At 69.4% G+C, this 55,631-nt stretch carries 54 protein-coding genes, 1 tRNA gene and 1 other RNA gene (2 of these 56 only partly in view); 32 read left to right on the top strand and 24 right to left on the bottom strand.

Annotated elements, in window-relative coordinates:
- Both VES41_RS20800 and VES41_RS20795 read right to left on the bottom strand, forming a co-directional pair.
- Positions 1-276, bottom strand: partial view of a porin gene (locus VES41_RS20800; RefSeq protein ID WP_324820993.1) — the start only. It extends 999 nt beyond the left edge of the window; the window shows 276 of its 1,275 coding nt (coding positions 1-276); it begins with the start codon at positions 274-276; its stop codon lies off the left edge, out of view.
- A gap of 137 nt (positions 277-413) precedes the next feature.
- On the bottom strand, positions 414-2,240 hold the full coding sequence (locus tag VES41_RS20795; RefSeq protein WP_324820991.1) for an acyl-CoA dehydrogenase: 1,827 nt from the start codon (positions 2,238-2,240) through the stop codon (positions 414-416).
- A gap of 194 nt (positions 2,241-2,434) precedes the next feature.
- Here VES41_RS20795 and VES41_RS20790 point away from each other — a divergent pair, with 194 nt between their 5' ends.
- From VES41_RS20790 to VES41_RS20780, 3 genes are all read left to right on the top strand, one after another.
- The gene (locus tag VES41_RS20790) at positions 2,435-4,309 is read left to right on the top strand and encodes a feruloyl-CoA synthase (RefSeq protein ID WP_324821082.1); all 1,875 of its coding nucleotides are present in this window, start codon (positions 2,435-2,437) and stop codon (positions 4,307-4,309) included.
- 54 nt (positions 4,310-4,363) lie between these two features.
- Positions 4,364-5,347, top strand: coding sequence for a tripartite tricarboxylate transporter substrate binding protein (locus VES41_RS20785; protein WP_324820989.1), 984 nt, complete (start codon positions 4,364-4,366; stop codon positions 5,345-5,347).
- A gap of 744 nt (positions 5,348-6,091) precedes the next feature.
- Positions 6,092-6,520, top strand: a complete 429-nt coding sequence (locus tag VES41_RS20780) for a hypothetical protein (RefSeq protein ID WP_324820987.1) — start codon at positions 6,092-6,094, stop codon at positions 6,518-6,520.
- 168 nt (positions 6,521-6,688) lie between these two features.
- On the opposite strand, the gene VES41_RS20775 is transcribed toward VES41_RS20780, so the two are convergent.
- Both VES41_RS20775 and VES41_RS20770 read right to left on the bottom strand, forming a co-directional pair.
- Positions 6,689-6,764: transfer RNA gene (locus VES41_RS20775), tRNA-Asn, on the bottom strand.
- Between the two features lie 59 nt (positions 6,765-6,823).
- Positions 6,824-7,594, bottom strand: a complete 771-nt coding sequence (locus tag VES41_RS20770) for an IclR family transcriptional regulator domain-containing protein (RefSeq protein ID WP_324820985.1) — start codon at positions 7,592-7,594, stop codon at positions 6,824-6,826.
- A gap of 140 nt (positions 7,595-7,734) precedes the next feature.
- Between VES41_RS20770 and pobA the strand changes: the two genes are divergently transcribed.
- Positions 7,735-8,919: a 4-hydroxybenzoate 3-monooxygenase gene (pobA, locus tag VES41_RS20765; protein ID WP_324820982.1), complete on the top strand. Its 1,185-nt coding sequence runs from the start codon at positions 7,735-7,737 to the stop codon at positions 8,917-8,919.
- Between the two features lie 13 nt (positions 8,920-8,932).
- Here pobA and VES41_RS20760 read toward each other — a convergent pair whose 3' ends face one another.
- Positions 8,933-9,574, bottom strand: coding sequence for a DUF1109 domain-containing protein (locus VES41_RS20760; RefSeq protein ID WP_324820979.1), 642 nt, complete (start codon positions 9,572-9,574; stop codon positions 8,933-8,935).
- Positions 9,571-10,155: a sigma-70 family RNA polymerase sigma factor gene (locus VES41_RS20755; RefSeq protein ID WP_324820976.1), complete on the bottom strand. Its 585-nt coding sequence runs from the start codon at positions 10,153-10,155 to the stop codon at positions 9,571-9,573. The genes VES41_RS20760 and VES41_RS20755 overlap by 4 nt, the downstream gene beginning before the upstream one ends.
- A gap of 153 nt (positions 10,156-10,308) precedes the next feature.
- On the opposite strand from VES41_RS20755, the gene VES41_RS20750 reads away from it, so the two are divergent.
- The 11 genes from VES41_RS20750 (at position 10,309) to VES41_RS20700 (ending at position 21,108) form a co-directional block, all read left to right on the top strand.
- Positions 10,309-10,602, top strand: coding sequence for a DUF2282 domain-containing protein (locus tag VES41_RS20750; RefSeq protein WP_324820974.1), 294 nt, complete (start codon positions 10,309-10,311; stop codon positions 10,600-10,602).
- A gap of 31 nt (positions 10,603-10,633) precedes the next feature.
- Entirely contained in the window at positions 10,634-11,485 is an 852-nt protein-coding gene (locus VES41_RS20745) for a DUF692 domain-containing protein (protein ID WP_324820971.1), read from the top strand.
- Complete coding sequence (locus VES41_RS20740; protein WP_324820969.1) at positions 11,482-12,288, top strand: DNA-binding domain-containing protein; 807 nt, start codon at positions 11,482-11,484, stop codon at positions 12,286-12,288. Before VES41_RS20745 ends, VES41_RS20740 begins: the two co-directional genes overlap by 4 nt.
- Positions 12,285-12,776: a DoxX family protein gene (locus VES41_RS20735; protein WP_414719199.1), complete on the top strand. Its 492-nt coding sequence runs from the start codon at positions 12,285-12,287 to the stop codon at positions 12,774-12,776. The genes VES41_RS20740 and VES41_RS20735 overlap by 4 nt, the downstream gene beginning before the upstream one ends.
- A gap of 128 nt (positions 12,777-12,904) precedes the next feature.
- Positions 12,905-14,233, top strand: a complete 1,329-nt coding sequence (locus VES41_RS20730) for a GTP cyclohydrolase II (RefSeq protein WP_324820966.1) — start codon at positions 12,905-12,907, stop codon at positions 14,231-14,233.
- 61 nt (positions 14,234-14,294) lie between these two features.
- Positions 14,295-15,683, top strand: a complete 1,389-nt coding sequence (locus VES41_RS20725) for a URC4/urg3 family protein (protein ID WP_324820963.1) — start codon at positions 14,295-14,297, stop codon at positions 15,681-15,683.
- A gap of 55 nt (positions 15,684-15,738) precedes the next feature.
- Positions 15,739-16,368, top strand: coding sequence for a uracil phosphoribosyltransferase (upp, locus tag VES41_RS20720; RefSeq protein ID WP_324820960.1), 630 nt, complete (start codon positions 15,739-15,741; stop codon positions 16,366-16,368).
- A gap of 149 nt (positions 16,369-16,517) precedes the next feature.
- Entirely contained in the window at positions 16,518-17,522 is a 1,005-nt protein-coding gene (locus VES41_RS20715; RefSeq protein ID WP_324821077.1) for a BMP family protein, read from the top strand.
- 12 nt (positions 17,523-17,534) lie between these two features.
- Positions 17,535-19,130, top strand: a complete 1,596-nt coding sequence (locus VES41_RS20710) for an ABC transporter ATP-binding protein (RefSeq protein ID WP_324820958.1) — start codon at positions 17,535-17,537, stop codon at positions 19,128-19,130.
- Positions 19,127-20,188: an ABC transporter permease gene (locus VES41_RS20705; RefSeq protein ID WP_324820956.1), complete on the top strand. Its 1,062-nt coding sequence runs from the start codon at positions 19,127-19,129 to the stop codon at positions 20,186-20,188. The genes VES41_RS20710 and VES41_RS20705 overlap by 4 nt, the downstream gene beginning before the upstream one ends.
- Entirely contained in the window at positions 20,185-21,108 is a 924-nt protein-coding gene (locus VES41_RS20700; RefSeq protein ID WP_324820953.1) for an ABC transporter permease, read from the top strand. Before VES41_RS20705 ends, VES41_RS20700 begins: the two co-directional genes overlap by 4 nt.
- Before the next feature lie 36 nt (positions 21,109-21,144).
- Here VES41_RS20700 and VES41_RS20695 read toward each other — a convergent pair whose 3' ends face one another.
- Both VES41_RS20695 and VES41_RS20690 read right to left on the bottom strand, forming a co-directional pair.
- Positions 21,145-21,837, bottom strand: coding sequence for a hypothetical protein (locus tag VES41_RS20695; RefSeq protein ID WP_324820951.1), 693 nt, complete (start codon positions 21,835-21,837; stop codon positions 21,145-21,147).
- 10 nt (positions 21,838-21,847) lie between these two features.
- Positions 21,848-22,798 (bottom strand): 5'/3'-nucleotidase SurE, encoded by a 951-nt coding sequence (locus VES41_RS20690; protein WP_324820948.1) that lies wholly within the window; start codon positions 22,796-22,798, stop codon positions 21,848-21,850.
- Between the two features lie 165 nt (positions 22,799-22,963).
- Between VES41_RS20690 and VES41_RS20685 the strand changes: the two genes are divergently transcribed.
- The gene (locus tag VES41_RS20685) at positions 22,964-24,235 is read left to right on the top strand and encodes an amidohydrolase family protein (protein ID WP_324820946.1); all 1,272 of its coding nucleotides are present in this window, start codon (positions 22,964-22,966) and stop codon (positions 24,233-24,235) included.
- Here VES41_RS20685 and VES41_RS20680 read toward each other — a convergent pair whose 3' ends face one another.
- The gene (locus VES41_RS20680; protein ID WP_324820943.1) at positions 24,236-25,177 is read right to left on the bottom strand and encodes a LysR family transcriptional regulator; all 942 of its coding nucleotides are present in this window, start codon (positions 25,175-25,177) and stop codon (positions 24,236-24,238) included.
- 151 nt (positions 25,178-25,328) lie between these two features.
- Here VES41_RS20680 and VES41_RS20675 point away from each other — a divergent pair, with 151 nt between their 5' ends.
- The 4 genes from VES41_RS20675 to VES41_RS20660 all read left to right on the top strand — a co-directional run bounded on the left by VES41_RS20675 (position 25,329) and on the right by VES41_RS20660 (position 30,765).
- The gene (locus VES41_RS20675; RefSeq protein ID WP_324820941.1) at positions 25,329-26,318 is read left to right on the top strand and encodes a tripartite tricarboxylate transporter substrate binding protein; all 990 of its coding nucleotides are present in this window, start codon (positions 25,329-25,331) and stop codon (positions 26,316-26,318) included.
- Between the two features lie 3 nt (positions 26,319-26,321).
- Positions 26,322-28,100, top strand: a complete 1,779-nt coding sequence (locus tag VES41_RS20670) for an acyclic terpene utilization AtuA family protein (RefSeq protein WP_324820939.1) — start codon at positions 26,322-26,324, stop codon at positions 28,098-28,100.
- Between the two features lie 159 nt (positions 28,101-28,259).
- Positions 28,260-29,270, top strand: coding sequence for a tripartite tricarboxylate transporter substrate binding protein (locus tag VES41_RS20665; RefSeq protein WP_324820936.1), 1,011 nt, complete (start codon positions 28,260-28,262; stop codon positions 29,268-29,270).
- A 61-nt stretch (positions 29,271-29,331) separates the two neighbouring features.
- The gene (locus VES41_RS20660) at positions 29,332-30,765 is read left to right on the top strand and encodes an aldehyde dehydrogenase family protein (RefSeq protein WP_324820933.1); all 1,434 of its coding nucleotides are present in this window, start codon (positions 29,332-29,334) and stop codon (positions 30,763-30,765) included.
- 45 nt (positions 30,766-30,810) lie between these two features.
- Here VES41_RS20660 and VES41_RS20655 read toward each other — a convergent pair whose 3' ends face one another.
- Positions 30,811-31,695: a ZIP family metal transporter gene (locus VES41_RS20655; RefSeq protein ID WP_324820930.1), complete on the bottom strand. Its 885-nt coding sequence runs from the start codon at positions 31,693-31,695 to the stop codon at positions 30,811-30,813.
- A 17-nt stretch (positions 31,696-31,712) separates the two neighbouring features.
- On the bottom strand, positions 31,713-31,841 hold the full coding sequence (locus VES41_RS20650; protein ID WP_324820928.1) for a hypothetical protein: 129 nt from the start codon (positions 31,839-31,841) through the stop codon (positions 31,713-31,715).
- A 133-nt stretch (positions 31,842-31,974) separates the two neighbouring features.
- Here VES41_RS20650 and moaA point away from each other — a divergent pair, with 133 nt between their 5' ends.
- Genes moaA through glp form a run of 3 tightly spaced genes read left to right on the top strand, consistent with a single transcriptional unit; the run spans position 31,975 to position 35,094 of the window.
- Entirely contained in the window at positions 31,975-33,114 is a 1,140-nt protein-coding gene (gene moaA, locus VES41_RS20645) for a GTP 3',8-cyclase MoaA (protein ID WP_324820925.1), read from the top strand.
- Positions 33,111-33,764 (top strand): molybdenum cofactor guanylyltransferase MobA, encoded by a 654-nt coding sequence (mobA, locus tag VES41_RS20640; RefSeq protein WP_324820923.1) that lies wholly within the window; start codon positions 33,111-33,113, stop codon positions 33,762-33,764. Before moaA ends, mobA begins: the two co-directional genes overlap by 4 nt.
- A gap of 19 nt (positions 33,765-33,783) precedes the next feature.
- Positions 33,784-35,094 (top strand): gephyrin-like molybdotransferase Glp, encoded by a 1,311-nt coding sequence (gene glp, locus VES41_RS20635; RefSeq protein ID WP_324820920.1) that lies wholly within the window; start codon positions 33,784-33,786, stop codon positions 35,092-35,094.
- Between the two features lie 27 nt (positions 35,095-35,121).
- On the opposite strand, the gene rnhA is transcribed toward glp, so the two are convergent.
- On the bottom strand, positions 35,122-35,556 hold the full coding sequence (rnhA, locus tag VES41_RS20630; RefSeq protein WP_414719201.1) for a ribonuclease HI: 435 nt from the start codon (positions 35,554-35,556) through the stop codon (positions 35,122-35,124).
- An 11-nt stretch (positions 35,557-35,567) separates the two neighbouring features.
- A complete protein-coding gene (locus tag VES41_RS20625) occupies positions 35,568-36,362 on the bottom strand; it encodes a class I SAM-dependent methyltransferase (RefSeq protein ID WP_324820915.1) in 795 nt (264 codons plus the stop codon).
- On the opposite strand from VES41_RS20625, the gene gloB reads away from it, so the two are divergent.
- Together gloB and VES41_RS20615 are read left to right on the top strand one after the other, a co-directional pair.
- Positions 36,361-37,146 carry a hydroxyacylglutathione hydrolase gene (gene gloB / locus VES41_RS20620; RefSeq protein WP_324820913.1) on the top strand — a complete coding sequence of 262 codons (786 nt, stop codon included), beginning with the start codon at positions 36,361-36,363 and terminating at the stop codon, positions 37,144-37,146. The two genes, VES41_RS20625 and gloB, sit on opposite strands and share 2 nt — an antisense overlap.
- On the top strand, positions 37,143-38,639 hold the full coding sequence (locus tag VES41_RS20615; protein ID WP_324820911.1) for a transglycosylase SLT domain-containing protein: 1,497 nt from the start codon (positions 37,143-37,145) through the stop codon (positions 38,637-38,639). The genes gloB and VES41_RS20615 overlap by 4 nt, the downstream gene beginning before the upstream one ends.
- Before the next feature lie 6 nt (positions 38,640-38,645).
- Here VES41_RS20615 and VES41_RS20610 read toward each other — a convergent pair whose 3' ends face one another.
- The 7 genes from VES41_RS20610 to dnaX form a co-directional block, all read right to left on the bottom strand.
- Entirely contained in the window at positions 38,646-39,476 is an 831-nt protein-coding gene (locus VES41_RS20610) for an ABC transporter permease (protein WP_324820908.1), read from the bottom strand.
- A gap of 1 nt (position 39,477) precedes the next feature.
- Positions 39,478-40,293: an ABC transporter ATP-binding protein gene (locus VES41_RS20605; RefSeq protein WP_324820906.1), complete on the bottom strand. Its 816-nt coding sequence runs from the start codon at positions 40,291-40,293 to the stop codon at positions 39,478-39,480.
- Between the two features lie 91 nt (positions 40,294-40,384).
- Entirely contained in the window at positions 40,385-41,416 is a 1,032-nt protein-coding gene (locus VES41_RS20600; protein ID WP_324820903.1) for an ABC transporter substrate-binding protein, read from the bottom strand.
- Positions 41,417-41,584: 168 nt separating this feature from the next.
- Positions 41,585-41,977: an MAPEG family protein gene (locus tag VES41_RS20595; protein WP_324820901.1), complete on the bottom strand. Its 393-nt coding sequence runs from the start codon at positions 41,975-41,977 to the stop codon at positions 41,585-41,587.
- 41 nt (positions 41,978-42,018) lie between these two features.
- Positions 42,019-42,609, bottom strand: a complete 591-nt coding sequence (recR, locus tag VES41_RS20590; protein ID WP_324820899.1) for a recombination mediator RecR — start codon at positions 42,607-42,609, stop codon at positions 42,019-42,021.
- Between the two features lie 64 nt (positions 42,610-42,673).
- Positions 42,674-43,006: a YbaB/EbfC family nucleoid-associated protein gene (locus tag VES41_RS20585; RefSeq protein ID WP_324820897.1), complete on the bottom strand. Its 333-nt coding sequence runs from the start codon at positions 43,004-43,006 to the stop codon at positions 42,674-42,676.
- A gap of 59 nt (positions 43,007-43,065) precedes the next feature.
- Positions 43,066-45,057: a DNA polymerase III subunit gamma/tau gene (dnaX, locus tag VES41_RS20580; RefSeq protein WP_324820895.1), complete on the bottom strand. Its 1,992-nt coding sequence runs from the start codon at positions 45,055-45,057 to the stop codon at positions 43,066-43,068.
- A gap of 168 nt (positions 45,058-45,225) precedes the next feature.
- Between dnaX and ffs the strand changes: the two genes are divergently transcribed.
- Positions 45,226-45,322, top strand: an RNA gene (gene ffs / locus VES41_RS20575) — signal recognition particle sRNA small type.
- A gap of 135 nt (positions 45,323-45,457) precedes the next feature.
- Positions 45,458-45,706, top strand: a complete 249-nt coding sequence (locus VES41_RS20570) for a hypothetical protein (RefSeq protein WP_324820893.1) — start codon at positions 45,458-45,460, stop codon at positions 45,704-45,706.
- A 9-nt stretch (positions 45,707-45,715) separates the two neighbouring features.
- Here VES41_RS20570 and VES41_RS20565 read toward each other — a convergent pair whose 3' ends face one another.
- On the bottom strand, positions 45,716-46,978 hold the full coding sequence (locus VES41_RS20565) for a TIGR03862 family flavoprotein (protein WP_324820891.1): 1,263 nt from the start codon (positions 46,976-46,978) through the stop codon (positions 45,716-45,718).
- Between the two features lie 193 nt (positions 46,979-47,171).
- On the opposite strand from VES41_RS20565, the gene trxA reads away from it, so the two are divergent.
- Together trxA and rho are read left to right on the top strand one after the other, a co-directional pair.
- The gene (gene trxA / locus VES41_RS20560) at positions 47,172-47,504 is read left to right on the top strand and encodes a thioredoxin TrxA (protein WP_324820889.1); all 333 of its coding nucleotides are present in this window, start codon (positions 47,172-47,174) and stop codon (positions 47,502-47,504) included.
- Positions 47,505-47,708: 204 nt separating this feature from the next.
- The gene (gene rho / locus VES41_RS20555) at positions 47,709-48,974 is read left to right on the top strand and encodes a transcription termination factor Rho (RefSeq protein ID WP_324820886.1); all 1,266 of its coding nucleotides are present in this window, start codon (positions 47,709-47,711) and stop codon (positions 48,972-48,974) included.
- Positions 48,975-49,176: 202 nt separating this feature from the next.
- Here the strand turns inward: rho and VES41_RS20550 are convergent, their stop codons facing one another.
- Positions 49,177-50,265 carry an oxidoreductase gene (locus tag VES41_RS20550; protein WP_324820884.1) on the bottom strand — a complete coding sequence of 363 codons (1,089 nt, stop codon included), beginning with the start codon at positions 50,263-50,265 and terminating at the stop codon, positions 49,177-49,179.
- A gap of 133 nt (positions 50,266-50,398) precedes the next feature.
- Between VES41_RS20550 and VES41_RS20545 the strand changes: the two genes are divergently transcribed.
- The 3 genes from VES41_RS20545 to VES41_RS20535 all read left to right on the top strand — a co-directional run bounded on the left by VES41_RS20545 (position 50,399) and on the right by VES41_RS20535 (position 53,880).
- Positions 50,399-50,653: a type B 50S ribosomal protein L31 gene (locus tag VES41_RS20545; protein WP_286660794.1), complete on the top strand. Its 255-nt coding sequence runs from the start codon at positions 50,399-50,401 to the stop codon at positions 50,651-50,653.
- A gap of 96 nt (positions 50,654-50,749) precedes the next feature.
- Positions 50,750-52,498 carry a hypothetical protein gene (locus VES41_RS20540; RefSeq protein ID WP_324820879.1) on the top strand — a complete coding sequence of 583 codons (1,749 nt, stop codon included), beginning with the start codon at positions 50,750-50,752 and terminating at the stop codon, positions 52,496-52,498.
- Positions 52,495-53,880, top strand: coding sequence for an MATE family efflux transporter (locus VES41_RS20535; RefSeq protein ID WP_324820877.1), 1,386 nt, complete (start codon positions 52,495-52,497; stop codon positions 53,878-53,880). The genes VES41_RS20540 and VES41_RS20535 overlap by 4 nt, the downstream gene beginning before the upstream one ends.
- 1 nt (position 53,881) lies before the next feature.
- Here VES41_RS20535 and phoR read toward each other — a convergent pair whose 3' ends face one another.
- Positions 53,882-55,222 (bottom strand): phosphate regulon sensor histidine kinase PhoR, encoded by a 1,341-nt coding sequence (gene phoR / locus VES41_RS20530; protein ID WP_324820874.1) that lies wholly within the window; start codon positions 55,220-55,222, stop codon positions 53,882-53,884.
- Between the two features lie 62 nt (positions 55,223-55,284).
- On the bottom strand, positions 55,285-55,631 hold the 3' portion of the coding sequence (phoB, locus tag VES41_RS20525) for a phosphate regulon transcriptional regulator PhoB (protein WP_324820872.1). 346 nt of this gene lie beyond the right edge of the window; only the last 347 of its 693 coding nucleotides appear in the window; its start codon lies beyond the right edge, outside the window; the stop codon is at positions 55,285-55,287.

The following is a 55,631-nucleotide window of genomic DNA, read 5'->3' as shown; positions in this document are numbered from 1 at the left end:
CAGCCAGAAGCCCGCGGCCAGCCCACCGCCCAGGTCCTCCTGGCCGCGAAAGCCGATGCGGGTAGAGGCATTGCCGCTGTTGGACAAGGCCAGTTGCGACTGCTTCAGGTCCGGCCGCGCCACGGTTTGCGGCACGCCCTTGCTGTCGAACTTGCTGGTGGTCTGGTAGTGGCTGACGCCAGCGTCGACCACGCCGAATACCGTGACCGAGGATTGCGCGGATGCAACGCCGGACGCGGCCAGCGCCGCTGCCGCGATGATTGTTCTGTTGTTCATGGAGGGTGTGTGTTGAGAACCAGGGAACGCCGGGCGCCCTGTTACCAGGTGCATCCGGCGCCGGCTAAGGTAGGGCGGCGCAGGTGCGCGATCGCCCCCCGCGCAGGGGGGGCGGGCTTGTACGGAGACCGGGAGCCCTAGTAGTCCTGCGCCGCCACCATCAGCACGCTGTGCGCCCCTTCGGTCACGCTCTGCGCAATGGCCGGCGCGCGATTGAGGATGTGTTCGGCAAAGAAGCGGCCGGTGGCGACCTTGGCCTTCATGAAGGGCAGGTCTCGGCCCTGTTCGACCAGCCGCTGCGCCACCAGCAGCGATCGCGCCAACTGCCAGCCGGTCACCAGCATGCCGCCGGCCATCAGGTAGGGCACGCTGCCGGCGTAGGCTGCGTGGGGCGACGCCTTTGCCTCGCTCGCCATGAAGTCGACGATGCGCACGAAGGCCTCGCGCGCGGCGCCGAGGTGGCGTGCAACGGACGCAGCGTCTGCGGTGCCGCTTTCCATGAGTTCGGATTCGGTGCGCGCCACCTGCGCGGCGATGGCCCTGGCTGCGGCCCCGCCGTCGCGCACTGTCTTGCGACCCACCAGGTCGTTGGCCTGGACGGCGGTGGTGCCTTCGTAGATGCTGAGGATCTTCGCGTCGCGCAGGTACTGCGCCGCGCCGGTTTCCTCGATGAAGCCCATGCCGCCGTGCACCTGAACGCCCAGCGAGCACACCTCCAGGCTCATTTCCGTGGCGTAGCCCTTCACCAGCGGCACCAGGAATTCGTAGAAGGCCTGGTTGTCTTCGCGCGCTTTCGCATCGGGGTGGTGGTGTGCCGTGTCGTAGGCGGCGGCTGCCGCAATACCCATGGCGCGACAGCCCTCCACCTGGGCGCGCATGGTCATGAGCATGCGCCGCACGTCGGGGTGGTGAATGATGGGCACGCTCGAGGGGAGCGAGCCATCCACGGGCCGGCTTTGCACGCGTTCCTTCGCATAGGCCAGCGCCTGCTGGTAGGCGCGTTCGGCCACGGCCACGCCCTGCATGCCGACGGCGTAGCGGGCCGAGTTCATCATGATGAACATGTACTCCAGGCCGCGGTTCTCCTCGCCGACAAGGTAGCCCACGGCGCCGGGTCCCGCGCCGTCCCTGTCTGCAATGCTGCCCGCCATGCCGTCGCCGTACTGCAGCACGCAGGTGGGCGATGCCTTGATGCCCAGCTTGTGCTCGATGCTGACGCAGCGCACGTCGTTGCGCGCGCCCAGCGAGCCGTCGGCGTCGACCAGGAACTTGGGCACGATGAACAGGCTGATGCCCTTCACGCCTTCCGGTGCGCCGGCGAGGCGGGCCAGCACCAGGTGCACGATGTTCTCGGCCATGTCGTGCTCGCCCCAGGTAATGAAGATCTTGGTGCCGAAGATCTTGTAGGTGCCGCCCGGCTGGGGCTCGGCGCGGCTGCGCACCAGGGCCAGGTCGCTGCCTGCCTGCGGCTCGGTCAGATTCATGGTGCCGGACCACTCGCCGCTGACCAGCTTGTCGAGGTAGACGGCCTTGAGTTCTTCGCTGCCGGCCATCAGCAGGGCTTCGGTGGCGCCGTCCGACAGTAGTGGGCACAGGGCGAAGCTCATGTTGGCGGAGTTGAGCATCTCGCGGCAGGCCGCGCCGATGGTCTTGGGCAGGCCCTGGCCGCCGCGTTCGACGGGCTGCTGCAGGCCCTGCCAGCCGCCTGACACGTATTGGGCGTAGGCTTGCCTGAAGCCCGCAGTGGCGGTGACTGCGCCGTCCTCGAAGGAGGAGGGTTCGCGATCGCCAAGCGCATTCAGGGGCGCGACCACGTCTTCATTGAACCGGGCGCATTCCCTCAGCACCGCTTCGGCGGTATCCAGGCCGGCGTGGGCAAAGTCGGGCTGGCAGGCAATGTCGTCGATGCGGGCAAGGTGCTCGATGTCGAACAGCATGTCTTTGATGGGGGCGATGTAGGGCATGTCGTCTTGATGAAGGCCTGGGTGTCGGGAGAAGGCGGGTCCAACGGCGAGGCAGGATGGCGCGCCGAGGCCCGACTGGGGTTGGTTGTAGGCGCGAAAGGGGAAAACACCACCCCCCGGTCTGGGTGGAGATGTGTCACCAGCGCGATCCGATCATTCGCCTCAATATGAAAGCTGACCTGGAGACACTTGCGATGCACCCGGCGCCCCCACCACACGACAAGGCCTGCCGCTATCGGGAAACCCCGTTTCCGAAGCGACAGGCCGAATGCGAGCGGCGTGCCGACGGCACGCTCATCCTGCGTAACGTGGTCACGCCTCCTGTGCCCGAGCACATCGGCTTTGCAGGCTACGTTCCCCAGTGGGCCGCGCGGCAACCGCATGTCAACGCCTTTTGCGAACGCGATGCCCAGGGCCAGTGGCGCTCCCTCACCTGGGCGCAGTTGTGGGAGCAGGTGCAGCGCATCGGTAGCGCACTGCTGGCCATGGGGCTGGGCCCGGGCCGTCCGCTGATGGCGCTGTCGCCCAACTCGCTGGAGCATCTGCAACTGATGCTGGCCGCCGAGTACGTGGGCGTGCCCTTTGCGCCGGTGTCTCCCGCCTATTCGCTGCTCAGCAAGGACCTGGTTCGCCTGGCCGGCGTGTGCGAGCTGGTGCCGCCGGCGGCGGTCTTCGTGCAAGATGCGCTGCTCTTCGCCCGTGCCCTCGCCTCGCCGGCATGCGCCGGCGTGCCGGTGATCGCGGTGCACAACGCCGCCGCGGGCCAGGCCAACTGGCAATCTCTGGTGCAGGCGGGCATTCCACCGGCGCGCCGCGCCGCCGTGCTGCAGGCCCACCGGGCCATCGAGCCGGCGCACGTCTCCCGCGTGCTTTTCACCTCCGGCTCCACCGGCGTGCCCAAGGGCGTGCCGATCAGCTACGCCAACCTGCGGGGCACCGCGGCCAACCTGCTGGACATGTTCGGCGTGCTCGTCGGCACGCAGCCCGTGTTTCTCGACTGGCTGCCCTGGCATCACGCGCTGGGCGGCGTACTGAACCTGGGCCGCTCGCTGCTGCTGGGCGCCACGCACTACATCGACGACGGCAAACCCTTGCCGGGCCTGTTCGAACGCACCGTGCGCAACCTGCGCGAGGTGTCGCCAACGCTGCTGACCAGCGTGCCCGCGGCCTGGACCATGCTGGCCGCCGAGTTGGAGCGCGACCCGCAGCTGGCGCGCAGCGTGTTCTCGCGCGTGCTCAATTTCGGCTACGGCGGTGCCAGCCTGCCGCGCGATGTCGCCGAGCGCATCCAGCGGGTGGCCGAAAGCACCGTGGGCGAACGCATCATCTTCGCCACGGGCCTGGCTTCTACCGAGACCACGGGTGTGGGCACGTACCGCATGTGGGCCAGCGATGACCTGGCCAACATCGGCATGCCGGCCCCCGGGACGCAAATCAAGCTGGTTCCGCTGGAAGACAGCACGCGCTACGAGATCCGCGTGCGTGGCCCCCACAACTTCAGCGGATACATCGGCCGCCCCGACCTCACCGAGGCCGCCTTCGACGAGGAGCAGTTCTTCCGCCTCGGCGATGCGGTGCGGCTGGTGGACCCGGCCGATCCGACCCAGGGCCTGCATTTCGACGGCCGCGTGGGCGAGGACTTCAAGCTGGTCAGCGGCACGTGGGTCCGCACCGGCGCCGTCCGGCTGGCCTTGGTGGAGCGCTGCGCGCCGCTGCTGGGCGACGCGGTGATCTGCGGCCACGACCGCGACTACGTGGCGGCACTGGCCTGGCCCAACGTGGCGGCGTGCCAGAAGCTCGCGCCCGAGCTGGCCCAGTTGGACGCGTCCGCGCTGGTCAGGCACCCGGCGGTGCTGGATGCCCTGCGCGAGCGGCTGCGCGGCGCCGATACGCATGCCAGCCTGGCGGTGGCGCGCCTCCTGCTCATGGACGAGCCCCCCTCGATGGACGCCAACGAGATTGCCGACAAGGGCTACGTGAACCAGGGCGCCACCCGCGCGCGACGCGCCCACCTGGTGCAGGAGCTGTACAGCGAACCGGCGCCCGCGCACCTGGCCTGCGCGCGCTAGGCCCGCTCGCCGGTCAGGCCACACGCCCCAAGAACTCGAGACATCGGAGACATCATGAAACTGAAGGCCTTCTTCATCGCCGCGCTGACTGCATTGGGCGCCATCAGCGCTGCCCCCACGCTCGCGCAGGACAGCTATCCGTCCAAGACCATCACCCTGGTTCTGCCGGCGCCACCGGCGGGTGCCACCGACGTTCTGGCGCGCGTATTTGCCGAGGAGCTGGGCAAGCGACTGAAGACTTCTGTGATCGTGGACAACCGGCCCGGCGGCGGCGGCATGCTGGGCGCTGCCGCGGTGGCGCGTGCCAATCCGGACGGCTACACGCTGCTGTTTACGCATGCCGCGCCGATCTACTACGCGCCCTACATGTTCTCCAAGGTGCCGTACGACGTGCGGCGCGACTTCGCCTTCATCACCGAGATCTGCTCGGCCAGCCTGGTATTCGCGGTCAACAAGGACGTGCCGGCGCGCAACATGAAGGAGTTCGTCGCCTGGGCGGCGCAGAACAAGGGCAAGGTCAACTACGGCTCATACGGCGTGGGCTCGGCCAGCCACCTGCTCAGCGCCCACTTGAGCGAATCGCGCAAGCTCGAAATGGTGCATGTGGGCTACAAGGGCGAAGCGCCCATGATCCTCGACATGGTCGGCGGCCAGATTCCGGCTGGCGTCGGCACCCTGGGCACCTTGGCGCCGCACATTGCCAGCGGCAAACTGCGCGCTCTGGCCGTCATCGGGGAACGCCGCATGTCAGACCTGCCGCAAGTGCCGACCATGGAAGAGCAGGGCTTCAAGGACCCCGAGTTCAATCTGGTGGGCGGCGTGATGCTGATGGCCCCCGCGAAGACGCCGGACGTCGTGCTGGCACGCCTGGAAAAGGAGTCGCGGGAGATCGTTCAGGGCGCTGCCATGCAAGCCCGCTTCCAGGCATTCGGCCTGGGGGTGATGGGCAACAGCGCCGCGGAGTTTCGCAAGAACTTCGAATCGAGCGGTCCGATCATTCAGCGACTGGTCGTGATGTCCGGGGCGAAGACTGAATGAGAAGCGCAAGCGCTAATCCTATTCGCCAGCGCTAGAAGCGCCGAGGTCTGTAATCGCCCCCCAGCCTGCAATTCGGTCCATCTGGTGCGACTTGGAAGTCGTCCTCAAAGCCTGCAACGGGCACGGACCGACAATCGGAGAGCGCTATCCCTCGACTGCTTGGCAAACGTTTGCGACACAGGCACACCCGTTCTTGACGTTCTGCTCTTGGCCGCACTCCCTCCTACGTCAGTACTGGCTGTCTGTACCCGCATGCGCGTAGCCAACGAGGTTCTGGCCCGTTGCGGACCACAACCAGAAGCGCCCAGTCGTTGTCGACCAGCTCGCCGAAGCTGAGTCGCTCGGCGGCGAGACTTGCGAAAGAGTCCTGCTGAGCCGCATCACTCGCAGCGACCGACCAGGCCGGCAATAGAAGTCGAGAACTGTGACCTTCTTCTCGAACATGTCGAGGTCGATGGAGCCAGGTCGAGCCTCAGCAGGCGGCGCAACGGTAGGATCAAACGGTCATCGAAATGTGCGCCAACTCTGCCGGCGCAGTTCATTGGCAAGGTGCATGCGAATGGCGCGCCTTGCATGCAGTGCAACCCTCCCCTGATCGCAACTACCTGGGCCCTTGCGGCGCCCACGGAAAGCATTCGCCACGCGATTGCTGCGACCACCTGCGGCGAATCAACTGCAAGCAGCGGCGGGGGAAACATTTTCCACCGCACCTGCAATCAAACCGGCCAATACTGAGGACCAACAATGCGCAAACTTTCAATCAAGGCAAATCTTCTGTTTGCTGCGCTGGCAGCGCTTGCTGGCTGCGCGCAGACCAACTACCAAGCCTATGAAGGCCGTGGCGATCAAATCATTGAAGGCCAAGGCGGCACCAAGGAAGTGGTTGATGGCTACGAAATCTGGGACAACGGCACCCCGCCACGGCGTTACAAGGTGATCGGCGTGACCACCATCGAGGACTTTGACAACGTCTTCGGCAACCGGCGTATTCGCTCGGCAATCGCGGAGCAGATCAGAGACGCAGACGGCGACGCGGCGGTCGTGGTCAGCCTGCAAGGCGGGGGCGGCGGAATGGCCATGGCCTTCGGGTCAAACGGCGGATTCGCTGCCGGTCCCGTCTACGGCAAGAAGTTGAACCGCTACCAGATCATCAAATATCTGGACAAGAAGTAGTAGGTTCGCGCGTGCTACCTAAGCACGCATCGGCATCGAGCAGCGCCCCTCGTCAGCCGCGCACGAATCGAGACCCGGATCGAGACAACAACTGCAAATGTTGCCCAAATGAAAATGCCTCGCTACCAATTTGATAGCGAGGCATTCAGGAACCACAACGGTTTGTAGTGGCTCCCCGACCTGGGCTCGAACCAGGGACCTACGGATTAACAGTCCGGCGCTCTACCAACTGAGCTATCGGGGAACAAGCCTTGGAGTATATCGGCATTTTTTGCGTTTCTGCAAGCAAGGCCGATTTTTTCGTCAAAGAAGTGTCCGCAGTTCGTGCGCGGCGTCGAGCAGCGGCGGCAGCAGTTCCCGCTCGAGCGCGGCGTCGGGTTGGATGTTGCCCGACAGCACCACGTTCAGCGCCGCCACGGTGCGGCCGCGGATGTCGCGCAGTGGCACGGCGAGGGCCTGCACGCCGATCTCGTGCTCCTCGTTGGCCACGCACCAGTCCTGCGCCCTCACCTGCGCGATCTGTGCCCGCAGCGCCTTGGCCTGCGTGATGGTGTTGTTCGTCAGGCGTTGCAAGGTCCGCCCCTTGAGCCACTGCGACAGTTCGGCCGCGCTCATGGCGGCCAGCAGCACGCGCCCTGTCGAAGTGGCGTGCGCCGGCAGCCGCGCGCCCAGGTGCAGCCCGTATGCCAAGAGGCGCGTCGGCGCGCCATAGGTGCCGCTGCGCGCCACGATGACCACCTCTTCGCCGTCGAGCACGACGACCGAGAACGACTCGCCGGTCTGCGCCGCCAGGCGGTTGAGCGTGGGCTGCGCAATGCGCGGCAGCCTCGACGATGCCAGGTAGCTTCCGGAGAAGCGCAGCACCTTGGGCGCCATCCAGAAATAGCTGCCGTCCGTCTCAAGGTAGCCCAGGTGCGCCAGCGTGAGCAGGTGGCGCCGCGCGGCGGCGCGGGTGATGCCGGCGCGTTCGGCGGCCAGGGTGGCGTTCAGGCGCTGGCGCTGGGTGTCGAAGCTCTCGAGCACCGCCATGCCCTTGGCGATGCCCTCGATGAAGTCGGCCTTGGCGATGGTCATGGGCTGCGTGCAATTTTTCACTGTTGCGCGATCATCGCGCAACCGCTCGCATCATCGCACACAGGCGGCATGGCGGGTGTTCCGCGGCCGGGGCGCCGGACCTACGCTCGGCGGATCGGACACCCCCCAAAAACAACCCCATGAAGAAGACTCAAGTCGCGATCATCGGTGCAGGCCCGGCCGGCATGCTGCTGGGCCAGCTGTTGCACAAGGCCGGCATCGACAACGTCATCGTCGAGCGCCAGAGCGCAGACTACGTGCTCGGCCGTATTCGTGCCGGCGTGCTCGAGCAGGTCACGATGGACCTGCTGGAAAAGGCCGGCGTCGATGCGCGCGCCAAGGCCGAGGGCCTGCCCCACCACGGCATCGAGTTGCTGTTCAAGGGTGCCCGGCACCGCATCGACATGCACGGGCTGACGGGCGGCAAGCAGGTGACGGTGTACGGCCAGACCGAGGTGACGCGCGACCTGATGGAGGCACGCGCCGCCGAGGGCCGCGAAACCATCTACGAAGCCTCGGACGTGAGCCTGCACGACTTCGACGGCGAACGCCCGCGCGTGCGCTATCGCAAGGACGGCGCCACGCACGAGATCGAATGCGACTTCATCGCCGGCTGCGACGGCTACCACGGTGTCAGCCGCGCCAGCGTGCCGGCGCAGGCGCTGCATACCTACGAGAAGGTCTACCCCTTCGGCTGGCTCGGCGTGCTGGCGGACGTGCCGCCGGTGTCGGAAGAGCTCATCTATGCCAACACGGCGCGCGGCTTCGCCCTGTGCAGCATGCGCAGCCACACGCGCAGCCGCTACTACGTGCAGGTGCCGGTGGAGGAAAAGGTCGAGAACTGGAGCGACGACGCCTTCTGGGCCGAACTGGGTCGCCGCCTCGACCCCGAGGCGCGCGAGCGGCTGGTGACCGGCCCTTCGCTGGAGAAGAGCATTGCGCCGCTGCGCAGCTTCGTGGCCGAGCCGCTGCGCTTCGGGCGCCTGCTGCTGGCGGGCGACGCGGCGCACATCGTGCCGCCGACCGGCGCCAAGGGCCTGAACCTGGCCACGGCCGACGTCGGCTACCTGTCGCGCGCGCTGGAAATCTTCTACCGCGAGAAGAGCAACTCGGCGCTCGACCGCTATTCCGACCTGTGCCTGCGCCGCGTCTGGAAGGCCGAGCGCTTCTCGTGGTGGTTCACCTCGCTCATGCACCGCTTTCCGGAGTCGGGCGAGTTCGGCCAGAAGATCCAGGAAGCCGAGCTCGACTACCTGGTGCATTCGACCGCGGCCTCGACTTCGCTGGCCGAGAACTACGTCGGCCTGCCGCTCGAGGATTTCTGATTCGAGGCCTGCGCTACCAGCGCAGCAGGCGCGGCCCGACGGCGGCGCCGATGGCCACCGGGATGAGCATGCCCAGCAGGTACCAGACGGCCAGGAACGGCGCGGTCATCTCCGGGCAGTGGAAGGCATAGACCGCGGCGCCGGCACCGCCGGCCAGCGCCCCGGCCGCCGCGCCGGCCAGGGCCGGCCGGGTCGGCGCCAGGCCTTTCAGCGCGGCCAGCGCGGCCACGAACACCGGCAGCCCGATCCAGGCGATGCTGAAGGCGCAACTGCGCCAGGTCTTGCCCATCAGCAGCGGCATGCGCTCGTCCGGGCTGGCGCCCGTCCAGGCCATCGCCGCCATGCCCCACACCAGCAGGACCGGCGCCGCCAGGCCGATCCAGGCCAGGCCCGTGCGCGCACCCGGGCGCGACAGCCGCTGCACCAGCACGAAGGCCGCGCAGGCGATCACCAGGGGATAGAGCACCTTGACCCAGAGCATGGGCCAGAACAGCGCCTGCACCAGGTCCTTGCGCGGGCCGTACTCGGTCAGCATGAGGGCAGCGGCCAGCGGCACGCCCGCCAGCAGCGCGAAGACCAGGCGCCGCGTGGCGGCGCGGCGCGGCACCGGCTCCACGCCGGTCGCCAGCATCGAGATGAGGTCGTCCGTCTTCATGAGGGGGTGCCTCCGCGCAGGCGCGCCGCCAGCGCCTTCAGGCCGCGGTGCACGTTGACCTTGACCGCCGATTCCGACATGCCGATGCGCTGCGCCGTCTCGGAGACCGACAGGCCCTCGAGCTTGGTATGGACGATCGGCAGGCGCTGCCTTTCAGGCAATGTCTCGAGCAGGGATTGCAGGTCGCGCTGGGCGTCCCTGGCTTCGGTGGTGCTGTCGGCAAACAGCTCCTGCGCGTCGTCCAGCGGGTCGTGCAGGGATTCGCGTACGGACTTGGCGCGCAGCAGATCGATCATCTTGTAGCGGGCAATGGCATGCACCCAGGCCGTCAGGGGCTGGTCGCTGTCATAGGTGTGGCGCTGGTTGTGCATGGCCAGAAGGCATTCCTGTACGAGATCTTCCACGTCGTCGGGCCAGCCGAACAGCCGGCGGGCCAGGTAGGAACGCAGGTGCCGGCTCAGTTGCCGCAGGAACGCCTCGTAGGCCGCCGCGTCGCCGCCCTGCCCGCGCAGGAACAACACGCGAAGCGCCGCCTCGGCGTCACTCGGTTGCGTCTGCTTCCCTGCTTCTGTTCGTTCCATGAATCGGTTCGGTTACGCCCGGCGCGCAAAAAAAACTCGGCTCGATTGTGCCGCGTGGTGTAACCGCGCCGGAAAACGAGCCGAACTAGCCATCGACCGCGAATCGCCGGTCGCCTTTGTGACCTTCACAGCCAACCTCAAGGAGAACTATCCATGTCTACCCGTCCCTTCGCCCTGACCGCCATTGCCCTGAGCGCACTCGTTGCCGGCGCCGCCGCCGCGGCCGACAAGCCCATGGCGGACAAGATGGACAACGCCGCCAAGGAAAAATGCTACGGCGTCGCCATGGCCGGCAAGAACGACTGCGCCGCCGGCCCCGGCACCACCTGCGCCGGCACTTCCAAGATGGACTACCAGGGCAACGCCTGGAAGTTCGTTCCCGCCGGCACCTGCGCCACCATGAAGACGCCCAAGGGCATGGGCTCGCTGTCGCCGATCAAGTCCTGATCGACCGCACCGCGAAAAAGGCAGCCGCACCATGACCAGTTCCCGTCTCCTCGCCGGCCTCGGCCTCAAGCCCGAGCACTACGACGCGGCCGCCGGCTGCAGGCGCGAGGGCATGTGGTTCGAGGTACATCCCGAGAACTACCTGGTCGCGGGCGGCCCGCGCCTGCATTGGCTGCAGGCCGTACGGGCAGAGCATCCGGTCTCGCTGCACGGCGTGTCGCTGTCGCTGGCCGGCCAGTGCCCGCTCGACCAGGCGCATCTGCGCCGGCTTGCGGACCTGGCGCGCCGGATCGAGCCCGCGCTGGTGTCCGAGCACCTGGCCTGGTCCGCCTGGAACGGACAGTACTTCCCCGACCTGCTGCCGTTTCCGCGCAGCTCGGCGGCGCTCGTACATATCGCGGCGCGCATCGCGCATACCCAGGAAGTACTGGGGCGCCGCATCGCCATCGAGAACCCGTCGCACTACCTGCGACTCGACGGCAACGACTGGGACGAGGTCGACTTCCTGAGCGACCTGGTCCGCCGCACCGGCTGCGGCCTGCTCATGGACGTCAACAACGTCCATGTATCCGCCAACAACCTGGGCTTCGACGCCGGCGCCTACCTCGACCGCGTACCGGCCGACGCCATCATGGAAATCCACCTGGCCGGCCATTCGCACGATCCGTCACTCGGCAAGGCGCTGCTCGTCGATTCGCACGACGCGCCGGTGGCGCCGCAGGTGTGGGCGTTGTACGCGCGCCTGGTCGAGCGCATCGGGCCGCGCCCGACGTTGATCGAGCGCGACGGCAACGTCCCCGCCTTCGACGAACTGCTGGCCGAGCGCGACACCGCCGCCCACCTGCTCGCGCAGACGCCGTCGCTCGAGGAGATGCCCGCATGACCACCGCAACCGCCCTCGGCGCATTCCAACAGTCCTTTGCCGAGGCGCTGCAGGATCCGCAGGCCCCTTCGCCCTGGGACGCGCAGGCGGCCCTTGCCGTCTACCGCAATACCGTGCTGAAGGCCGGCATCGACACGCTCGAAGCCAACTACCCGAGCATCGTGCGCCTGGTGGGCCGCGACTGGTTCCGCTCGGCCGCCGCCATCCACGCAAGGCAACACCCACCCCGCGACGGGCGCATGCTCGACTACGGCCAGGCGTTCATCGGCTTCCTGCGCGAGTTCGCCCCGGCGGCCGACCTGCCCTACCTGCCCGACGTGGCGCGGCTCGACCGCTTCTGGACCGAAAGCCATGCCGCCGCCGACGCGCCGGTGCTGCGGCCCGCGCAACTCGCCCGCCTCTCGCCCGAACACCTGGCCGCCTGCTGCCTGACGCCGCATCCCGCCGCGCGCTGGGCCTGGTTCGACGACGCGCCCATCTTCACCATCTGGTCGCGCAACCGCGCCATGCCGGACGATGACGCCGACGATGGCGACTTCGACTGGCGCCCCGAAGGCGCCCTGCTCACCCGCGCGCAGCTTGCCGTGCAATGGCAATCCGCGCAGCGCGCCGACTGCGCCTTTCTCGATGCCTGCGCGCAGGGTTGCACGCTCGCGGTCGCCACCGAACGGGCCGCCACGACCGACCCGCAGGCCGACCTCGGCGCGATGCTGACCCGCCTGATGAACGCCGGCGCGCTCGCCGGACTCGACACCCCCGCGGCTTCGCAGGAGGCCGCCGAACCCGCACCGGAGACACCATGACCGCCACCCACGCCGGGATCGATTCCCAAGCCGGAGCCATGCCCGCCGCGACCGGCCTGCGCGGCCGCTGGAACCAGCTGTGCGCCACGCTCGAGCGCGTGGTTCCGCACGACCTGCTGGCCCTCGGCGCACGCCTGTCCGTCGCCGCCATCTTCTTCTATTCCGGCCGCACCAAGGTCACCGGCTTCCTCACGCTGAACGACTCGGCCTACGAGCTGTTCCGCAGCGAGTACAACCTGCCGCTCATCGCGCCCGAACTGGCTGCGCACCTGGCGGCGTACGCCGAGCACCTGTTCCCGCTGCTGCTCGTGCTGGGCCTGGCCACGCGGCTGTCGGGGTTGGCGCTGCTGGGCATGACGGCGGTCATCCAGTTCCTGGTGTACCCGGATGCCTGGCCGACGCACCTGTCGTGGGCCACCCTCATGCTGTACCTGGTCGGGCGTGGCGGCGGCAGGCTGTCGCTGGACCGCGCGCTCGGCATCCGGTGAGGCGCGTGCGCGGCGTCGGCGGCCGCGTGCTGCCCATACGCCCTGTGGCGTAAGTGTTGCGCGGCCGTGCCGCGCTGGCTTGCAAGGCGCAGGGGTGCTCGGTACATTGCGGTTTTTGAGAGCCTGCAATGTCAATTGACGCACCTGCGAACGCCTCCACGCCACAAGCAACGCCGGCCGGCACCGGCAGCCTCCCCCTCACTCCCCCCTCCACGTCCGGCGGTCCGCGCCACATCCGGCTGACGTCGCACAGCGGCGGCTTCGGCGCGCTGCCCTTGACATGGGGCGCCGCCACGCCGGCCGAGCGCGGGCCCGTCGTGGGCACGACCACGACGCGCGCGCACCGCAACGTGATCGGCACGCACAGCGGCTCGTACAGCGTGTACCGCGCGCTGGCGGTGGCGGCCAAGGCGCTCAACCCGCAGCACAAGGCCGACCTGACCAACACCTCGCCGACCGATGTCATCGGCCCGTATCCGCAATGGCTCGAACCCGGCAGGATCGTGTCGCTCGATCCCTGGGGCGCCGATGTCGCGTCGGTCTTCGCCACCGAGCTGGCGGCGGGCTACGACATCCGCCCGACCATCGCCATCACCAAGGCCCACGTGATCCTGCCCGAGGTGATCGACGCGCTGCACAAGGGCCGCCTCAAGGCCGACGGCCGCTTCCTCACCGCCAACGGCGCGGCAATGGTCACCAAGGCGGCCATCGAACCGGTGTGGTGGCTGCCCGGCGTTGCCCGGCGGTTCGGCACCACCGAGGCCGAGCTGCGGCGCGTGCTGTTCGAGGAAACCGGCGGCATGTACCCGGAACTGGTCACCCGTACCGACCTCGAAGTCTTCCTGCCGCCCATCGGCGGGCAGACCGTCTACATCTTCGGCAATCCGCGCGACCTGGCCAACCCCGAGGTCGAGCTGACCGCGCGGGTGCACGACGAATGCAACGGCTCGGACGTCTTCGGCTCCGACATCTGCACCTGCCGCCCCTATCTCACGCACGCCATCGAGGAAGCCATCCAGGGCGCGCAGCGCGGCGGCGTGGGGCTGGTCGCCTATTCGCGCAAGGAAGGCCGGGCCCTGGGCGAGGTGACCAAGTTCCTGGTCTACAACGCGCGCAAGCGCCAGGTCGGCGGCGACACGGCCGACCAGTACTTCGCCCGCACCGAGTGCGTGGCCGGCGTGCAGGACATGCGCTTCCAGGAGCTCATGCCCGACGTGCTGCACTGGCTGGGCGTGCGCAAGATCCACCGGCTGGTGTCGATGAGCAACATGAAATACGACGCCATCACCGGCTCGGGCATCGAGATCGGCACCCGCGTGAACATTCCGGACGAGCTGATTCCCGCCGACGCCCGCGTCGAGATGGACGCCAAGGTCGCGGCCGGCTACTTCACCGCCGGCGCGGTGCCGGACGCCGACGAACTGAAGAAGGCCAAGGGCCGGGAGCTGGGAGAATGAACCGGCGCCCGGCCGCTGCCAGGATGGCCCGCACCACAGCGCACGACGCGGAGGTTTCTCCATGAGCAAGGACAACTACGGGCTGGACCCGGACCGCCCGACGCACAACCGCGCGGTACAGGGCGCCGACGACCAGGGCCACGTCGACCCGGGCCTCGAGTTCGAACCCGACACCGACACGCCCGCCGGCGCCGTCGCGCTGCTGCGCAGCACGCAGGCGGTGCGCAGCCGGGCCCAGGCGCTGCTGGCGCGCGCGCGCAGCGGGCAGTCGCGCTGGTTCGATGTCGGCGACGAGCAGGCCATGGCCGAGGCCGCGCGCGTGGTCGCCGAGACCATGCGCGAGCGCTTTCCCTGGAACAGCGTGCCCTATCACAGCCGCTGGCGCCATTTCGAGGCCGGCAGCGTCGACCGGCGCGCGCAACTGGACAAGCTGCTCGGCCCGGCCATCACGCCGCGCGACCGCGCCCGCGCGCAGATCGACCTGGCCATGGTGAGCGTACTGCTCGACGCCGGCGCAGGCGGCAACTGGCACTACGTGGAGCCGGCCACCGGCCTGCGGCTGTCGCGTTCCGAGGGACTGGCGGTGGCCAGCTTCCACGCCTTCACCAGCGGCTACTTCTCGTCCAACCCCAAGCGGCCGCTGCAGGTGGATGCCGCCGGCCTGCGCGGCCTGGTGACGGACCAGCTGGCGGCCGCCATGCAGGTCAGCGAGGTGAACCCGATGGTCGGCCTGTCCGGCCGCGCCACGCTGCTGCGCCGCCTGGGCGAGGCCATGCAGGAGCAACCCGAATACTTCGGCGAGGACGGGCGCCCCGGCGGCCTGTTCGACGCGCTCGTCGGCCCCTACGGCCCGGCCACGCCGCCCACGGCGGAGATCACCGCGCACGAGATCCTCACGCTGCTGCTGGACGCGCTGTCGGGCATCTGGCCGGCGGCCAACAAGATCGGCGGCAGCGGCGACGGCCTGCCCGGCGACCGGTCCCTGGCGCTGGGCGATTGCTGGCCCCACTCCGCGGTCGAGGGCCCGGGCCTCACGCGCGGCTGGATGCCCTTCCACAAGCTGTCGCAGTGGCTGAGCTACTCGCTGATCGAGCCGTTCGAATGGGCGGGCGTGAAGGTGCGCGACATCGGCGCGCTCACCGGCCTGCCCGAATACCGCAACGGCGGCCTGTTCCTCGACACCGGCGTTCTGCGCGCCAAGGACCCGGACTGCCTGACGCGCAGATGGAAGGCGGGCGACGAGTTCATCGTCGAGTGGCGCGCGCTCACGGTCGCGCTGCTCGACGAGCTGGCGCCGCGGGTGCGCCAGCAGCTGGGCCGCAGCGAAACCGAGATGCCGCTGGCCTGCGTGCTCGAGGGCGGCACCTGGGCCGCGGGCCGCGTACTGGCACAGCGCTTGCGTGAGGGTGCACCGCCGCTGCTGATCGAAAGCGACGGCACCGTCTTCTAGGGCCCTAGACTCTCGATCCCGTACTTCAAAACGACACGCCGGCGTGCCCCAAATCATGAGCAACGTTCACCTCATCGACCATCCGCTCGTCCAGCACAAGCTCACGCTGATGCGACGCAAGGATGCCTCCACCAACAGCTTCCGCCGGCTGCTCAACGAGATGAGCATGCTCATGGCCTACGAGGTCACGCGCGACATGCCGATGCAGGACATCGAGATCGAGACGCCGCTCGAGACCATGAAGGCGAAGGTGATCGACGGCAAGAAGCTGGTGTTCGTGTCGATCCTGCGCGCGGGCAACGGCATTCTCGACGGCATGCTCAGCGTGGTGCCCGGCGCCCGCGTGGGGCACATCGGCCTCTACCGCGACCCGAAGACGCTGACCGCTGTGGAGTACTACTTCAAGATGCCCGGCGAGATGAACGAGCGCGACATCGTCGTGGTCGACCCGATGCTGGCCACGGGCAACTCGGCCGTGGCCGCGGTCGAGCGCCTCAAGGAACTGCGCCCGAAGTCGATCAAGTTCGTCTGCCTGCTGACCTGCCCCGAGGGCGTGAAGACCATGCAGAACGCCCATCCGGACGTGCCGATCTATACCGCCGCGATCGACCGCGAGCTGAACGACCACGGCTACATCCTGCCCGGGCTGGGCGATGCGGGCGACCGGATCTTCGGCACGAAGTGAAGCCCACCCCCGTATCGGCTCGTTTCGTGTAGCCGAGTACCCCCTTCGAGGGGGCAACACCTGCGGCCCGGCGAAGCCGGTTCCGCGGTGTTCGCGAATGGGGCGCGCTGGCTGGAGTCGAGTTTGTTCTTGAACGAGGAGAAGAGATGATGAAGCAACGACGTCGTGATTGGATCGCGGGTTCGGCCGCGGTGGCCGCGGTGCTGGCTGCGGGCCTGCCCGCAACTGCGCTGGCGCAGGCCAAGCTCAAGGTGGCGGCGGTCTATACCGTGCCTTTCGAGCAGCAATGGGTGGGGCGCATCCACAAGGCGCTGAAGGCGGCCGAGGCGCGCGGCGAGATCGAGTACAAGGCCACCGAGAACGTCGCCAACGCCGACTACGAGCGGGTCATGCGCGAGTATGCGCAGGCGGGCAACCAGCTCATTCTGGGCGAGGTGTTCGGTGTCGAGAAGGCCGCGCGCCAGGTCGCCAAGGACTTCCCCAAGACGGCCTTCCTGATGGGTTCGTCGCTCAAGCCGCAGGCGCCCAACTTCTCGGTGTTCGACAACTACATCCAGGAGCCCGCCTACCTCACCGGCATGATCGCCGGCGGCATGACCAAGACCGGCAAGATCGGCATGGTGGGCGGCTTCCCCATTCCCGAGGTCAACCGGCTCATGAATGCCTTCATGGCCGGCGCGCGCGAGATCAACCCGAAGGTGGAGTTCAGCGTCACCTTCATCAACAGCTGGTTCGACCCTCCCAAGGCCAAGGAAGCGGCCTTCGCCATGATCGACAAGGGCGCGGACATCATGTATGCCGAGCGCTTCGGCGTGTCGGACGCGGCCAAGGAGCGCGGCAAGCTCGCCATCGGCAACGTGATCGACACCCAGGCCCAATACCCCGACACGGTGGTCGCCTCCGCCCTGTGGAACATGGAGCCGTCGGTCGACCGTGCCATCGGGCTGGTCAAGGCGGGCAAGTTCACCGCCGAGGACTACGGCCCCTACTCCATGATGAAGTACAAGGGCTCCGAGCTGGCCCCGCTGGGCACGTTCGAGAAGAAGGTGCCGGCGGACCTGATGGCCAAGGTCAAGGCGCGCGAGGAAGAGATCCGCGCCGGCAAGGTCACCGTGAAGGTGGACGACAGCCAGCCCAAGGCCAGCTTCAAGTAGGGCGCGCCGCACTTGCACGCGCAAGGTCCGGTCCTGTCGCTGCGCGGCATCAGCAAGCGCTTCGGCGCGCTGGTGGCCAACGACGACATCTCGCTCGAACTCGGCGCCGGGGAAGTGCTGGCCCTGCTCGGCGAGAACGGGGCCGGCAAGTCCACCCTGATGTCGATTCTGTTCGGCCACTACACGGCCGACGCGGGCAGCATCACGGTGTTCGGCCGCCCGCTGCCGCCGGGTCATCCGAAGGCGGCCCTTGCCGCCGGCATCGGCATGGTGCACCAGCACTTCACGCTGGCCGACAACCTGAGCGTGCTGGACAACGTGCTGATCGGTACCGAGCCGGCCTGGCAGCCCTTCTCCCGGCGCCGACAGGCGCGCCAGCGGCTGCTGGACGTGGCGCGGCGCTTCGGCCTGCCGGTGCAGCCCGAAGCGCGCATCGGCGATTTGTCGGTCGGCGAGCGCCAGCGGGTGGAAATTCTCAAGGCGCTCTACCGCGGCGCCCGCATCCTGATCCTCGACGAGCCGACGGCGGTGCTCACGCCGCAGGAGAGCGAAGCACTGTTCGACACGCTGGCGCAGATGGTGCGCGACGGCCTGTCCATCATCTTCATCAGCCACAAGCTGCCGGAGGTGCTGCGCGTGTCGCACCGGGTCGCGGTGCTGCGCAATGGCCGCCTGGTGGCGCAGGCGCCCACGGCACAGGTCACGCAGGCGCAACTCGCGCTGTGGATGGTGGGCCACGCGGTGCAGGCGCCGCAGCGCGCGCCGGCCGTGCGTGTCGGTGCGGTGGTGTGCGCGCTGCACCAGGTCTCCACGCAGCAGGCGGGCGCGGGGACGTCCCGCGATGCGCTGGAGACGGCTTCGCTGCGCCTGCACGCGGGCGAGATCGTTGCCATCGCCGGCGTCTCGGGCAACGGCCAGGTGGCCCTGGCCGAACTGCTCAGCGGCATGCGCCGCGCCGCCAGCGGGCGGGTGCAGCTGATGGGACGCCCGTTTCCGCCGGTGCCGGCGCGACTGGTCTCCGAGGGCGTCGCCCGCATCCCGGAAGACCGCCATGCGGTCGGCGTCGTCGCCGACCTGCCGGTGTGGGAGAACGTGGTGGCCGAACGCCTGCGCACTCCCGCCTTCTCGCGCCGCCTCTTGCCGGGGCTGCGCTGGATCCGCCGGGCCGCGGCGCGCGCGCAGGCGCAGCGCGTGCAGGACGCCTTCGACGTGCGCGGCGCCGGCCTCGACGCGCCGGCGCGGTCGCTGTCGGGCGGCAACATGCAAAAGCTCATCCTCGGGCGGTCTTTGCTCGCGCCCGCCGATGCACAGGGCGCGACGCACGCACCGCGCCTGATCGTGGCGCACCAGCCGACCTGGGGGCTCGACATCGGCGCGGTGGCCTACGTGCAGCAACAGCTGATCGATGCGCGCGACGCCGGTGCCGCGGTGCTGCTGATCTCCGACGACCTGGACGAGGTGCTGGACCTGGGCGACCGCGTGGCGGTAATGCACGGCGGGCACCTCGGCACGCCCCGGCCGGCCGCCGAATGGACGCGCGAGGCCATTGGCCTGGCGATGGCCGGCACCGACACCGGCCCGGCGACGCCACCGAGGATCGAGCCATGAGACTGGAGCGCCGCCAGGCGGTGTCGCGCCGCGCGATGGTGCTCGCGCCCGTGGGCGCCGTCGCCTTCACGATGGCAGTCGCCGCCCTGCTCGTGCTGTGGGCCGGCGCGCCGGTCGGCCGCACCTACATGCTGCTGCTGCAAGGCGGCTTCGGCTCGGTGTTCGCCTGGAGCGAAACGCTCACCCGTGCCATCCCGCTCATGCTGACCGGCCTGTCGGTCGCGGTGGCGTTCAAGGCGCGCCTTTTCAACATCGGTGCCGAGGGGCAGCTGTACGGCGGGGCGCTGGCGGCGGTGGCGGTCGGCGGCCTGCACGGCGGCACGGGGCTGGAATGGCCGGTATGGCTGCTGTTCCCGTCGATGATGCTGGCCGCCGCGCTGGCCGGGGCGCTGCTGCTGCTCGGCCCGGCCCTCATGAAGCTTCGGCTGGGCGTGGACGAAGTGGTCACCACGCTGCTGATCAACTTCATCGTGCTGCTGGGGGTGTCGGCGCTGCTCGACGGCTCGATGAAGGACCCGACCGCCATGGGCTGGCCGCAGAGCGTCTCGCTGCAGGACAGCCTGGCGCTGGGCCGCCTGGTCGCGCAGACACGCGTGCACACCGGCCTGCTGTGGGGCGTGGCGCTGGCGCTGATGGTGTGGGCGCTGTTCAAGTACACGGTGCTGGGCTTCGACATCCGCGCCGTCGGCGCCAATGCGCGGGCCGCCGCTTTCGCCGGCGTGCCGGTCACGCGCACGGTGGTGACGGTCGCGCTGCTGTCCGGCTCGCTGGCCGGGCTGGCCGGAGCCATCGAGGTGGCGGGCCGCACCAGCTACGTCACGCTCGACATGTCGCCGGGCTATGGCTACACCGGCATCGTCATCGCCATGCTCGCCGGCCTGCATCCGCTCGGGGTGCTGGCGGCGAGCGTGTTCGTGGCCGGGGTGCTGGTCGGCGCCGACACCATGAGCCGCGCCATCGGCGTGCCCACGTACATCGCCGACGTGATCGTGGCCGCGTCGCTGATCGCCGTGCTGGTGGCCACGCTGCTGACGCAGTTCAGGGTGCGGCGCCGATGAGCACGCTGGCGGACATCCTCGCCAACGGCGCCTTCTGGGTGGCGGTGCTGCGCATCGCCACGCCGCTCGTCCTGGGCACGCTGGGCGTGCTGCTGTGCGAGCGAGCCGGCGTGCTCAACCTGGGCATCGAGGGCATCATGGTCGCCGGCGCCTTCACCGGCTGGCTGGCGGTCTACCTGGGGTTGCCGCTGTGGGGCGGCGTGGCGGTGGCTGCGCTCACCGGCGCGGTGTTCGGCCTGCTGCATGCGGCGCTGACGGTGGGGCTGGCGCTGTCGCAGCACGTGTCGGGGCTGGGCATCACCATGCTGGCGACGGCGCTGAGCTACTACGGCTACCGCGTGAGCTTTCCCAAGGTCAACACGCCGCCGACCATCACGCCGTTCGCGCCGATGGATTGGCTGCCGCTGCCGGTGCTTTCGCAGCAGACGTCGCTGACCCTGGCGGCGCTGCTGCTGGTGCCGCTGGTCGCCTACCTGCTCTACCGCACGCCGGCCGGCCTGGCGCTGCGCATGGTGGGCGAGAACCCGCAGGCCGCCGAGGGCCAGGGCGTGTCGGTGGCGGCCACCCGCACCGCCGCCATCGTCGCCGGCTCGGCGCTGATGGGCGTGGCAGGCGCCTTCCTCACGCTGTCGGCGTTCAACGCCTTCTTCCTCAACATGATCAACGGCCGCGGCTGGATCTGCGTAGCGCTCGTGGTGTTCGCTTCGTGGCGGCCGGGCAAGGCGCTGCTGGGCGCGCTGCTGTTCGCGTTCTTCGACGCGCTGCAACTGCGCCTGCAGCAGGCCGGCGACGCGGTGCTGCCGTACCAGGTGTACCTGATGCTGCCCTACCTGCTGTCGATCCTGGCGCTGGTGCTGGTGGCCCGCAGGGCGAGCTACCCGCAAGCGCTGATGAAGCCCTACCGCAAGGGCGAACGCTGAAGCCGGCCCCAGGTGGATGTGCCGGCCGGGCCGCCTTCAGGCGCCGGGCTCGGCGTGGCCGCGCAGGTCGACCACCCGCCCGCCATCGTCGGCCAGCAGGCGCAGGCTGGCCGGTGCGTCGAGCGGGTCGACCACCAGCACGCCGGTGGCACTCGCCGGCAGCGCCGCGCAGCCGCGGCAGTCCAGCGACAGGGCCAGGGCACCCGGCAGGGTGCTGGCGGCGAGCTGGCCCGAGAGCTGGCAGCCCGACAGGCCGCCGGAGGCGATGCGCCCGTCCGCACCGATGCTGAAGTCGGCCGCCGAGCCGTCGGGCAGGCGAACCACGTATCGGCCCGCCAGTGCGCTTGCCTCGGGCGCCGACACTTGGCGCGCCTGGTGGCGCAGCAATGGCACGTCCAGGTCGGCGCCGGGCGCGGGCACGGCCACCCAGGCGGCCGAGGCGTCGGCGCGGCGCAGCATCAGGTCGATGCTCTCGTCGCGGTCTTCCAGCGCCAGCAGGCGCTTGCCGTCGGCGCCGGCGTAGTAGCGGCCGAGCACCGGTTGCGCGGCGTCGCCGGTGCTGACCTCGTAGGCGCCGGTGTCCAGGTCGTCGGTGCGCACCACCGGCTTGACCGACTCCGTCGGCGCTGCGGCGCCGCCACCACTGGCGTTGTCATTGCTGCCGCCGCCGCAGGCGGCAAGCATCGTCACGGCAGCCCAGGCTACCGCTTGGAGAATCTGGCGTTTCATGCTCGCGTCCTCACTGCGCGAAGACGTCACGCAGGCGCAGGCGCAGCCATTCCTGGCCGGCCGGGCGATGCTCGAAGCCGATCTGCATCGCCGACACCGCCACCTTCGTGCGATAGACGACCGATTCGTCCTCGGCCTGCGCGGCGGTCGGCTGGCCGCTGCCTGCCAGGCCGCCCAGGCCATAGGGCACCGCGTTCCTGAACGCCAGGTTGTAGGCATTGAAGGTGCCGATGCGCGAGAACGCGAACGGCGTATCGGCCGCGATGGCCTTCGGGAAGTTCACGTTCAGCGCCACGCCTTGCGGCAGCAGCGGGCCGCTGCCCGCCTTGGCCTGCAGGGCCTGCAGCAGACGCACGGTCAATTGGCCGACGATGGCCGATTTCGGGTTGGCCAGGCTCGCATTGTCGGTCGTGTCGGCATCGGCGCTCAGCGCGATCGCGGGCAGGCCGCGCGAACCGGCGAACTGGACGTTGCCCACGGTGCCCGACGAATTGATGATGCTGCCCAGGTTCTGCCCTTCGTTGGGCCCGGAGAGCAGGAGGTCCGGCGCCTTGCCCCAGCGTGCCTGCGCCGCGACGTCCAGGCCGTACATGGTGGCCATGACCGGCGTGCCGTGCACGTAGTAGAAGTCGCCGTTGTTGTAGCCGGCCTTGGTGAAGGCACCCACCGCCGGTGCGCCGACGGGCGCCGCGCCGTTGTGGCAGCCGCCTTCGTCGGTGATCTGGGCATCGTTGGTGGCGACGATCCGGTCGACGCTGTACATCACGATGCCGGCGCCGCGGCCGCTCTGGCCGGTGCAGGGCACCGACACCACCACGTCGTGGCCGGCCGACTTGAGTGCGTCGTAGAGTGCCTTGAGGTTGCTGGTCAGGCCGTCGTCGTTCGACAGCACGATGTTCAGCGCGAAGGCGGGGCTGGCCAAGCCGAGTGCGAGGGCCGGGAGAACGAAGCGCAGTTTCATTTGAATTGGTTGAATCGGGCAACAATCGGAAAAGCGCCGCGATGGTGCCGTCCACAGGTTTCATTTCCGTGACAAGCCAGCCGCGCCGGGCCGCCACGGCCTAAACTGGAACGGCGCTTGCTCATGCCATTCGCCCCCAATAGACCCGCACACCCGGATTGCCCCATGCTCGACCTGTTGATCCACAACGCCACCCTGCCCGATGGGCGCACCGGCATGTCCGTCGCCGTGCAGGACGGCCGCATCGCCGAGGTTTCGCCCGGGCTGCAGGCGCCGGCCGCCCAGACCGTCGACGCCGGCGGCCTGCTGCTCGCGCCGCACTTCGTCGACCCGCACTTCCACATGGACGCAACGCTCAGCTACGGCCTGCCGCGCGTCAACGAAAGCGGCACCCTGCTCGAAGGCATCGCGCTGTGGGGCGAGCTCAAGCCCCTGCTGACCGCCGAGGCCCTCATCGACCGCGCCCTGGCCTACTGCGACTGGGCGGTGGCCCGGGGCCTGCTGGCCATCCGCACCCATGTCGACACCAGCGACCCCAGCCTGCTCGCGGTGGACGCCCTGCTGGAGGTCAAGCGCCGCGTGGCGCCCTACCTCACGCTGCAGCTGGTCGCCTTTCCGCAGGACGGCGTGCTGCGCACGCCCGGCGGCGTGGACAACCTCAGGCGCGCCCTCGACAAGGGCGTCGACGTGGTCGGCGGCATTCCGCACTTCGAGCGCACCATGGCCGACGGCGCGGCCAGCGTGAAGCTGCTGTGCGAACTGGCGGCCGAACGCGGCCTGCCGGTCGACATGCACTGCGACGAATCGGACGACCCGCAATCGCGCCACATCGAGACGCTGGCCTTCGAATCGCAGCGGCTGGGCCTGCACGGCCGCGTGACCGGCTCGCACTGCACCTCCATGCACAGCATGGACAACTACTACGTCTCGAAGCTGCTGCCCCTGATCGCCGAGAGCGGCGTCAGCGTCATCGCCAACCCCCTCATCAACATCACCCTGCAGGGCCGCCACGACACCTACCCGAAGCGGCGCGGCATGACGCGTGTGCCAGAGCTCATGGCCGCCGGCGTGAACGTCGCGTTCGGCCACGACTGCGTGATGGACCCGTGGTACGGCATGGGTTCGGGGGACATGCTGGAAGTGGCCCACATGGGGCTGCACGTGGCGCAGATGACCAGCCAGGCCGGCATTCGCCAGTGCTTCGACGCGGTGACGGTCAACGCGGCGCGCGTGTTCGGCCTGGCCGGCTACGGGCTGGAAGCCGGCTGCGACGCGAGCTTCGTGCTGCTGCAGGCGCGCGACCCGGTGGAGGCGATCCGCCTGCGCGCGGCGCGGCTGAAGGTCTGGCGCGCCGGGCGGCTGCTGGCGCAATCGCCGGCCGCCAGCGCCACGCTGCACCTGGACGGACGTCCCGGCGAGACCTCTTTCATGCCCTGACTAGCGCCGCGCCGGCCGCGCCTGGGCCTCCCGGCCGACGCGTGCGGCGCGGGCATCGAAGGCCTGGACCGCCCGCTCGCGAAACTGCTCCATGGGCGCCGAGAAGTACGCACTGCGCCGCCAGAACAGGCCCATCTGCAACGCCCACGCCGGGGCCGGTTCGCCGAGCGCGGCCAAGCCGACGCCGCCGGCACCGGACAACGAGTCGTCGGTCATGACGGTCAGCAGCGAGGTGCGGCGCACCAGCTTGGCGAACACCGCGGGCGTGGCGTCCGTGTAGACGAAGGCGGGCGCCGCCGGCACGCCGGCGCTGGCGAACAGCGCGTCGACCCAGGTGCGCAGCGTGACGTTGACCGGCGGCAGCACCCAGGGCTGCTGCGCCAGGTCCTGCAGGCTGAAGCGGCGCCGGTGCAGCGGATGTTCCTTGCGCGCGACGATGTACGAATGCTGCGTACCCAGCCGCTGGCAGTTGAGCGCCGGCGATGGCTTGTCCGGATCGATGGCGGCGATGGCCAGGTCGAGGGAGCCCGCCTCCAGCTGCTGCAGCAGCACACCGCTGAGCTGGACGCTGGTCTGGAACCGCACGCCGGCGCCGTCTTCCAGGAAGGCGGCAAGCACCGGCGTCATCACCGAATCGACCAGCGCCGGCACCACGCCCACGCGCAATTCACCGGCCTGGCCGATCTTCAGGTCCTGCATCAGCACGCGCGTGTCGTGCAGCCACTGGCCGAGGCCGCGAGCCCGCTGGAACAGTGCCTGGCCGATGGCGGTGGGCGCCACGCCGCGTGCCGTACGCTCGAGCAGGCGCACGCCGAGTTCGGCTTCCAGCCGCCGCACCGACTTGGTCAGCGCCGGCTGCGTCACGCCCATCGCCTCGGCCGCCGCATGCAGGCTGGACCGCTCGACGGCGCAGACGAACCACTGGAGATCCTTGATCTGCATGGGAATCGGGTGAGTGGACGATTCCCCGAAGTTATCGCAAAAGCCCGCGGCGGCTATAGCTCCAGCTGCGGGCGATTCCCATAATCAACCGCAGTGCCGCACCTCGACGGCATGAACCATGCGGCCCGCATGGACCGCAGGAGACATCGACATGACATCCAACATCGCACGCTGCCGGCGGCTGCTGGCGCCTCTGGCCCTCGGCCTTGCCTTCGCCGCAGCGACCACGTCGGCACTGGCGCAGGCCGGCTATCCGGCCCACCCCATCCGCGTGGTGGTGCCGTACCCGGCCGGCGGCAACACCGACATCATTGCGCGCGACGTCATGAAGGGCTTGTCCGAACGTCTGGGCCAGCCGGTGGTCATCGACAACAAGCCCGGCGCCAACAGCATCCTGGGCACCGACCTGGTCGCCAAGGCGGCACCGGACGGCTACACGCTGGGCGTCGTCATCGGCGCCTACGTCAACAACAACTCGCTCTACCGCAGCCTGCCGTACCGGCAGGCCGACCTGGTGCCGGTGAGCCAGCTCACGCGCACTTCGCTGGTGCTGGTGTCCGCGCGGCCCGGGATCGATTCGCTGCCGGCGCTGGTCAAGGCCAGCCAGGATCCGGCCAGCCCGATGTCGTTCGCCAGCAGCGGCGCCGGCTCGGCGGCGCACCTGCTGGGCGAAGCGCTGGCGCGCAACACCGGCATGCGCGCAGTGATGCATGTCCCGTACAAGGGCACGGCGGCAGCCACCTCCGACCTGTTCAGCGGCCGCGTCGGCTTCATGTTCGACGCCATCTCTGCCATGGGCCCGCAGATCCGCCAGGGCCGCCTCAAGGCGCTGGCGGTCACGGGCAAGGAGCGCTCGCCGCTGCTGCCCGAGGTGCCGAGCATGAACGAGCTGGGCCACCCCGAGCTGGTGGCCTACGCATGGGCCGGCGTGCTGGCGCCGGCCGGCACGCCGCAGGCGGTGATTGCGCGGCTGTCGTCCGAACTGGCCCAGGTGCTGCGCGATCCGCAGCTGCAGGCCAGGCTGGCCGACATCAGCACCGAGGCGGTGGGCAGCGGGCCGGCGGAGTTCGCCGCCTTCCTTGCGCAAGAGGAGAAGACCAACGGCAAGCTGATCCGCGAGCTCAACATCTCGCTGGACTGACCCATGGACAAGATCATTCGCATCGGCGGCGCCTGCGGCTTCCTGGGCGACAGCATCCTCGGCCCGCGCCAGCTCGCCGCGGTCGAGGGCATGCACTACCTGGTGTTCGACTATCTGGCGGAGATGACGCTGTCGAGCTTCGCGCATGCGCACCGCGCCGACCCGCAAGCCGGGTTCGCCGCGGACTTCGTGTCGGTGACGCTGCGGGAACTGCTGCCGGCCTGCAGGCAGCGCGGCATCCGGCTCGTGGCCAACGCCGGCGGCCTCAACCCGGCCGGCTGCGCGGCCGCCATCGAGGCGCTGTCGCGCGAACTCGGCTGCCCGGTGCGGGTGGCATGGGTCGAGGGCGACGACTGCCTCGGCCTGCTTCCCGGCCTGGCGGCAAGCGACGTGCGCGATTTCTACACCGGCGCCCCAATGCCCGAGGGCATCACCAACGCGAACGCCTACCTCGGCGCGCTGCCCATTGCCCGCGCGCTTGCGCTGGGCGCGGACATCGTGGTCACCGGCCGCATCGTCGACAGTGCCACCACACTGGGCATCCTGATGCACGAGTTCGAATGGCCGGCGTCCGATTTCGACAGGCTGGCCGCCGGCGCGCTGGCCGGCCACCTGCTGGAATGCGGCGCCCAGGCCACCGGCGGCCTCTACACCGACTGGGAGGACGTGCCGGACTGGGCGCACATCGGCTACCCGTACGTCGAGGCGGGGGCCGACGGCACGTTCGTCGTCTGCAAGGCACCGGGCACCGGCGGCCTGTTGACGCCGGCAACCGTGAGCGAGCAGGTGCTCTACGAGGTCGGCGATCCCGCATGCTACGTCCTGCCCGACGTGGTGTGCGACTTCAGCGCCGTGCGGCTGACCCAGGACGGCGCGCAGCGCGTGCGGGTGGAAGGCGCGCGCGGCCTGCCGCCGCCGCCCACCTACAAGGTCTGTGCCACGTTCCAGCAGGGCTACCGCTGCAGCGTGCAGCTGTCCGTGTTCGGCGCGGACGCGGTGCGCAAGGCGCGCCGCACCGGCGACGCGCTGCTGGCCCGCGTGCGCGAACTGGTGGCCGCGTCGGGCGAAGACGATTTCGACAGGACGGCCGTGTCGGTGCTCGGCGCCGAGGACGCCTACGGGCCGCATGCCCGCCCGGACGCCGGGCTGCGCGAAGCGCTGCTGCGCATCGGCGCCACCCATGCGCGCCCGGCGCCGCTGGCGCTGCTCTCGCGCGAGGCGCGTGCTGCCGGCGTGTCGTTCGCGCCGGGCACCACCAGCGGCAGCGCGTTGGCGCTCGACAGTCGTGCAGCCGTCGAACCGCTCTACCGCCTGTTCACCTGCCTGGTCGACAAGCGCCTGCTGCCCGCGCCGCGGGTGCTGATGGAGGGCCGCCAGCACATGGTGCCGCTGGCCGACGTCGAGATGGCGCCGCCCAGGCCCGGGCCGGCGGCGGCCGGCGATTGCGCGCCGGCGCCGCGTTCCGACCGGCGGGTGCCGTTGATCGAGCTGGCGCACGGCCGTTCCGGCGACAAGGGCGACACGTCCAACATCGCGGTCATCGCCCGCCGTCCGGAAGACCTGCCGCTGCTGCGCCGGGAGCTGACGCCGCAGAAGGTGCGCGCATACCTCGGCCACCTGGTGCACGGCGAGGTGTACCGGTATGAAGTACCCGGGCTGGGGGCGCTGAACTTCCTGCTCACGCAGTCACTGGACGGCGGCGCGCCCAGTTCCCTGCGGCCAGACCCGATGGGCAAGGGCCTTGCCCAGATGCTGCTGGGCATGCCGGTATCGGCGGATTGACGCGCCGGCGGCGCCGCCGCGCCCACCGCCTTCGCCGTTAGGCAATACCCTGCTCTCGATCCGGCAGGTCCGGCCCCCTTGCGCTGCCGCACACTTTCGGCTTCGCCAAGACGGGGCCAGTGTGCCGCCGCATGCCAAGAGACAAGAGAGACCGCTGCAATGTCAAATTCCCCCACCCTGAACCGCCGCGCCGTGTTGCGCACCCTGGCTGCCGCCGGGTCCACCCTTGCCTTGGGCAGCGCCGCCGGCCTGGCCCGGGCCGAGTCCGCCTGGCCGGCCAAGCCGATCCGCATGATCGTGCCCTTCCCGCCCGGTGGCGGCACGGACATCCTGTCGCGCCTCGTGGCCAACGAACTGGCCACCGCGACCGGCTGGAACGTGGTGCCCGACAACCGCGGCGGGGCCGGCGGCACCATCGGCCTGGCCGAGGCGGCGCGCGCCAAGCCCACCGGCTACGACATCGTCATGGGCCAGAAGGACAACATGATCGTGGCACCGTGGATCTATCCGCAGGTGAACTACGACCCGTCGAAGGACTTTGCCGCCGTCGCCCACGTGGCCTACACGCCGGTGGTGATCGTCACCCGCGCCGAGTCGCGTTTCAAGACGCTGCAGGACGTGGCCGCCGCGGCGCGCCAGTCGCCTGATTCCATCACCTATGGCTCGCCCGGCAACGGCACCACCATCCACCTGGCCGGCGAGTTGTTCAAGAGCGCGGCCAAGGTGCAGATCCGGCACGTGCCGTACAAAGGCAGCAACCCGGCCATGATGGACGTCCTGGCCGGAAACGTGGACCTGATGGTGTCCTCGGTGCCCTCGGCCATCGGCCAGATCAAGTCGGGCAAGCTGCGCCCGCTGGCCGTGACCTCGGCCCGCCGCAGCTCGTCCCTGCCAGACACGCCCACGGTGGCCGAGCTGGGTTTCGGCAAGGACTTCGACGTCAGCACCTGGTACGGCCTGTTCGCGCCGGCCGGCACTCCGGCGGACGTGGTCAACAAGCTCAATGCCGAGGTCAACAAGCTGCTGGCCAAGCCCGACGTGCAGGCCGCGATCCAGGCCCAGGGCGCCGAATACCAGGCCATGACGCCGCAGCAGTTCGCAGCGCTGGTCGCCAGCGAATTGCCCAAGTGGCAGAAGATCGTCAAGGACTCGGGCGTGCGTATCGAATAGCGGCCACCCGCGGGCGCGGGCGCGCGCGTGGCGCGCCGCCCCCCGGGGGCAGAATACGCCCATGCAACTCAATTTCATCGGCAACGACCGCGTTGCCTCCTCCTCCGGCCGCACCCTGGCGGTGCTCGATCCGTCCGACGGCCAGCCCTTCGACGAACTGCAGCGCAGCAATGCGCAGGACATCGACGCCGCGGTGCAGGCCGCGCGCCAATGCTTCGAGTCGGTCTGGCACAAGGTCAGCGCCGCCGAGCGCAGCCGGCTGCTGATGAAGCTGGCGCAGAAGATCGCCGAGCACACCGACGAACTGGCGCTGCTGGAGCAGCGCGACTGCGGCAAGCCCGTGAAGCAGGCGCGCGCCGACGCGCTGGCGCTGGTGCGCTACTTCGAGTTCTACGCCGGCGCCTGCGACAAGCTGCATGGCGAGACCATTCCCTACCAGGACGGCTACAGCGTCTTCACCTGGCGCGAGCCGCACGGCGTCACCGGCCACATCATCCCGTGGAACTACCCGATGCAGATCTTCGGGCGCAGCGTGGGGGGCGCACTGGCTGCGGGCAACGTGTGCGTGGTCAAGCCGGCCGAGGACGCCTGCCTGTCGCTGATCCGCGTGGCCCAATTGGCGGCCGAAGTCGGCTTTCCGGCTGGCGCTCTCAACATCGTGACGGGCTACGGCCACGAGGTGGGCGACGCGCTGGCACGCCATCCCGGCATCGACCACATCAGCTTCACCGGCAGCCCGAAGGTCGGCACGCTGATCCAGCAGGTGGCCGCCGAGCGGCACTGCCCGGTCACGCTGGAGCTGGGCGGCAAGAGCCCGCAGATCGTCTTCGCCGACGCCGACCTCGACCAGGCCGTGCCGACCATCATCAACGCGATCGTGCAGAACGCCGGGCAGACCTGCTCTGCCGGCTCGCGCGTGCTGATCGAGCGCAGCATCTACGAGCCGCTGCTCGATCGCCTGGGCCGCGCCTTCTCGGCACTGCGCGTCGGGCCGGCGGCGATGGACCTGGACGTGGGGCCGCTGATCCGCCAGTCGCAGCAGCAGCGCGTGTGGGACTTCCTGAGCGACGCGCAGGTGGCCGGCATCCCGATGGTGGCGCAGGGCACCATCGTCGAACAGGCGCCGGACACCGGCTTCTACCAGGCGCCCACGCTGCTGCGCGACGTTCCCGTGACGCACCGGCTGGCGCAGGAAGAGGTGTTCGGCCCGGTGCTGGCCGCGATGACCTTCGCCGACGAGGACGAGGCCGTTCACCTGGCCAATGCGACGCACTTCGGCCTGGTGGCCGGTGTCTGGACCGAGAACGGCGCGCGCCAGTTCCGCATGGCCAAGCGCGTCAGGAGCGGCCAGGTGTTCATCAACAACTACGGCGCCGGCGGCGGCGTCGAGCTGCCCTTCGGTGGCGTCAAATCGTCCGGCTACGGCCGCGAAAAGGGCTTCGAGGCGCTGTACGGCTTCACGACGCTCAAGACCGTGGCCGTCAAGCACGGCTGAGCGCCATCGCCCGCCCCGCGCGCCGGGGCGGCGCGGGCGCGCGGCTCAGGCCAGCGCCGTGTCGAGCATCATCATCAGCACGAAGCCCACCATCAGGCCGCTGGTGGCAAAGGCCTCGTGGCCCTTGCGGTGCGATTCCGGAATGATCTCGTGGCTGATCACGAACAGCATGGCGCCGGCCGCGCAGCCCAGCCCCCAGGGCAGCAACGCGGCGGAATAGCCGACCACGGCCGCCCCGATCACCGCACCCAGCGGCTCGACCAGTCCCGAGGCCATGCCCAGCCCCACGGCGAACCTCCGCCGATAGCCCGCCGCCAACAGGGCCACCGCCACCACCAGGCCTTCGGGCACGTCCTGGATGGCGATGCCGGTGGCCAGCGCGTTGGCGCGTACGCCATCGTTGGCCGCATAGCCCACACCGATGGCCAGGCCCTCGGGCAGGTTGTGCAGCGCGATGGCGAACACGAACAGCCAGGTACGGCGGATCTTGCGCGCCATCTGGCTGTCCACGCCTTCGCGTCCCTTGATGAAATGCTCGTGCGGGAGCACCTTGTCCATCGCCATCAGCGCGGCGGCGCCAAGCAGGATGGCGGCGCCAACCACGCCGCCGGCGACCCATGCGTTGTCGCTGCGTTCGCGCGCCGCTTCCAGGCCCGGGATGATCAGCGAGAAGGCGCAGGCGGCGAGCATGACGCCGGCGCCGAAGCCGAAGAGCATGTCCTGCACCCGGTCCGACAGGCGCTGCGAGAACATGACAGGCACGGTGCCGAGCGCCGTCGCGAGCGCCGCGACGCTTCCGCCCACCAACGCGCTGCGCACGCCCGGGCGCTCCCCGACGAGGTCCCAGAACTGGGCCAGCAACACCACCGCGCCGACGCTGACGATCAGCAGGCCGAGCCATTCGCGCGGCCGGCGTGGCGAGCGGGACACGGGCTGTGCCTGCCGCGTCACGCCAGCGCCTTCCAGAATTGGGCGGTCAACAGCAGTGCACCCCCCGCGAAAATGGCGAAGCCGACCAGTCTGCGGGCGGCCGGAGGCGGAGCGACGGAGCGGAGGGAAGCGATGGCGGCGGTCATGTGTCAATGATAGTGATTCTTATTCACTTAGGGCTTAGATGGTGCCAATGGCACCGATAGCCCGCCTCGAAGAAGTCCTGTTGACCCCGGTCATCGCCGCCGAGGGCCGCCGTCGGTTAAATTGCTCCACCCGATGTCCGAAACGCGTATTCCCTTGAGCGCCGTGGGCCGCCCGCTGCGGCTCGAAGACCTGGCCGCAGCGCCGGCGGGCGGCGCCCTGCTCGACCGCCTGGCCCGTCCGCTGACGGACCTGCGCATCAGCGTGACGGACCGCTGCAACTTCCGGTGCAGCTACTGTATGCCCAAGGAAGTCTTCGACAAGGACTACCCTTACCTGCCGCACGCCGCACTGCTGAGCTTCGAAGAGATCACGCGGCTGGCGCGCCTGTTCGTCGCGCAGGGCGTGACCAAGATCCGCCTGACCGGCGGCGAGCCGCTGCTGCGCAAGAACGTGGAACTGCTGGTCGAGCAACTGGCCGCGCTGCGCACGCCCGGCGGCGAGCCGCTCGACCTCACGCTGACCACCAACGGCTCGCTGCTGGCGCGCAAGGCGCGCGCCCTTCGCGACGCCGGCCTGCGGCGCGTCACCGTGAGCCTGGACGGCCTGGACGATGCCGTGTTCCGCCGCATGAACGACGTCGATTTCCCGGTGGCCGACGTGCTGCGGGGGCTGGAAGCCGCGCGCGAGGCCGGGCTCGGTCCGATCAAGGTCAACATGGTCGTCAAGCGCGGCACCAACGAAGACCAGATCCTGCCGATGGCGCGGCACTTCCGCGGCAGCGGCGTGGTGCTGCGCTTCATCGAGTACATGGACGTGGGCGCGACCAACGGCTGGCGCATGGACGAGGTGCTGCCGTCGGCCGAGCTCGTGCGGCGCCTCGGCGCCGAGTTCCCGCTGGTGCCGCTCGAGGCCACCGCGCCCGGCGAGACGGCCCAGCGCTGGGGCTATGCCGGCGCCGACGGCCGGTACGACCCCGCCCTCGGCGAAGTGGGCGTCATCAGCAGCGTCACCCAGGCCTTCTGCGGCGATTGCAGCCGCGCGCGCCTGTCGACCGAGGGGCGCCTGTACCTTTGCCTGTTCGCCAGCCAGGGGCACGACCTCAAGCCCCTGCTGCGCGAGAAGCAGGCCAGCGACGCGCAGATCGCCGCCGCCATCGCCGGCATCTGGCAGGGCCGGGGCGACCGCTATTCCGAGCTGCGCGGCCTGCGCGCGTCCGATGCGGCGCCGGCGTCCGGTGCGCGCCGCGTCGAGATGAGCTACATCGGCGGATGAGCGCGCCGCTGAAACCTTCCGTCTCGCCCGCCGACATCACCGGCCTGGTGCTGGCCGGCGGCCGCGGTTCGCGCATGGGCGGCATCGACAAGGGACTCAAGCCCTTCCACGGCACGCCGCTGGCGCTGCATGCCCTGCTGCGGCTGGGGCCGCAGGTCGGCAGCCTGCTGGTCAACGCCAATCGCAACCTCGCCGCCTACGAATCGTTCGGGGCCCCCGTCTGGCCCGACGGCCTGGCCGACTACGCCGGGCCGCTGGCCGGCTTCCTGGTCGGGCTGGAACACTGCGAGACGCCGTACCTGCTGACGGTGCCGTGCGACACGCCCCTGTTCCCGCCGGACCTGGCCGAGCGCCTGGCCGGCGCCCTGGCGCAGGCCGATGCCGACATCGCCATGGCCAGCGGCCCCGAGCCGCAAGCCGACGGCAGCGTGCAACTGCGGGCACAACCGGTGTTCAGCCTGCTGCGCGCCGACCTCCTGGAAAGCCTGGTGCGGTTCACGCAGGCCGGCGGGCGCAAGATCGACGCCTGGACGGCGCAGCACAAGACGGTGCTGGTCCCGTTCGACCGCGAGGGCGACTCGCCGCACGCCTTCTACAACGCCAACACGCTGGCCGAACTGCACGCCCTCGAGCAGCGCCGGCCGGCCTGACCCGACGCACCGTTTCCCCATGACCCGCATCGAAGAGATCGCCGCCCAGCTGGCCGGCTACGACCCCAAGGCACTCGGCGTGGACGGCGTGCAGGACTTCCTGGCGCGGCTGGTCGCGCAGGCGGTCGTCACGCAGCGCGAAGAAGTCGCCTTGGCCGACGCGCTGGACCGCGTGCTCGCCGAGGACCTGGTGTCGCCTTTCTCGGTGCCGCCGCACGACAACTCGGCCATGGACGGCTTCGCCTTCGACGGCGCCGTGCTCGATGCCCCGGCGGCATCGCAGGAGATCGCCTTGAAGGTGGTCGGCACGGCCTTCGCCGGCGCAGCCTGGCGCGGCGCGATCGGCCCGGGCGAATCCGTCAGGATCATGACCGGCGCGGTGATGCCCGCCAGCCTGGACACCGTCGTGCCGCAGGAGTTCTGCCATGCCGAAGACGACATCGTCCGCTTTCCGGCCAGCGCCCTGCGCCGCGGCGACAACCGCCGCCTGGCCGGCGAGGACCTGCAGCGCGGCGAGCCGGCGCTGCGCGCGGGCGACCGCATCGGCCCCGCCGGCCTGGGCCTTGCGGGCAGCCTGGGCGCGGCCCGGCTGCCGGTGCTTCGGCGCCTGCGGGTCGCCTACTTCTCCACCGGCGACGAGATCCTGAGCCTGGGCGAGGCTGCGCGCGAGGGCGCGGTGTTCGACAGCAACCGCTATACCGTCTCCGGCCTGCTGCGCCGCCTCGGCTGCGAGGTGATCGACCTGGGCCTGGTGCGCGACGACCCGGCGGCGCTCGCGGCCACCCTGCGCCAGGCTGCCGACACGGCCGACGCGATCATCACCAGCGGCGGCGTCAGCGTCGGCGAAGCCGACCACACCCGCGCCGTCATGCAGCAGCTCGGCGACATGGCGTTCTGGCGCGTGGCCATGCGCCCGGGCCGGCCGATGGCGGTCGGCCTGATCCCCGCCAGCGGCGCCGAGCGCCCGCCGGCCGTCCTGTTCGGCCTGCCCGGCAACCCGGTTGCGGTGATGGTCACGTTCCTCGCCTTCGTGCGCCCTGCCCTGCTGCGCATGATGGGCTGCAACGCGGCCGGCGTCGCGCCGCCGCCGCTCCTGCGCGCCCGCAGCGCCACCGCCATCCGCAAGAAGCCCGGCCGCACCGAGTACCAGCGCGGCTTCGTCCAGCCATGCCCGGGCGAGCTGCCGCAGGTGCGCATCGCCGGCAACCAGGGCTCGGGCGTGCTCAGCTCGATGGTCCTGGCCAACGGGCTGGTGGTGCTGCACCACGACCAGGACAGCGTCGCGGCCGGCGGCGAAGTCGACGTGATGATGTTCGACGGCGTGGTCTGAGCCGGCCGGCTCAGGCCCACCGGCAGATCACAGCCGCCCCAGCGCCCGCTGCACGCCCTTGTTGGCGAGCATGTCCGCGCGCTCGTTGCCCGGATCGCCCGAGTGCCCGCGCACCCAGTGCCACGCGATCTTGTGACCGCTGCCCTGCACCAGGGCGTCCAGCCGTTGCCACAGCTCGACGTTCTTGACCGGCGAGCCGGTGGACGTGCGCCAGCCCTTGGCCTTCCAGCCGCGCACCCATTCGGTGATGCCCTGGCGCACGTACTGGCTGTCCAGGTAGAGCGCCACGATGCAGGGGCGCTTGAGCGCCGCCAGGCCTTCGATGACGGCGGTCAGCTCCATGCGGTTGTTGGTCGTGAGCACTTCGCCGCCGAACAACTCCTTCTCGCTGGCACCGGCCTTGAGCCACACGCCCCAGCCGCCCGGGCCGGGGTTGCCCTTGCAGGCGCCGTCGGTGTACATCTGAACTTCGGTCAACGGATCATCTCTTTCGTCTTTCGTCTGTGGTGCGCCGGCCCGCGGTGCACCCGCCCGGCCACCGACACCGGCGCGGCGGCGATCGCCGGCTTGCGTTTCCATTCGGCCTGCAGCATGTGCATGCCGCGCACCCGCTTGACGGCGACGATGAAATACACCGCGCCGAAAATGGGCCACCAGCGTTCGCCGGCGTCGTCGAGCCAGCCGAAGCGCTCGAGCCAGGCCTGGCTGCGCACGGCGGGCCGGTAGAGGCCGAAGCGCCCGGATTCGACCTCGAAATTGAGCAGCCGCAGCCAGTCGCGCATGCGCCAGTAGCCGATGAAGTCGCCCGCCTCGGGCAGGAACAGCTCGCCGAAACCCAGCCGGCGGTACATGTGCGCGCGCCGCTGGCGCATGCCCCACAGGCTGGTCGGGTTGAGCCCGCATACGACCACCCGGCCTTCGGGCACCAGCACGCGCTCGACCTCGCGCAGCGTGGCATGCGGATCGGGGTTGAGCTCCAGCGAATGCGGCAGCACCACCAGGTCCAGGCTGTTGGCCGGAAACGGCAGGGCCGCGAAGTCGGTCAGCAGCGTCGGCCGGCGCGGCATGGGCAGCCGTTCGGCCGCCAGCCAGCGGTGCGGCATGCGGTTGGTGCGCAGGGCGTCGATCTGGGGCAGGCCGAGCTGGAGCGCATGGTAGCCGAACACGTCGGCCACGGCCTGGTCGAACTGCGTCTGCTCCCATTCGAGCAGATACCTGCCCGGGGCCGTTTCCAGCCACTCCTCCAAACCTATAATTTGACTGCTCATGACCCTCGTTCCGCTGCCCGCCTTTGCCGACAACTACATCTGGATGCTCCAGCTCGAGTCCGGCGCGATCGTGGTGGACCCGGGCGAAGCCGAACCGGTGCTCGACGCCCTGGCACGCAGCCAGGCCAGGCTGGCCGCGATTCTAGTCACCCATCATCACGCCGATCATGTCGGTGGCGTGGATGTCCTGCGCCAGGCGACGGGTGCGATGGTATTCGGTCCGGCCGGCGAGACGATCCCCGAGCCCTACCGTCCGCTCGGCGATGGCGACGTCGCCGAGGTGCTGGGCCTTCCGTTCTCGGTGATCGACGTGCCCGGCCATACCGCCGGGCATATCGCCTATTTCCTGCCGGCGCACGCCGCGCCGGACGGCGTGCCGCTGCTCTTTTGCGGCGACACGCTGTTCTCGGGCGGCTGCGGGCGCCTGTTCGAGGGCACGCCGCAGCAGATGCTGCACTCGCTCGATGCGCTTGCCGCGCTGCCGGGCGCAACCCGGGTGTGCTGCGCCCACGAATACACGCTGTCCAACCTGCGCTTCGCGCGGGCCGTGGAACCAACCAACGACACGCTCGCACGCTACCAGGCCGACTGCGAGGCGCTGCGCGCCCGCGGCCTGCCGACGCTGCCGTCGCGCATCGACACCGAGCGTTCCATCAACCCCTTCTTACGCAGCCGCCAAGACTCGGTCCGCGCCACCGTGGGCGCCCATGCCGGGCTGCCTCCGCAAGCCCCCGACACCGACGTCTTTGCGGCCTTGCGCCAATGGAAAAACAACTTTCGATGAAGCTACTCTGGGCATGGCTGCTCGCCACCCTCTTTCTTGCCGGATGCGCAACGCAATCGGGCCCGCCGCTCATTCCCGGCGGCAACCTCAAACCCATCACCCAGACCGACCTCGGCGAAGGCAGCGACCACCGCGTCATGACGATGGTGCCACCCGTCGACATGTGGGACCGCATCCGCCGCGGATTTCGCATGCCCGACCTGGACAACGACCTGGTGCGCGACCGCGAGCAGTGGTATGCCACCCGTCCGGACTACATCGAGCGCATGACGGAGCGCTCCAACAAGTACATCTTCTACATCGTCGAGGAACTCGAGCGGCGCAACATGCCGACCGAGCTGGCGCTGCTTCCCTACATCGAAAGCGCCTTCAACCCGCAGGCCGTGTCCAGCGCCCGGGCCATGGGCATGTGGCAGTTCATGCCCGCCACCGGCAGCGACTTCGACCTCAAGCAGAACATCTTCCGCGACGACCGGCGCGACGTCGTCGCCTCGACCCGCGCGGCGCTCGACTACCTGCAGCGCCTGTACGACATGTTCGGCGACTGGCAGCTCGCGCTGGCCGCCTACAACTGGGGTGAAGGCAGCGTCAGCCGGGCCATCGCCAAGAACCAGAAAGCCGGACTCGGAACCACCTACAGCGACCTGAACATGCCGGCCGAGACACGCCAGTACGTTCCCAAGCTGCAGGCGGTCAAGAACATCGTCGCCAACCCGGCCAAGTTTGGCGTCGATCTTCCGTACATCTCCAACCACCCCTACTTCACTCGCGTGGCGCTCACGCGCGACCTGGACGTCGACCTCGCCGCCAAGCTGGCCGACGTGCGCATCGAGGACTTCCGCGCGCTCAACCCGGCTGCGCACAAGCCGGTGCTGCTGGCCGCCGGAACGCCGGACATCCTGCTGCCGTGGGACAACGCCGCCGTCTTCGAGCGCAATTTCAAGGCCTATGCCGAGGGACAGTACGCCAGCTGGACGGCGTGGACGGTGTCGCGCACCATGACCGTGGCCGACGCGGCGCAGCGCAGCGGCATGTCCGAGGCGGACCTGCGCGCCGTCAACAACATCCCGCCGCGAATGATGATCAAGTCGGGCTCCACGCTGATCGTGCCGCGCTCGGCGCGCGTACAGGAAGACGTGGCGGCCGTGGTGGCCGATTCGGGCCAGCTGAGCTTCCAGCCCGAGGTCGTGACGCGCCGCACGTCGGTACGCACGCGCGGCAGCGAAAGCGTCACCTCGGTCGCCCGGCGCTACAAGCTCAGCCCGGCCAGCGTCGCCGAATGGAACGACGTGCCCACCAGCCACGTGTTCAAGCGCGGCTACAACGTGGTGGTGTACTTGCCGGTGCGCGATGCCGCCGCCGCGCGTGTCGGTTCCGGCGCGCGCAGCACCAGCAGCAGCGCATCCAAGAGAAAGGTCTCGTCCAGTTCGGCCTCTTCGCGCAGCAGCGGGGCCCGGCATAGCAGCACGGCCAGCAGCAAGCGCAAGCGCTGAGCCGGCTCAGAGCTTTTCGGTCTCGCCTGCGCGCGGCTGCCAGGTCATGAGGCGGCGCTCGATCAGGCCGACGACGCCATCGAGCACCAATGCAAAGGCCGTGAGCACCACGATGCCGGCAAAGACCGTGTTGACGTCGAAGGTGCCCTCGGCCTGCAGGATCAGGTAGCCCACCCCGCGCGCCGAGCCCAGGTATTCGCCCACCACCGCGCCCACGAATGCCAGGCCCACCGACGTGTGCAGGCTCGAGAACACCCAGCTGGTGGCGCTGGGCAGGTACACGGAGCGCAGCAGCTGGCGCTGGCTCGCGCCCAGCATCCGCGCATTGGCAAGCACCACCGGGCTGACCTCGCGCACGCCCTGGTAGACGTTGAAGAACACGATGAAGAACACCAGCGTCACCGCCAGCGCCACCTTGCTCCAGATGCCCAGCCCGAACCACAGCCCGAAGATGGGCGCGAGGATCACGCGCGGCATGGAATTGGCCGCCTTGATGTAGGGGTCGAGGATCAGGCTGGCCACCGGCGCCAGCGCCAGCCAAAGGCCGAAGGCCAGTCCCAGCGCCGTGCCGACGGCAAAGGCCAGGACCGTCTCGAGCAGCGTCACGCCCAGGTGTGCGTAGATGTCGGCATTGCCCGGCAGGCCATCGGGAAACAGCGCGCTCGGCCCGAAGCCGAAAGGCATGAACCAGCTCCACACGCGGCCGAGCACCTGCACCGGCTGGCCGAAGAAGAAGGCGATGTTGTCGTGACGCGAGGCCAGGTGCCAGGCCACCAGCAGCAGCGCGAGCAGCGCCAGTTGCCACCAGCGCGCATTGCGTTCGTTGGGCTTGAACATGTCAGGCCGCCTTCTGCAGTTGCTGGGCATAGCCCTTGAGCACTTCGTCGCGCAGGACCGCCCAGATCTGCGAATGCAGTTCCACGAAGCGCTGATGCGTACGCACCTCGGCCACGTCGCGCGGCCGCGGCAGGTCGATGGTGAATTCCCCGATCGGGCGCGTCGCGGGGCCCGCGGACAACACCACCACGCGGTCGCTCATCGCGATGGCCTCGTCCAGGTCGTGCGTGATGAACAGCACGGCCTTGCGCTTGGCCGCCCACAGATCGAGCACCTCGTTCTCCATCAGCTGGCGCGTCTGGACGTCCAGCGCACTGAACGGCTCGTCCATCAGGATGATGTCGGGATCGAGCGCCAGCACCTGCGCCAGCGCCGTGCGCTTGCGCATGCCGCCGGACAGCTGGTGCGGATAGCGGTCGCCGAAGCCGCCCAGCCCCACGCGCTGGAGCCATTGCCCGGCCTGCGCCACCGCCTCGGCGTCCGGCAGCCCGCGGTACTGCAGCCCGACCGCGACGTTGTCGATGGCGCTGCGCCAGGGCATGAGCGCCTCGGCCTGGAACATGTAGCCGGCGCGCCGGTTGATGCCCTGCAGCGGCTGGCCGAACACGTTGACGGTGCCGGTCGAAGGCGGCAGCAGGCCGGCGGCCACGTTCAGCAGCGTGGATTTGCCGCACCCGGTCGGGCCCACCACCGAGACGAACTCGCCGGCTGCCACGCGCAGCGTGGTGTCGGCCACGGCGGTGTAGCGCTGCGAAGGATCATCCTTCGAGCGGAAAGTGCATTGGATGTCGATCAGTTCGAGCGCGTATTCGGACATGCGGCAGGGGCAGCGTTGGATCGAGGGAAAAAAAGAAAAGCCCGGCACGAAGGGCCGGGCGCTTGGCATGGAAGCCGGCCGCCTGCGCGGCTCAGGCCTTGTACCGGTCCTTGGCCCGTTGCGCGAACGCGTTGGTGTAGGTGCGCGACAGGTCGATCTTGTCGCTCTTGACCTCGGGACTGAAACTGGTCAGAGCGGCGAGCGCGGTCTTGGGCCCTTCGGACATGATCAGGCCATCGGTGGCGATGGCCTCGCGGATCTTGTCGAACGACGCCAGGTACAGCGCGCGGTCGCCCAGGAGATAGGTCTCCGGCACCGTCTTGATGATGTCGCCGGGCCCGGCCGTCTGCAGCCACTTGAGCCCGTGCACGATCGCGTTGGCCAGCGCCTGGCAGGTGTTGGGGTTCTCCTGCACGAACGCCTGCTTGGTGTAGAGGCATGCGGCCGGCATCGGTCCGCCGAAGACTTCCTGCGTGCCCTTGAGCGTGCGCGTATCGCTGATGATCTTGACGTCGCCCTTCTGCTCGAGCATGGTCATCACGGGGTCGGTGTTGCTGATCGCGTCGATCTGCCCCGAGCGCAGCGCGGTGAGCGCGCCGGCGGCGACGCCCACGCCGACGTAGCTCACGTCGCTTGCCTTGATGCCGGCGCGCGAGAGCACGAGGTTGGCCACCATGTTGGTGGACGAGCCCGGCGCCGAGACGCCGATCTTCTTGCCCTTGAGGTCGGCCAGCGAGGTGTAGTTGGGCAGGTTCTTGGTGGACACGCCCACCGCGATCTGCGGCGCCCTGCCCTGCAGCACGATCGATTGCAGGAACTGGTTCTTGGCCTGCAGGCTGATGGTGTGCTCGTAGGCCCCCGAGCAGACGTCGGCCGAGCCGCCGATCAGGGCCTGCAGCGCGCGCGAGCCGCCCGCAAAGTCCGAGATCTCCACATCGAGGCCCTCGGCCTTGAAGTAGCCCAGCTGCTCGGTGATCGTCAGCGGAAGGTAATAGAACGCCGCCTTGCCGCCGACGGCAATCGAGACTTTGGTCTTCTCGAGCTTGTTCTGTGCAAGCACCGGCGCGGATACCGATGCGGCGGCAAGCGCAGAGGCTGTGAGGAGGGTACGGCGGGTCAACATCGGATGTTCCGTTCTGTCTTGTTGTTGATGTGCCGAGGCAGCTTAGGTGTCGTCATGCGCCGCAGCATCAGGAACATCCCCCTGCGGGTTTCCACGTAAACATGAAGACCACGTGCAATGCGCGTGCAGCGGGCCTCCTGCAGCGCCGGAGCAGCCCCTCGCGGGCGTTCACTTGCCGATGAAGAGAATGCAGATGTTGAGTGCCAGGCCCAGGCCCCAGACCAGTGTGCGCAGCGTGCCGAACCCCGCGCCATACACCACGACGTAGATCACGCGCAGCACGAGATACGCGGCCGCGCACAGGTCGAGCGTGGACTGGCGGTACCCCAGTTGGTGCGCGATGACCACCACGCCGATGAACAGCGGCAGAACCTCGAAGCCGTTGGCCGCAGCGGCCAGCAGGCGTGCGCGCCAGCCCGTCTGGCGCGTGGCCCAGTCGCGCGGTGCCTGGTTCTCCCGGGGGCCGTACTGGCCCGCCTTGGCGGCGAACGTGGTCAGGTATGGCAGCAACGCCACCAGCAACACGCACCAGTACGCGAGGGTCAGGGAGGCTGTGTTCATATGTTTCCCTTGTGTTGTTATGTTTGCCGCCCTGCCCCCGGTCAGCGTCTGTCGACCAGCGCGTGCGCGATGGTTCCCAGGTCCACGTACTCGAGTTCGCTGCCTGCGGGCACACCGCGCGCGAGGCGCGTGACGGTCAGGCCGCGCTGGCGCAGCGCCTCGCCGATGACGTGGGCCGTGGCCTCGCCCTCGGCGGTGAAATTGGTGGCGAGAATGACCTCGCTCACATGGCCGTCGAGTGCGCGATCGAAGAGTTGCGCCAGGCCGAGTTCGCGCGGGCCGATGCCGTCGAGCGGACTGAGCTTGCCCATCAGCACGAAGTAATAGCCGCGAAACGCGCCGGTGCGCTCCAGCGCGGCCTGGTCGGCCGGCGTCTCGACGACGCACAGCTTGCTGGCGTCACGCCGCCCGTCCAGGCACAGGTTGCACACGGGCGCCTCGGTGAAGGTATTGCAGCGCTCGCAATGCCGCACGGTGGTCGTGGCCTGCTGCAGCACCCGCGACAGGAGCTGGGCGCCTTCGCGATCGTGTTGCAGCAGGTGGTAGGCCATGCGCGACGCCGACTTGACGCCCACGCCCGGCAAGCGCCGCAACGCCTCGACCAAGCCGTCGAGCGAACTGGAGTCCGACATGGAACAGGAGATGAAGAAAGGGGCGCTGTGCGCGGACCGCCCGGGCGGGTTCGCCCGGGGCGGCTCAGAACGGCAGTTTCATGCCGGGGGGCAGGCCGGGCATGCCGGAGGTGAGCTTGCCCATCTTCTGCTCGCTGGTCTCTTCCGCCTTGCGCACGGCGGCATTGAAGGCGGCGGCGACCAGGTCCTCGAGCATATCCTTGTCGTCGGTCAGCAGGCTCGGGTCGATCGCCACGCGCTTGACGTCGTGCTTGCAGGTCATGACCACCTTGACGAGGCCGGCGCCGGATTCACCCTCGACCTCGATGTGGGCCAGTTCCTCCTGGGCCTTCTTGATGTTTTCCTGCATGGCCTGGGCCTGCTTCATGAGGCCGGCGAGTTGTCCCTTGTTGAACATGGTGTAGGTCCTGAGATGAGAGGGTTGGAAATGGAATGTGGTTGCCGGCGCAGCCCCGGCTACAACGGCCGCAGGCTGCCGGGCACGATGCGCGCGTCGAACTCGCGCATCATGCGCTGCACCAGCGGATCATTGCGTATGGCTTCCTCGGCCGCACGCTGGCGCGCCTGCGCCGCCGCCTTGTTGCGCCGCGCGGGGCTGTCGTTCACCGCGCCGATCTCGATGGCGATTTTCACCGAATGGCCGAGCGCGGCCAGCGCCGCCTGGACCTTGTCCCGACTGCCGGCCTGGCCGAGCGACTCCCGCTCGACGCGCAGCAGCCACTGGTCATCGTCACGGCCCACCAGTTGCGACTGCAGCGCCAGCTCGCGCGCCAGGGCGCTGATGCGCTCCTCGGCCACCATGCGCGACACGGTGGCGAACCAGAAGTCGCCCTCCTCGGTCGTCACGATGGGTGCGTCCGGCTGCTCGTCGGGCCCGCTTCGCGGCAGGTCGCGTTCGCCGGCCTCGCCCTGCACGCGCAGCGGCACGGCATGCAGGCTGCGCGGCGGCTCGCCGCCCGCGCGGGATTGCCGCGGGCGCTCGAGCACCGGCAGGCGCTGGCCGGGCGGCAGCATGTCGTCGTCCCACGGCGGCGCTTCGTCGGGCGTGGGAGGCGCGAGGTCATCGTCGGGCGCCGACTGATCCTGCGGCGGCGGCTGCATTCGCACGTCGGGCGGCTGCGGCCGAGGTGGCGAAGCGGCCGGCCGCGGCGCGTCGGCCCGCGTCGGCGAGGCATCCGGGGCTACGGGCTTTGCGGCCGACCCCGGGCGGTTCGCGAGCGCAACGTCCGGCGCTTGCACGGGTGCCGGCGCGACATGTGTCGCCGGCGCCGCAGCGACTGCCGCCGGCGCCCGGGCGTCATTCAGAGTTTTTTTTTCCGCTGTTGGCGCTACCGCCGGCGTGCCACTGCGAAACGCAAGCGGCCGCAGCAGCACCATGGTGAGCGCAGCGTACTCGTCCGGCGCCAGGCCCAGCTCGCCGCGCCCGTGGATGCACAGGCTGTAGAGCAGCTGGGTGTCTTCCGGGGCCAGCGCGCGGGCCAGGCGGACGGTCTCCGCGGCATCCGGATCCGCCGGGTCCTGCTGGCCGGCCCGCTCGGGCACCGCCTGCAGTACCGCCATGGCCTGCAGCACGGAAATCATCTCCTCCAGCGTCGAACCGGCGGACAGGCCGTCGCGGCGCAGCCCCTCGGAGATCTCGACCACCGTGCGTCCGTCGCCCTGCGCCAGCGCCTCGAGCAGGCGGAACACGTAGGCGCGATCCACGCTGCCCAGCATCTGGCGCACGCCGGATTCGGACAGTTCGCCATTGCAGTAGGCGATGGCCTGGTCGGTGAGCGACAGCGCATCGCGCATCGACCCGCGCGCCGCGCGCGCCAGCAGCCGCAGTGACGCCGGATCGGCCGGCACCGCCTCGCTGGCAAGCACCTGGGTGAGGTGATCGAGCACCGTCTCCGGCGCCATCGGCCGCAGGTTGAACTGCAGGCAGCGCGACAGCACCGTGACCGGCACCTTCTGCGGATCGGTGGTGGCCAGCACGAACTTGAGGTATTCGGGCGGCTCTTCGAGCGTCTTGAGCATCGCGTTGAACGCGGTGTTCGACAGCATGTGCACTTCGTCGATCATGAAGACCTTGAAGCGCCCCTGCACCGGCTTGTAGACAGCCTGCTCGAGCAGGCCCTGGACTTCCTCCACACCCCGGTTGGAGGCGGCGTCGAGCTCCACGTAGTCGACGAAGCGGCCGGAGTCGATGTCCTGGCAAGCCTGGCACACGCCGCATGGCGTGGCCGTGATGCCGCCGGTGCCGTCGGGCCCCTGGCAGTTGAGCGACTTCGCCAGAATGCGCGACACCGTCGTCTTGCCGACCCCACGCGTGCCCGTGAAAAGGTAGGCGTGGTGCAGGCGTTGCGTACCCAGCGCGTTGCCCAGGGCCTGCACGACGTGCTCCTGCCCGACCATCTCGCTGAAGGTTCGGGGACGGTATTTTCTGGCGAGCACGAGATAGGACATCGGAGCGCATTCTAGAAGCGAAGCCTCCCCTTCCGCGGCGCGGGCGGTCAACGACGCGCCGCGTCGCCTGCTTTCGCGCCACGCCGGCGCTCGTGCACCCGCAGGAATGCGAGGGGCATCCGCGCCTTCATGCCGACGGCATGCGCCGCGTCGCCTACAATCGCGGGTGACGGGCCTCCCCGCATGGTGAAGCGGCCAACCGGGTCAGGTGGGGAACCAAGCAGCCCTAACTGCGTAGTCAGTGCCGGGGGTAAGGCTCGTCACCTCACACCAGAAGCCCCGGGTTTCCATGCCCGGTGCGCTCCGCCATCCCGCGACCAGCGCGCGTGGGAACTCTCCGACAAGCGAACGTAGCCCAGGCGGGCCCCGCCGGGCGCGTTTGGCACGCACAATGGCCGGCATGGCCACACATCGCAGCACCCTTCGAGACCTGGTTGGCGAAGACGCGGACGGGAAGACCTACCCCGTCCAATGCGAACTCGTCGAACAGGAAAGCACCGATCCGCAGGACGCCAGCCACAGGCGCTGGGAACTGACCGCCACGCATGCGCGGTTGGAGGACGGCCGAGCCTTGCAGCAGGACGGCGAAGTCTGGAAGACGACCAGCGGCAAGCCCGAACTGGTGCTGAAGGTCGTGGGCCTGCGATAGGCCACGCCGCTAGCGCCCTCCTTTCAGCCAATCCAGCGCGCCCCGGGCCGCCACCACGCCGCTGGCCATGCTCGCAGTGAGCAGATAGCCGCCGGTGGGAGCCTCCCAGTCGAGCATCTCGCCGGCGCAGAAGACACCCGGCAACGCGTGCGCCATCAGCCCTTCGTCGAGCGCTTCCAGCCGCACGCCGCCGGCGCTGCTGATCGCCTCGTCGATGGGGCGTGCCGCCACCACGCGCAGCGGCAAAGACTTGATGGCGCTCGCCAGCTTTTCCACGTCGTGCATGCCGTCGCGGCCGAGCACCTCGTTGAGCAACGCGCGCTTGACGCCATCCAGGCCCAGCCGACTTTGCAGGTGACTGCTGACGGAGCGGGCACCGCGCGGATGGAGCACCTGCTCGCGCACCTGGGCCGGACTGCGGTCGGGCAGCAGGTCGATGTTCACGACGGCGCTGCCGGCGGCGGCGATCTCGTCGCGCAGCAGGGCCGACGCCGCGTATATCAGGCTGCCCTCGACGCCGGTCGCAGTGGCGACGAACTCGCCCTTCTTGCGGGCAAAATGCCGGCCGCGCGAATCCGTCGCCTCGATGGCCACCGACTTGAAGGGCTGCCCGGCGAAGCGCTCGGCGAAGAACGGCGTCCAGCCGACGTCGAAGCCACAGTTGGCCGGCACCAGCGGCACGGTCTCGACGCCCCGATCGCGCAGCCACGGCTGCCACGCGCCGTCCGACCCCAGCCGCGCCCAGCTGCCGCCGCCCAATGCAAGCACCACCGCGTCCGCCGACTGCACCGCCTCGCCGGACGGCGTGTCGAAAGTCAGGGCCAGCGCGCCTGCGCCCGCACCGCCGTCGAGGCCGCCCTGCCAACGGTGCCGCATGTGGAACTGCACCCCCGATGCCCGCAGCCGGTGCAACCAGGCGCGCAGCAGCGGCGCCGCCTTCATGTCGGCCGGAAACACCCGCCCGGACGTCCCCACGAACGTCCCGATGCCCAGGCCCTCGGCCCATTCGCGCAGCGCGCCGGGGCCCATCACCGAAAGCCAGCGCCCGACCTGCGCGCGCCGAGTCTCGCCGAAGCGTTCCACGAAGGCCTCCGTCGGCTCCGAGTGCGTCAGGTTGAGCCCGCCCCTGCCGGCCAGGAGGAACTTGCGGCCGACCGAGGCCATCGCGTCGTACACATGCACGCGAGCGCCGGCCGCGGCGAGCGTTTCGGCGGCCATCAGTCCGGCCGGCCCGCCGCCGACGACGGCGACAACTGGAGATTTGGAATTCACGGGGTATCTGCTGGCGTGCGCGGCGCCGGGACTCGGCGGTCGATCGGGCGCGGGCCACGCGCGACAAGTCTTTGCCTATGGCGGCCATAGCGGGCCGCCGCGGCACGCCGGCACTTGGTTTCTGTCACAATGACCCGCACTGTAGCGGCTCTTCCAACCATCGCCGCGAAGCGCAGCGCAAGAGGAAAAAACCATGGCCAGTGACCTGATCAAGAACATCTCCGATTCTTCCTTCGAAACCGACGTCCTGAAGTCCGACACCCCGGTGCTGGTGGACTACTGGGCCGAATGGTGCGGCCCCTGCAAGATGATCGCCCCCCTGCTCGACGAGGTGTCGTCGACGTACGAGGGCAAGCTGCAGGTCGCCAAGCTCAACGTCGACGAGAACCGCGACATCCCGGCAAAATTCGGCATCCGCGGCATCCCCACGCTCATGCTGTTCAAGAACGGCCAATTGGCCGCCACCAAGGTGGGCGCCATGAACAAGGCGCAATTGCAGGCCTTCATCGACCAGCAATTGGCCTGAGGCCTTTTATTCTGATGCCGGCACGCAACGCGCCGGCATCTTTTCAGCGCCGCCCAATTCCACGCGCGCTTTTTTTGCTGTCATAATCAGCGCAAATCGCCGGCCCGCCCGGTTCGAATACTCGGTTTGAGAGGCTCTTCTCGCCTCTTGCTCAAACCTCCCCCCGATTCATCGTCAGACTGCCCCGCACAAAGGGGTCACTCCATGCACTTAAACGAACTCAAGGCACTGCACGTGTCTGAAGTCCTCAAGCAGGCTGAGTCTCTGGAGATCGAAAACGTCGGCCGCATGCGCAAGCAGGAGCTGATGTTCGCCATCATCAAGAAGCGCGCCAAAGCCGGCGAACAGGTCTTCGCCGACGGCGTTCTCGAGATCCTGCCGGACGGCTTCGGCTTCCTGCGCAGCCCCGACACCAGCTTCACCGCCAGCACCGACGACATCTACATCAGCCCCAGCCAGGTGCGCCGCTTCAACCTGCACACCGGCGACATGATCGAAGGCGAGGTGCGCATTCCGAAGGACGGCGAGCGTTACTTCGCGCTGACCAAGCTCGACGCCGTCAATGGCGGCCCGCCGGAGCAGAACAAGCACAAGGTGATGTTCGAGAACCTGACGCCGCTGTTCCCGAAGCAGCAGATGCGTCTGGAGCGCGACGGCTTCAAGGGCGAAGAGAACATCACGGGCCGCATCATCGACATCATCGCCCCCATCGGAAAGGGCCAGCGCGCCCTGCTGGTGGCGCCGCCCAAGAGCGGCAAGACGGTGATGATGCAGCACATCGCCCACGCCATCAGCGCCAACTACCCCGAAGTGCACATGATGGTGCTGCTGGTGGACGAGCGCCCCGAGGAAGTGACCGAGATGCAGCGCACCGTCAAGGGCGAAGTGATCGCGTCCACCTTCGACGAGCCGGCCGCCCGCCACGTGCACGTGGCCGAGATGGTGATCGAGCGTGCCAAGCGCCTGGTCGAGCTCAAGAAGGACGTGGTGATCCTGCTGGACTCCATCACCCGCCTGGCCCGCGCCTACAACAACGTCGTGCCCTCGTCGGGCAAGGTGCTGACTGGCGGTGTCGACTCCAACGCGCTGCAGCGCCCCAAGCGCTTCCTGGGCGCGGCCCGCAACGTTGAAGAAGGCGGCTCGCTGACCATCATCGGCACCGCGCTGATCGACACCGGCAGCCGCATGGACGAAGTCATCTTCGAAGAGTTCAAGGGCACCGGCAACTCCGAAATCCACCTCGACCGCCGTCTCTACGAGAAGCGCGTCTTCCCTTCCATCCAGCTCAACCGCAGCGGCACCCGCCGCGAGGAACTGCTGCTGCCGCCCGAGATCCTGCAAAAGACCCGCATCCTGCGCCAGCTCATGTACAACATGGACGAGATCGAGTCGATGGAGCTCATGCTCAAGAACATGAAGGCGACGAAGAACAACATGGAGTTCTTCGACATGATGCGCCGCGGCGGCTGAGAAGTACCGCGCTTTGCTGCTGCGCGGCGCGATCTTGCGCCTGCGTGTCCTCGCCGTACGGGAGTACGGCTGCGGTACTCGGCGCAACCTCGCACCGCTCGCGACGCAAATCGCGGCACTTCTCGCGTTGTCGGTTTGCGGCTCGCCGTACTTTGTACGGCTTTGCCTCGGGTCGCTTGCTTTGCTCGCGACTTGCTCAGCACTACGTTGTTGGGAGTGCGCGGGCCTTTGTTGCGCTTTGGCGGCCCAGGTCCAGCAATTCCATCAGGTCCACTGCTTCTTGCGGGGTGACGGGGGGCGGGGCCTCGCCGAGGATGGCATTGCGAACCATCGCGTAGTAGCGCACGTAGTCGCCCGGCAGATTCGGCACTGCGGTCGCCTCGGGGCGGCCGGCATCGCCGATCAACGTCAGGCGCCCTTCCGACGGATCCACGCCCCAACCTGCGCCGCCAGGCCGCGCGCCCCCACGCAGCAGGTCTTCCTGCACGTCCACCCCATGCTTGACGTAGCTGCCGCGCGTGCCGTGCAGTACGTAGCGCGGCGCCGGATCCGCTGCCAAGGTGGTGGCGTGGAGCACCACGCGCAGCGGCGCCCGCGGGCCCTGGTGGTAGCGCAGCACGGCATGGAAGTAGTCCTCGACCTGGGCGCCGTCGCGTAACGCGGCGGTGTCGAGCTGCAAGGTATCGGGGCGGCCGAACAACTGCAGTGCCTGGTCGACCAGGTGGGCGCCCAGATCGACCCACAGCCCCGCACCCGGGACAGCCTGCTCGCGCCAGCGGGCGCGCACGTCCGGACGGAAACGGTCGAAATGCGACTCGAAATACACGGGGCGGCCGACATGGCCTTGTTCCAGCAGTTGGCGCAAGGTGAGAAAGTCGGCGTCGAACCGGCGATTCTGGTAGACCGAAACCATCACGCCTTGCCGTTCGGCCAGCGCCACGAGTTCGCGCGCCTGCGCAGCGTCCAGCGTGAAGGGCTTGTCGACCACCACGTGCCGGCCGGCGGCCAGCGCGGCCTTGGCCAGATCGAAGTGCGCGGCATTGGGGGCGGCCACCACCACCAGCCTCACCTCGGGGTGGGCCGCCAGCACCGCGGCCAGGTCGGGCAGCACCGGCACCCCGGGCCAGTCGGCGGCGACCTTGGCCGGCTGGCTGCTGGCAACCGCGGCCAGCCGCAGGCCCGGCACCGCCGACAGAACGGGGGCGTGAAACACCTGGCCGGCGAAGCCATAGCCCGCCAGGGCGACGGGAATGGCGGCCTGGCTCGGGCCGTCGGATGCTGGATTCTCCATTCGGGACAAGTATGCGATAATTGAGGGCTTTTTAGCGAAAAGTGCAGCCGCACGGCCCAGAGCGAATGTCTGCCTGGGCCGCAACAACATTTGAGCAGCGCGTTGTGGCTCTCGCATCGACCCAGGAAAGACCATGAAAGAAGGCATCCACCCCAATTACCGCGAAGTTCTGTTCGTCGACCTGTCGAACGGCTTCAAGTTCGTGACCCGTTCGTGCGTGAACACGAAGGAAATGGGCAAGACGGACGACGGCCGCGAGCTGCCGCTGTACAAGCTCGACACCTCCAGCGAATCGCACCCCTTCTACACCGGCACCCAGAAGTCGGTGGACAACATGGGCGGCCGCGTCGAGAAGTTCCGCAACCGCTTCGGCAAGGTCGCCCGCTAAGGCACCTGGCTTTCAGGCAAGGGCAGCCCGGGTTTCCGCGCTGCCCTTTTTTTGTTCAGGACCCTTCCAGCCACCCCAACCACTGCGCCGCCCCGCGTGAACCAGCCCACGCCCGCCATCGTTGCCCAAGGCTCCGTGCGCCGCCTGCCGCGGTTCGCGCTCATCCTGCTGTGCGTGGCCTACCTGCTGCCCGGCCTGGTGGGGCGCGGCCCCTGGAAGAGCGAGGACATCACGTCCTTCGGCTACATGCTGGAGCTGGCGCAGGGCCGTGGCGGCATCGCCAGCTGGCTCGACCCGCAGATGATGGGCCTGCAGCCGGAAACGCTGGCGCTCATTCCGTACTGGGTCGGCGCCTGGGCCATCCAGCTGGCCCCGCCCTGGATCAGCCCCGACCTGGCGGTGCGCTTCATCTTCGCCCTCTTCCTGTGGGCAGCGTTCACCGGCACCTGGTACGCGGTGTACTACTTCGCCCGCACGCCCCAGGCCCAGCCGGTGGCCTTCGCGTTTGGCGGCGAGGCGCGCCCGACCGACTACGCCCGCGCCATTGCCGATGGCGGGCTGATGGCCCTGATCGCCTGTCTCGGCCTGGCCCAACTGGGCCACGAGACCACGCCGGCGCTGGCCCAGTTGTGCTTTGCGGCCTGCATGTTCTACGGCATGGCCGCGCTGCCTTATCGCCAAAAGGCGCCCGGCGCCGCCTTCTCGGTGGGGACGATCGGCATGGCCTTGAGCGGCGCGCCGACGGTCGCCCTGCTCCTGGGCGCCGGCTGCATCCTGCTCGCCGGCGCCGAATGGCTGCAGCGGCGCCATAACCTGGACCGTGCCTCGACCTACGAACCGGACGCGCCGGCCGGCTACGACGGCGCTGCGCTGGCCGTGATCGCGGGCGCGACGCTGATCGCAGGAGCGCTGGTGCTGGGCCTGGACCTGCTGCAGTGGCGCATCCAGCTGCCCGGCAGCGAGGTGGGCGAAAGCGTGGCCGACGATCTCAAGAGCCTCGGTCGCTTGCTCGTCTGGTTCACCTGGCCGGCCTGGCCGCTGGTGCTGTGGACGCTCTGGCGCTGGCGCCGCCAGCTGCGCGAGCGCCACGTCGCGCTGCCGTTGTGGTTCGCGCTGGTGCCGCTGGCGGCCACTTTCACCACCGACTTCGCCCAGCGTTCGCTGCTGCTGTCGCTGCCGGCGCTGGCGACCTTGGCTGCCTTCGCGCTGCCCACTTTCCGTCGCAGCGCGGCGGCGCTGATCGACTGGTTCACGCTGCTGTTCTTCAGCGGCTCGGCCATCATCATCTGGGTCATCTACATCTCGATGCAGACCGGCTTCCCGGCCAAGCCTGCCGCCAACGTGGCCCGGCTTGCCCCGGGCTTCGAGCCGCAGTACTCGACGGTGGCGCTGCTGTTCGCGATCGCCGCCACCGTTGCCTGGGCCTGGCTCGTGCGCTGGCGCACCGGCCGGCATCCAAAGGCTCTGTGGAAGACCCTGGTGCTCCCGGCCGGCGGCGCCGCGCTGTGCTGGACGCTGGTGATGACGCTGTGGCTGCCCCCGCTCGACTACGCGCGCAGCTACGTTCCGCAGATCAACGACATCCGCAAGCTGGTCGGCAAGACCGAATGCATCGCCGACCTCGGGCTCGAGCGCGCCCACATCGCGGCGCTGCGCTTCCACGGGCAGTACACGCTGCAGCACCTGACGCCCGAGACCAAGTGCCGCTGGCTGCTGGTCAACCCGGAAGTCGTCGGGGGCCTGCATGACATCGTCGACCTGCACCAGTGGCGGCTGATCCGCACCCTGCGCCGGCCGACCGCGCGAACCGACGACCTGCTGCTCTACCAGCGCATGACGCCGTGAGCGACGCGCGCATCGGCGCCGCGGCAGCGCCGGCCGGCGCCGAACGCCGCTCCATCGCACGGCATGCCGGCACCGTGCTGCTGGGCCAGCTGGCCGTCATGGCCTTCAGCGTGATCGACACCGTGGTGGCCGGGCGCTATGCAGAAGACGCCCTGGCGGCCCTGTCAGTGGCATCGGCCATCTTCGTCAGCGTCTACGTGGCATTGATGGGCGTGCTGCAGGCGCTGCTGCCGATCTGGGCCGAACTGCACGGCGCCCGGCGGCCCGAGGACATCGGCCGGTCGGTGCGGCAGTCGCTCTACCTGTGCGCGGTCGCCACGGCGATCGGCATGGCGATCCTGCTGTATCCGGACGCCCTGCTGCGCTGGACCGGCGTGCCGGACGCCATGCGCGCCGAAGTGCGGCGCTACCTGAACGTGCTCGCATTCGCGCTGCCGCCCACGTTGCTGTTCCGCCTGTTCGCCACGCTGTGCCAGGGGCTGGGCCGGCCGCAGCTGGTGACCAGGCTGCAGGTGCTGGCATTGCCGGTAAAGCTGGTGCTGTCGATCTGGTTCGCCTTTGGCGGTGCCGGCCTGCCGGCCCTCGGCCTGGTCGGCTGCGGATGGGCCTCGCTGCTGGTCAACTGGGCGCTGCTGGCCGGGGCGGCATGGCTGCTGCGCACCGAGCGCGGCTTCGCCTCCTGCGGCATCTGGCGGCGCATGGAGCCGCCCGACTGGCGGCAGATCGGCCAGTTCCTGCGGCTGGGCCTGCCGGCCGGGCTGTCCATGCTGGTCGAGATCACGTCCTTCACGCTCATGGCGCTGTTCATCTCGCGGCTGGGCACTGCCGCGGCCGCGGCCCACCAGATCGCCGCCAATCTCACGGCGCTGTGCTACATGGTGCCGCTGTCCCTGGCCATCGCCACCAGCGCCCGGGTCAGCTGGTGGCTCGGTGCGGGCTCGCCGGCGCAGGCGCGGCAAGCCTGCCTCACGGGCTTGAGGATGGCGCTGGCCGCCGCCATGGCGATGGCGCTGGGCATGTTCCTGCTGCGCTGGCAGCTGCCGGCGGTGTATTCCGACAACCCGCAGGTACTGGCCATGGCCGCCATGCTGCTGGCCGCCACGGCCGTGTTCCACCTGGCCGACGCCACGCAGGCGCTGTGCGTGTTCGTGCTGCGCAGCTACCGGGTGACCCTGGCGCCGCTGGCGATCTATTGCGCGCTGCTGTGGGGCGTCGGGCTGGCTGGTGGCTACCTGCTCGCCTACCAGGGCCTCGGCCCATGGGCGCCCATGCGCTCGCCGCTGGCGTTCTGGGTCATGGGCGCGCTGGCGCTGGCGGTGGCCGCGGCGCTGGTGGCGCTGCTGTTGCGCCGCGCCGTGCGCCGCTCGCTGCGCGCCGCCTGAGTCAGGCGCGCGGTCCGGGCGCCGGCAGCGGGCGCACCCGTGCGCGCGGCAGCACCAGCGCGAATCGCGAGCCCTGCCCCGGCGTGCTCTCGACGCGCAGCTCGCCGCCGTGGCGCTGCGCCACGTGCTTGACGATCGCCAGGCCCAGGCCGGTGCCGCCGGTCTCGCGCGAGCGGCTGCGGTCGATCCGGTAGAACCGCTCGGTCAGCCGCGGAATATGTTCGGCGGCGATCCCCGGGCCGCTGTCGCGCACCGAGAACTCGCCGCGTCCATCGCTCAGCTGGCGCCAGTGCACGGCCACCTCGCCACCGCCGGGCGTGTAGCGGATCGCGTTGCTGACCAGATTGGACATGGCGCTTTGCAGCTCCACCGGGGCCCCGGAAATCTCGCAGTCCGCCTCGAGCACGAACGACAGGACGTGCCCCTGCGCGTTCAACTGCCTGGACAATGCGCGCCCCTCTTCCTCGCAGTGGGCCAGCAGCGCCCGCACGGCGGTCCACTGGCTGGCTGGCGGCGGGGCGTTGCCCTCGAGCCGCGACAGCGTCAGCAGGTCGTTGACCAGCGTCTGCATGCGGTGGGCCTGCTGCGCCATCAGGCGCAGGTAGCGGCTGCGCTCGTCCGCGTCCAGCGGCAGGTTCTGCAGGGTCTCGACGAAGCCGACCAGCACCGTCAACGGCGTCCGGATCTCGTGCGAGACGTTGGCCACGAAGTCGCGGCGCATGGTCTCGGCCTGCTCCAGCGCCGTGACGTCGCGCGTGAGCAGCATGCGGCGGTTGCCGGCGTAGGGGTGGATCTGCATCGACAGCCGCACGGGCTGGCCGGAGCGGCCCTGGCGCAGGCTCGGTGCATCGATGGTCACGTCTCGGCTGTAGTTCCAGGACGCGAGGTAGGCGACGAATGCCGGGTCGCGCACCAGGTTCGACAGGTGCTGGAGCACGTCGCGCTCGGTGTCGATGCCCAGCTGCTGCGCCGCCGTCTCGTTGGTCCATTCGATCCGGCCCTGCTCGTCGATCAGGACGACGCCGTTGGGCGAGGCCTGGATGGCGGCCAGGAACTCCTGCAGCCGGTCTTGCGCCTGGCGGGTCTGGATGTCGCGCTCGCGCAGGTGCTTGCGGATGCGCTCGGCCATCTCGCCCCACATGCCGCCGGCGCGCGTGGGCAGGCTGCCGACATCATGGCGCAGCGCGCTCAGCAGGCGCCGGGCGCGCCAGATGTCGAGCCCGAACCACAGCAACGCGCCCAGCCAGGCGCCGAACCACAGCGCCCTGGCCCCGAACACGGCGAATCCGAGGATGCCGCCCGCCGCCGAGGCGGCAAGGAAGGTACTGATCCGGAACGGCATGGCGGCGGATTATCCGCGCCCGCCGCGGGCGCATCCCGCGGCGTGCAGGCACGGTGCGCCCATCAGGCGGTGACCTGGGCGGTCAGGCGGTAGCCCGCGCCGCGCACCGTCTCCACCATCGGCGCGGCGGCCCCGAGGGATTCGCGCAGGCGCTTGACGTGCACGTCGACCGTGCGCTCCTCGATGTAGACATGGTCGCCCCACACCTTGTCGAGCAGCTGCGAGCGGCTGTGCACGCGCTCGGCATGTCGCATCAGGTACGACAGCAGCTTGAATTCGGTCGGGCCGACCTTCAGCGGGCCGCCCTGCCAGGTCACGCGGTGGGTGGCCGCGTCGAGCACCAGGTCGCCCACCTCGACCCGCTCCACGGCGGTCTCGGGCGCACGGCGGCGCAGCACGGCGCGGATGC

Origin of the sequence: Variovorax sp. (genome assembly GCF_035634955.1) — a bacterium.
Lineage (GTDB): Bacteria > Pseudomonadota > Gammaproteobacteria > Burkholderiales > Burkholderiaceae_C > Variovorax.
Note: the sequence above shows the minus strand (reverse complement) of the source record. Positions and strands in the feature narration are given on the sequence as shown.

Bases quoted from the DNA above. Each gene is read 5' to 3' on its own strand.
- VES41_RS20725 (WP_324820963.1), top strand. From the start codon at position 14,295: ATGAGCAAGGACAACTACGGGCTGGACCCGGACCGCCCGACGCACAAC.
- VES41_RS20715 (WP_324821077.1), top strand. From the start codon at position 16,518: ATGAAGCAACGACGTCGTGATTGGATCGCGGGTTCGGCCGCGGTGGCC.
- VES41_RS20610 (WP_324820908.1), bottom strand. From the start codon at position 39,476: ATGTTCAAGCCCAACGAACGCAATGCGCGCTGGTGGCAACTGGCGCTG.
- VES41_RS20675 (WP_324820941.1), top strand. From the start codon at position 25,329: ATGACATCCAACATCGCACGCTGCCGGCGGCTGCTGGCGCCTCTGGCC.
- upp (WP_324820960.1), top strand. From the start codon at position 15,739: ATGAGCAACGTTCACCTCATCGACCATCCGCTCGTCCAGCACAAGCTC.
- gloB (WP_324820913.1), top strand. From the start codon at position 36,361: ATGACCCTCGTTCCGCTGCCCGCCTTTGCCGACAACTACATCTGGATG.
- VES41_RS20785 (WP_324820989.1), top strand. From the start codon at position 4,364: ATGAAACTGAAGGCCTTCTTCATCGCCGCGCTGACTGCATTGGGCGCC.
- VES41_RS20670 (WP_324820939.1), top strand. From the start codon at position 26,322: ATGGACAAGATCATTCGCATCGGCGGCGCCTGCGGCTTCCTGGGCGAC.
- VES41_RS20740 (WP_324820969.1), top strand. From the start codon at position 11,482: ATGACCACCGCAACCGCCCTCGGCGCATTCCAACAGTCCTTTGCCGAG.
- VES41_RS20780 (WP_324820987.1), top strand. From the start codon at position 6,092: ATGCGCAAACTTTCAATCAAGGCAAATCTTCTGTTTGCTGCGCTGGCA.
- phoR (WP_324820874.1), bottom strand. From the start codon at position 55,222: ATGCCGTTCCGGATCAGTACCTTCCTTGCCGCCTCGGCGGCGGGCGGC.
- trxA (WP_324820889.1), top strand. From the start codon at position 47,172: ATGGCCAGTGACCTGATCAAGAACATCTCCGATTCTTCCTTCGAAACC.
- VES41_RS20750 (WP_324820974.1), top strand. From the start codon at position 10,309: ATGTCTACCCGTCCCTTCGCCCTGACCGCCATTGCCCTGAGCGCACTC.
- dnaX (WP_324820895.1), bottom strand. From the start codon at position 45,057: ATGTCCTATCTCGTGCTCGCCAGAAAATACCGTCCCCGAACCTTCAGC.
- VES41_RS20790 (WP_324821082.1), top strand. From the start codon at position 2,435: ATGCACCCGGCGCCCCCACCACACGACAAGGCCTGCCGCTATCGGGAA.
- VES41_RS20760 (WP_324820979.1), bottom strand. From the start codon at position 9,574: ATGAAGACGGACGACCTCATCTCGATGCTGGCGACCGGCGTGGAGCCG.
- pobA (WP_324820982.1), top strand. From the start codon at position 7,735: ATGAAGAAGACTCAAGTCGCGATCATCGGTGCAGGCCCGGCCGGCATG.
- VES41_RS20680 (WP_324820943.1), bottom strand. From the start codon at position 25,177: ATGCAGATCAAGGATCTCCAGTGGTTCGTCTGCGCCGTCGAGCGGTCC.
- glp (WP_324820920.1), top strand. From the start codon at position 33,784: ATGACCCGCATCGAAGAGATCGCCGCCCAGCTGGCCGGCTACGACCCC.
- VES41_RS20700 (WP_324820953.1), top strand. From the start codon at position 20,185: ATGAGCACGCTGGCGGACATCCTCGCCAACGGCGCCTTCTGGGTGGCG.
- VES41_RS20550 (WP_324820884.1), bottom strand. From the start codon at position 50,265: ATGGAGAATCCAGCATCCGACGGCCCGAGCCAGGCCGCCATTCCCGTC.
- VES41_RS20585 (WP_324820897.1), bottom strand. From the start codon at position 43,006: ATGTTCAACAAGGGACAACTCGCCGGCCTCATGAAGCAGGCCCAGGCC.
- VES41_RS20660 (WP_324820933.1), top strand. From the start codon at position 29,332: ATGCAACTCAATTTCATCGGCAACGACCGCGTTGCCTCCTCCTCCGGC.
- VES41_RS20705 (WP_324820956.1), top strand. From the start codon at position 19,127: ATGAGACTGGAGCGCCGCCAGGCGGTGTCGCGCCGCGCGATGGTGCTC.
- VES41_RS20735 (WP_414719199.1), top strand. From the start codon at position 12,285: ATGACCGCCACCCACGCCGGGATCGATTCCCAAGCCGGAGCCATGCCC.
- recR (WP_324820899.1), bottom strand. From the start codon at position 42,609: ATGTCGGACTCCAGTTCGCTCGACGGCTTGGTCGAGGCGTTGCGGCGC.
- rnhA (WP_414719201.1), bottom strand. From the start codon at position 35,556: ATGTACACCGACGGCGCCTGCAAGGGCAACCCCGGCCCGGGCGGCTGG.
- VES41_RS20650 (WP_324820928.1), bottom strand. From the start codon at position 31,841: ATGACCGCCGCCATCGCTTCCCTCCGCTCCGTCGCTCCGCCTCCGGCC.
- mobA (WP_324820923.1), top strand. From the start codon at position 33,111: ATGAGCGCGCCGCTGAAACCTTCCGTCTCGCCCGCCGACATCACCGGC.
- VES41_RS20665 (WP_324820936.1), top strand. From the start codon at position 28,260: ATGTCAAATTCCCCCACCCTGAACCGCCGCGCCGTGTTGCGCACCCTG.
- VES41_RS20595 (WP_324820901.1), bottom strand. From the start codon at position 41,977: ATGAACACAGCCTCCCTGACCCTCGCGTACTGGTGCGTGTTGCTGGTG.
- VES41_RS20625 (WP_324820915.1), bottom strand. From the start codon at position 36,362: ATGAGCAGTCAAATTATAGGTTTGGAGGAGTGGCTGGAAACGGCCCCG.
- VES41_RS20605 (WP_324820906.1), bottom strand. From the start codon at position 40,293: ATGTCCGAATACGCGCTCGAACTGATCGACATCCAATGCACTTTCCGC.
- VES41_RS20770 (WP_324820985.1), bottom strand. From the start codon at position 7,594: ATGACCATCGCCAAGGCCGACTTCATCGAGGGCATCGCCAAGGGCATG.
- VES41_RS20545 (WP_286660794.1), top strand. From the start codon at position 50,399: ATGAAAGAAGGCATCCACCCCAATTACCGCGAAGTTCTGTTCGTCGAC.
- VES41_RS20570 (WP_324820893.1), top strand. From the start codon at position 45,458: ATGGCCACACATCGCAGCACCCTTCGAGACCTGGTTGGCGAAGACGCG.
- VES41_RS20615 (WP_324820911.1), top strand. From the start codon at position 37,143: ATGAAGCTACTCTGGGCATGGCTGCTCGCCACCCTCTTTCTTGCCGGA.
- VES41_RS20690 (WP_324820948.1), bottom strand. From the start codon at position 22,798: ATGAAACTGCGCTTCGTTCTCCCGGCCCTCGCACTCGGCTTGGCCAGC.
- VES41_RS20795 (WP_324820991.1), bottom strand. From the start codon at position 2,240: ATGCCCTACATCGCCCCCATCAAAGACATGCTGTTCGACATCGAGCAC.
- VES41_RS20755 (WP_324820976.1), bottom strand. From the start codon at position 10,155: ATGGAACGAACAGAAGCAGGGAAGCAGACGCAACCGAGTGACGCCGAG.
- VES41_RS20600 (WP_324820903.1), bottom strand. From the start codon at position 41,416: ATGTTGACCCGCCGTACCCTCCTCACAGCCTCTGCGCTTGCCGCCGCA.
- VES41_RS20730 (WP_324820966.1), top strand. From the start codon at position 12,905: ATGTCAATTGACGCACCTGCGAACGCCTCCACGCCACAAGCAACGCCG.
- VES41_RS20745 (WP_324820971.1), top strand. From the start codon at position 10,634: ATGACCAGTTCCCGTCTCCTCGCCGGCCTCGGCCTCAAGCCCGAGCAC.
- VES41_RS20695 (WP_324820951.1), bottom strand. From the start codon at position 21,837: ATGAAACGCCAGATTCTCCAAGCGGTAGCCTGGGCTGCCGTGACGATG.
- VES41_RS20685 (WP_324820946.1), top strand. From the start codon at position 22,964: ATGCTCGACCTGTTGATCCACAACGCCACCCTGCCCGATGGGCGCACC.
- moaA (WP_324820925.1), top strand. From the start codon at position 31,975: ATGTCCGAAACGCGTATTCCCTTGAGCGCCGTGGGCCGCCCGCTGCGG.
- rho (WP_324820886.1), top strand. From the start codon at position 47,709: ATGCACTTAAACGAACTCAAGGCACTGCACGTGTCTGAAGTCCTCAAG.